Below are 57671 nucleotides of genomic sequence, written 5' to 3' on the forward strand. Positions count from 1 at the left end.
CCGGCTCCCAAAGCGGCTCCACGGCGCTGACCACGCTGGGCGCCGCGGGCGGCTGGAAAGTCGTGACGAGCACGACCGCGACCCAGAGCGGGGCGCAGATCTCCGCGCCCGGCTTCAGCACCTCCGGCTGGCTGCCGGTGGCGAACGACGACGGCGGCGCGCCGGGCACCGAGATCAATGCCCTGCTTCAGAACGGCACCTGCCCGAACGTCTTCGTCTCCTCGAACATGAAAAGCTGCTTCGGCCAGATGACGAAGGTCGGCCCGGACACCATCGCGCAGTTCAGCGTGCCGTGGTGGTACCGGACCGACTTCGCGGCGCCGCCGGCCGGCCAGGGGGCCAAGCTGGTCCTGAACGGCGTTGTCGGCACCGCCGACGTGTGGGTGAACGGTACGCAGGTGGCCGCGTCGGTGACCGGCGGATACGTCCGGAACGTCTACGACCTCACCGCGCTGCTCAAGACCGGAACCAACTCGCTGGCCATCGAGATGCACCCGAACGACCCGACCAAGATGCTGACGCTGGACAACGTGGACTGGAGCCAGATCCCGCCGGACAACAACACCGGCATCCAGTTCCCGGTGCAGCTGGAGGCCGGCGGGGGACTGGTCGTGGACAACGCCCACGTCAACCAGAACACCGCGGCCGACCTGTCCAGCAGCGCCCTGACGGTCAAGGCCGACGTCGTCAACACCACGGCGAGCTCGCAGACCGGAACGGTCACCGCGACCGTGACGCCGCCCGGCGGCGGCAGCCCGATCACCGTCAGCCAGAGCGTGACGGTCGCCGCGAACAGCACCGGCACCGTGTCCTTCGCCCCGGCCGGGAACCCGGCGCTGACCATCGCGCACCCGCAGATCTGGTGGCCGTACCAGATGGGCGCGCAGCCGCTGTACACGCTGACCACCGCGGTTTCGCAGAACTCGACGGTCCTGAACACGGCCACTGAGAAGTTCGGCATCCGGAACACCACCACGCGCCTGGTCGGCTCCTCGACCGGGGCCCCGCAGGGGGTGCGTCAGTTCTCGATCAACGGCGTCGCCTTCGACGTCCGCGGCGGCGGCTGGGACCCGGACCTCTTCCTGCGCTACAGCGCGGCCGACACCGCCAAGCAGATCGGCCTGCTCAAGGCCCTGGGCATCAACACCATCCGGCTTGAGGGCCACCTCATGCCCGACGACTGGTACCAGCAGATGGACGCCGCCGGACTCCTGGTGAACGCCGGCTACCAGTGCTGCGACTTCTGGGAGGGGAGCTCGGCCGGGACGGTCTACCAGAGCACGGCGCAGTCCGTCGGCGCCGTGCTGCGCAACCACCCCAGCGTGACCAGCTTCCAGTGGAGCGACAACGCGCCGTCCTCGGCGCAGGAGACCCAGGCGCTGGCCGGGTTCGCCGCGTCCGACTTCACAGTGCCCTTCATCTCCTCGGCCGAGTACAACACGAGCCCCAAGCTCGGGACGTCGGGGGAGAAGGAGGGCCCTTATGACTGGGTGCCGCCGAGCTACTGGTACGACACGTCGCACTACGCCTCCGGCGACTCCACCCAGACCAACGCGGGCGGTTCCTGGGGCTACGACTCCGAGGAGAGCGCCGGCAACACGGTGCCGACGCTGGACTCGATCAACCGATTCATGTCCGCCGCCGACCAGAGCGCGCTGTGGCAGACCCCCGGCGCCAACCAGTACCACGCCAACTACGAGGGCACGAGCCACAGCGGCTACCACTTCGGCACCCTCTACAACCTGGACCAGGCCATCACCAACCGCTACGGCGCCCCGGGCAGCCTGAACCAGTACGTCGAGGAGGCGCAGGTCCAGAACTACGAGGACACCCGCGCGCAGTTCGAAGCGTTCATCGACCACTGGAACAGCAGCTCGCAGCCGTCGACCGGCACCGTGTACTGGCAGGTCAACAAGGGCTGGCCGACGCTGCTGTGGTCGCTCTACAACAACGACGGGGACCAGGCCGGCGCGTTCTTCGGAGCACAGAAGGCCAACCGGACCCTGCACGCCCTCTTCACTCTTGACGACCACACGGTCACCCTGGACAACCTGACCGGGCAGAACCAGTCCGGGGTGACGGTCGAGTCAAAGGTCTACGACACCAGCGGCGCGTTGCTGGACGACCAGACCTCGGCCGCCGCCGGCCTGGCTCCCCAGCAGGTGGTCAACAAGGTCCTGACTCCCAAGACCCCGACCGCCTCCGGCACCGTCTTCTTCGTCGAACTGCTGGTCCGGCAGAACGGCACGCTGGTGGACCGCAATGTCTACTGGCAGCCGACCACCGGCGACGTGCCGAACTGGTCCTCGACCATCGGCAACCCGCAGGCCGCGATGACGTCCTACGCGAACCTGACCGCGCTGCGGAACCTGCCGCAGAACTCCGCGGTCTCGGTGAGCGCCGCCACCACCGACGCGCCGGGCCCGAACGGCGCGGACAAGAAGGTGACGGTCACCCTGACCAACAACTCCACCACCAAGACCGTCGGCTTCTTCCTGCGCGCCGACATCCGGCGGGGCACCGCGTCCGGCCAGGAGCTCTCCGGGGACAACGAACTCCAGTCCTCGATCTGGGGCGACAACGACGTGACCCTGTGGCCGGGCGAGTCCGAGACGCTGACCGCGTCCTACAATTCGGCCGACCTCCAGGGCGCCACTCCGGTGGTGAGCGTCTCGGGATGGAACACGCCGAAGACCGATGTGGTGGCCGGCACCGCCACCAGCAGCAACGACTTCTCGGTCGCGACGGCGTCGCCGTCCGGCGCGGTGTCGGCGGGCGCCGCGGTCACGACGACCGTGTCCACCGCGCTCGTCTCGGGCTCGGCGGAGCCGGTGGCGCTGACGGCCTCGGGCCTGCCGAGCGGGGCGACGGCGTCGTTCAGCCCGGCCACGGTGACCGCCGGGAACAGCAGCATCCTGACGATCGCCACCTCCGCGTCGACGCCGGCCGGGACCTACCCGATCACAATCACCGGTACCGCGCCGTCGGCGACGCACTCGACCACGTACACGCTGCAAGTCTCCAGCGGCACGCCGACCAACGACTTCTCGATCGCGGTCGCCCCGACCGCCGGCTCGGTGTCGGCGGGCGGAACCGTGACCGGGACCGTCGCCACGACCGTGGTGTCGGGGTCGGCGGAGCCGGTGGCGTTGTCGGCTTCGGGTCTGCCCGGTGGGGCGACGGCGTCGTTCAGTCCGGCGACGGTCACTGCCGGGGCGAACAGTGCCCTGACGATCGCCACGTCCGCGTCGACACCGGCCGGGAACTACACGGTGACCATCACGGGCACCGCCACCTCGGCGACGCACACCACCTCGTTCGCTCTGACCGTCACTCCTGTCACCGGCGGCGGTCCGATCGTGAACGGCGGGTTCGAGTCCGGAACGCTGACGGGATGGACGGTGAACTCCGGCTCGGCCTCGGCGGTCTCCTCGCCAGTGCATTCCGGCGGCTTCGCCGCGTTGGTCGGCGCGACCGGTGAGACCAGCGGCACCTCGAAGCTGTCGCAGACCTTCACGGCGCCGTCGGGAAGCAGCACTCTGTCGTTCTGGTACGACGTGAACTGCACCGACACCAGCAGCGGCTTCGCCACGGTGTTCCTGGTCGACAACACCGCCTCCTCCACCACGCGGGTCGTGAACCGGGTGTGCGACACCGGAAAGGGCTGGAGGAGCGCCTCCGCGCCGCTGACCCCTGGCCACTCCTACACCCTTCAGCTCGAAGCCCGCGATGACGGCGTCAGCGGCACTCCCAGCAACGCCGCCTACGACGACATCACCGTCAGCTGACCGCCACCGTCGGAAAGGGATTCCGTATGTCCGTCAGACCTCGGATCAGGCTACTGAGCCTGTTCCTCACCGCGATCCTCATGGTCGCGGCGGCGCTCGGCATGAGCACCGCCCGCGCATCGAGCGGGCCGTCCAGCGCGTCATCGAGCAGGGCATCGAGCAGCGCGGCACCGGCCGCGGCCACCGGCACGCAGCAGATGTTCCTGACCTACTACGGCTGGTGGGACAACACACCGCCCGGAGGTGACATCTCCTACCCGAAGCTCCACAAGACCGCGGGCGGCACCGGGACCTACGCCGACCCGATCACCTTCGCCACCTACACCGGCGAACTCCCGGCCGGGACCATCGTGTACGTGCCGCGCGTCGGCAAGTACATGATCATGGAGGACTCCTGCCAGGAGTGCCAGGCCGACTGGAGCGGCCACGGCCCCAACGGCGGTCCGAACCTCTACCACATCGACATGTGGATCGGCGGCCAGGGCGGCAACGCCTTCGACGCGATCAACTGCGAGGACGCGCTGACCGACTACAACACCAACGGCACACCGACCCTGGAACCGATCGTGGTCAATCCGCCGAGCAACCTGGCGTACGACCCGATGCCGTTGTTCAACACCTCCACCGGCCAGTGCTATGACAACGCACAGTCCCCGGCGACGGTCGGCACCTACAAGAACGGCGCCAACGGCCAGTGCATCGACGATCCGAGTGACAGCACCACGATCGGCACCAAGCTGGTGACCACCGCCTGCACCGGCTCCGCCGAGCAGCAGTTCACCTTCCAGGGCGCCTTCCTGACCCGGAACAACCTGTGCGCCGACTATGGCGGCGGCTCCGGCGTCTCGCTCCAAAAATGCACAGCGGGTCCCACACAACAGTGGTCGGTCAACCCGAACGGCACCATCAGCGACATCCAGACCGGCCGTAAATGCATAGCGACCTCCGGCACCTCGGTCGTGGCCGCCAGTTGCTCGGGCACCGCCGCGCAATGGGCGTTCACCTCCACCATCGGCGTCCAGCCCGACTTCTCCATCACGGCGCCGAGCACCGCGACAGTCCAGGCCGGAGGCTCGACCACGGTCACGGTGAACACCGCGGCCACCGTCGGAGCACCGGAGAGCCTGAGCCTTCGGGCAGCGGGCTTTCCCACCAACGGCACGGGCACGTTCAACCCCGCCGCCGTCACCGCGGGGGGTAGCAGCACCCTGACGATCAGCGTGCCCTCCGGCACGGCGAACGGCACCTACACCATCGCGGCCACGGCCAGCGGCCCGACCGGTACCCACACGGCCTACACCGCACTGACCGTCGGTCCCGGCGGCCCGCCGCCGACCAACGACTTCTCGATATCGGATGCTCCGGTGTCGGGCTCGGTGGCGGCGGGTTCGTCGGCGTCCGTGTCGGTCTCGACAGCGGTCGTGTCGGGGTCGGCGGAGTCGGTGGCGTTGTCGGCTTCTGGCCTTCCGGGTGGGGCGACGGCGTCGTTCAGCCCGGCGACGGTGACCGCCGGTGGTAGCAGTGCACTGACGATCGCCACGTCCGCGTCGACGATCGCCGGGACCTACCCGGTGACGATCAAGGGCACTGCGACGTCGGCCACACACACCGCGACCTTCACCTTGACGGTCACCGGTCCCGGCGGTGGCGGCGGCGCGATCGTGAACGGTGGCTTCGAGTCCGGCACGCTGTCCGGGTGGACGCTGAACTCGGGTTCGGCCTCCGCGGTGTCGTCGCCGGTGCACTCCGGCGGTTTCGCCGCGCTGGTCGGCGCGACCGGTGAGACCAGCGGAACGTCGAAGCTGTCGCAGACGTTCACGGCACCGACCGGGAGCAGCACTCTGTCGCTGTGGTACTCGGTGCGTTGCACCGACACCAGCAGCGGCTTCGCCACTGTGTTCCTGGTCGACAACACCACCTCCTCCAGCACGCGGCTGTTGAACCGGGTCTGTACGAACGGTCAGGGCTGGAAGAGTCTTTCCGCTTCGGTGACGGCGGGCCATTCCTACACCCTGCAACTGGAATCCCGTGACGATGGCGTCAGCGGCACTCCCAGCAATGCCGTTTACGACGACATCACTGTGAGCTGATCGGTCAGCTCACAGGTTCGGCCGCCGCGCTCCGTGCGCGGCGGCCGAACGCTTCGTTGCGTGGGGGAGCTATCAGGCCTGAATGTTCTCCAGGTCCTCAAGGAGGCTCGGGTGCTTAGGCTCCCAGCCGAGGGCCTGCCGGGTGTGGACGCTGGAGGACGGCTGGTCGGTCGCGAAGATCTGGCCCAGGGTGCCGAAGCTCTCCGTCGGGACGGCCTCGACCGGCAGGTTCAGGCGGCTGCCGATGACGGTGGCGATGTCGCGCACCCGGTCTCCCTCGTCGGCCACCGCGTGCCACGAGGTACCCGCTTCCGCCTGCTCCAGGGCCAGGCGGAACAAGACAGCCGCGTCGAGAGCGTGCACGGCCGGCCAGCGCTGCTCCCCGTCACCGGGATAGCCGGACACGCCGCTGCGGCGCGCGATGGCGGTCAGCAGCCCGGCGAAGCCGCCGGTGCCGTTGTTGTGGACGGTGCGCGGCATGCGGACGGCCGTGCTGCGGACGCCGCGCGACGCCAGCTCCAGGGCCGCGGTGACCGAGCGGCCCCGGCCGCCGACCGGCCCGGCGGTCGACAGGGGATCGGCTTCGGTGGAGGCGCGGCCCGGGATGTAAGGCGTGCCGGCGACGGTGACCAGGGGACGGCCGCTGCCCGCCAGCGCCTCGCCCAGGGCCGCGAGCGCGGCGCTCTCCTCGGCGACGCCCTGGGCCAGGGCCTCGGGGCTGCTGAAGTCGTTGCTGAAGGCCAGGTGGATCACGCCGTCGGCGCGGGCCGCGCCGGCGCGCAGGACGTCGAGGTCGGCGAGGCTGCCGCGGAGCGGCTCGGCGCCGGCCTGCTCCGCGGCCTGCGCGGAAGCGTCGGAGCGGGTGAGCGCGAGGACGGTGTGGCCGTTGGCGAGCAGTTCGGCGACGACCGCGGAGCCGATCAGGCCGGTGCCGCCGGTGATGAAGACGTGCATGGGAGAGCCCTCCGCCAAGTGATGGGACCTTTGTCTCATCACCGTACCAGAAGTGATGGGACAAAGGTCCCATCGCGTAGGATGGGCCCATGGGGCGATGGGAACCAGGTGCGCGCGAGCGCCTCGTCGTGGCCGCCGTCGACCTGTTCACCGAGCAGGGGTACGACGCGACGACGGTCGCGCAGATCGTCGAGCGCGCCGGCGTCACCAAGAGCACGTTCTTCCGCTACTTCCCCGACAAGCGCGACCTGCTGATGGCCGGGCAGGAGACGCTGAGCCGACTGCTGGCCGAGGGGATCGCGGAGGCGCCCGAGGGGGCCACCCCGCTTACGGCGGTCGCCGCAGGACTCGAACGCGCGTCGGGGGCGATGGGCGAGTTCAATCGCGACCTAGCGCCGCGCCTGAGGGCCGCGGTGGCGGCCAGCGCCGAGCTGCAAGAGCGCGACGCCCTCAAGAGCGTCAGCCTCGGGGCGGCGATGACACAGGCTCTCGTCGCGCGCGGCGTCGCCGACGCGACGGCGGCGCTGGCGGGCGAACTGGGCGTTCTCGCTTTCAAGCGAGGCTTCGCCGCCTGGTCCGAAGGCGGCCGCGAGGCTGCGGACGACCTCTCCGTGCACACGTCGGCGGCTTTGGAGGAGCTGCGCGCGGCCAGCGCGTCGCTGGGCTGACGGCTATACAGCTGTGATGGCTATACAGCTGTGATGGCTATACAGCAATAACGGCCATGGCAGCAGTGACGGCTATGGCATCAGAAGCAGGCCACGTACGGTCAGGACACCACAGGCAGCACTGAAGCCCGACGCCGTCGCCGGCGCCGACCGGGCTGCTGCTCGAACCCGAGCGCCGCCCGGGCATCGCCCAAACACGTCCAGCGCGGATCCCTCGGCGGACACTCGGCCAGTGCCACCACCTGCGGCAGCGCGGCGGCGAGCCGCCACTGCACTCCGCACCGGCAGGCGATCTCGACGGCTCCCTCGCCGACCGCGATGAGCCAGTCAGTGATCCGATGGCACTGCGGGCACTCGACCAGTTCCCGGACCTCGCGGCCCTCCGCCTGCAAGTCGGTACGGATATAGGCCACATCGGCCACCCGCAACAACGTCGTCGATTCCCACGCGATGGACACGGTGCCTCCCGGGCCGGCTTCGTCGCCGTGGTCGTCCGTGTACCTCTTCGAACGACATGAGATTCGCACGTCGAGACGCCGTTGTCCACCCTCACGCCCCTTGACGTTCGATCCCTGATAACCCTGTACTGCGTCGGGGCGCGGGGTTGGTTTTCATCTGCGGCGGCGCAGCCTCGACGTCACACCTGCATCCCCGCCGTGGAAGCATGCTCATCCAGCTCCGGAAGTCGCGATTCGAGCAAGTCGCTGAGCGCATCTCCAACCTGTGTCGTCAGTATTCCGCTGTGGTCGATGCCCAGGGCGCGAGCCAGATCGCCAGTGTGCAGCCGCACGGTCGCCTCGATGAGCTGGGCATACGCCTCGGCGGCAGTACGAGACCGTTGCCGGGCCGTCATCGCGAGAAGCAAGCTGACAAGGGCCGCCGGCCACCAGATTGCGGTCAGCGGTGCATAAAGCACCGCCCAAGCGGCCAGGACGTATGCCGCGGTCATCTCCTGGCGGGCTGTCGAGATCTCGGACCGTTCGGTGTCGGGGAGCGTGAGCCAGAGGTGAGGCCACAGCAGCGCGGTTTCCAGATGATGGTCCCGTCGGAGGCGGACGGTGGCCGCGTCGATGCGGTCTCCGGTCCATGTCGGGCGGCTGGGGCGCTCGGGCGAGATGCGGTCGAGGGAGCGGCGGGCCTCGTGGAGTTCCTGCGGATCGTGCGGGCGGCGCAGGGCGCGGGCCCGGCCGGCCTCTTCGCGGCGTTGGTGGACGACGAGCCGAGCGGCGTCCCAACGCGTACGCCTGGCCGTAACACGCGCCGAAGCCAAGCGGCGCAAGGGCCCCGGCCAGCTGCTCCAGTCGGCCGCCAGGACCACGCGTTCGATGGCGGCGGCCAGTGTGCGGGCGGCGATGCCCGCGACGGCGGCCGCGGCCAGCACGGCGCAGAGCAGCACGATCTGGCCGCCGACCGTACGCACGGCCGGGTTGGCGGCCCAGGCGGTGACCTGGTGTGCCAGGCGCGGCAGATCGAAGGGACGCGTCTGGCCCAAGGTGAGCGCGGCCCGGATCGTGGCCAGGTAGAGGGCGCCGGGCAGGACCAGCAGGCTGAGCCAGCGCTCTGCGAGCTTCTCGCCGAGCCGGGCCAAGAACGCTCCCATTAGCCGACCGTGTCCCGGCGCAGCGGCTCGTCGCTGATCTTGCAGCGCGGTATGACGCCCGAGCTGGGCCATGCGAAACGAGCACAGGGATATTCGTTACGGGGACACAGGAACACCGCCTCCGGGCGGGCGTATCTGTCGACTCCCGCCGGGGTCAGGCCTCGAGCATGACCGTAGATACCCAAGGCGTCACCGGCGACACGAAGCGCTCGATGCAAGTCCTCCAGCGACGCGCGCGGGTCTTCGCCATTTTGCAGGGCGCTGATAACCACGTCGAGCACGCCGGCCGAGCCCTCGGCGGCCAGGACGGCACGCACCTGTTCCACGTATCTACACACGTAGTCCACGGCATCGGCAACCTGATCAGCCGACCGCTCCACCCCCTGCGCCATCCCACTCCTTTGCCATATCGTTCCTCACAGCGCGAGCGTCGCCCCGGATCCCGGGGCCGCGATGATCCACGCCCGGAAACCGTGATCGTATGCTGTCACAGGTGGCGCCGGGGGGCGTTCGAGGGGGATAGATGGAACCACTCTATGCAGTCTCGGCATGCCTGACCGAGGTCGCCAGTACTCTGAGTCTGGCGCCGGTACTCACGCGCGGCGCTGTCCGTGATGCCCAGCGGCTGGCCGCGGCTCTTGACGCCGGCCTTGTCGACGGAGCCCAGGCCCGGTATCTGCTCGGATGGTTCCACTGGTACCGCGCCCAATCTGTGCCAGAAGGCGAAGACCGGGAACTGCTGGATCAGGCTCTGGCTTATCTCCTCCACTACTTCATCATCGACGGCACTGAGGATGTCCCCGAGCCCTTGAGGTCGGAAATCGCCACAATGGCGATGCCGAGCGCGTACGCCCACCAGAGCCGCACTCTCGCGAGCCCCGATCCGCTGTCCGTCGACGTCGCCGTGGGCCTGTGGGACCGTATCGCCGAGGCGCTCGACGAGGATGACGGCATGAGGGTGTTCTGCCTGACCGGGCTGTGCACGATGTTGCAGATCCGGTGCCGGCTCAACGGCGATCCCGAGGATCTGGACGAAGCCGTTCGCGTGGGCCGCGAGGCGGTTGCCCTCAGCGGCCAAGCGGCTGAGGGCAGCGGAGTGCGCAGCGCTCAGGCGGCGGCGCTGTCCACGCTCGGCGCGGCGCTTCGTGACCGGTTCGGTTTCGCTGGCGCGCTGGGCGACCTCAACGAGGCCGTCGAGGCCAGCCGGCGAGCGGTGCGGACGGCCCGGCCGGACGACAACGATCTGGCGGGCTACCTGTCGAATCTGGGCACAGTGTTGATCGTCCGCTTCGAGCACGCGGAGGATTTGGCGGATCTGGACGAGGCGATTCTGGTCTGCGGCCAGGCCGTCGCTCTGACCGCCGATGGCGACCCTGATCGGGCCCCGAGGCTGTCGAATGTCAGCCTTGCGTTGCAACACCGTTTTCGGAGGACGCAGGATCCTGAGGATCTGGATGAGGCGATCACGTCCAGTCGGCAGGCTGTGCAGTCCACAGCTGAGGGCCATCGTGAGTGGATCACGCGCTTGGCAGTACTCGGCACCGCGCTGCGTCGTCGGTACGATCTCGTCGCTGACGCCGAAGACGGCGACGAGGCGGTTCTCGTCGCGGCGCGTGTCGTCGATGCCACTGACGAGCGCCAACCTGAGCGAGCGAGCCGTCTGTACGAGCTCGGCGTCTCGTTGGTGGCTCGATATAAGAAGTCTCATGCCCTCGACGACGTCCTCCAAGCGGCGGAAGCCTTCGCCGCCGCAGCAGCGGTCACCACTGCGCCGCCATCGACGCGCATCCGCAGTGCGAGTGTCGCCGCTTCGCTGATCGCGCCGCTGGACCCGTCGCGGGCGGCGGATCTTTTGGAGGGGGCTGTCCTTCTCCTGCCCGAAGTCGCCCCGCGCCGCCTCCTGCGCTCCGACAAACAGCGGGCCCTCAGTGGCTTCGCCGGCTTGGCCGGAGACGCAGCCGCCCAGGCGCTGTCCGACCCCGACGCGTCGCCGGCCCAGCGTGCTCAGCGCGCGATGTCCCTGCTGGAAGCGGGTCGTACCGTCCTGCTCGGCCAGATGCTCGACACCCGGGGCAGCTTGTCGGACCTGCACCCCGACCTCGCCGCCCGGTTCACCGCACTGCGCGACCGCCTTGACCGGGACGACGTCGCCGATTTCCCGTCCGCCTCGGCTTCCGACCCGTTCCGGGCGCCGGAGGATCGCGTTGATCTGGCCCGCGACCTCGCCGCGACACTCGCCGAAATCCGCCGCCAGGACGGCTTCGAGTCGTTCGGGCTGCCGCCCAGTCTCCAAGAGCTGATTCCCGAGGCAGCCCAGGGCCCCGTGGTCAGCTTCACTGTCAGCGCCCAGCGCGGCGACGCCATTCTGCTGACGGCTGATGGCGTCAACGTCCTGCCACTTCCCGGGCTGAGCCTTGAGGCCCTGAACGCCCGGGTCAGCGGCTTCCACAGCGCGCTCACCGCCACCACCGATCCCGAGCAGGACCGCGGGGCCGCGCAGGCTGTGCTGGCCGAGACCCTCGAATGGTTGTGGGACACGGTCGCCGAACCGGTCCTCAATGCCCTGGGATACCGCGCCGCGCCCGCAGCCGGTGCGGCGTGGCCCCGGGTCTGGTGGGCGCCCGGCGGGCTGCTCGGCCTGCTACCGCTGCACGCCGCAGGCCGCCACAGCGAGGACGGCGTGCGCGACGGGGGATCATCGGTCATGGACCGAGTTGTCTCCTCCTACACGCCCACCGTCCGCGCCCTGCGCCACGCCCGCAGGCGCCAAGCAACCGGCCCAGGCACGTCCAGCTCCCTGATCGTCGCCATGCCCACCACTCCTGGGCTTCCTGGCGATGGCCGACTTGCCCACGTGCCCGGCGAGGTCGCGGCTCTGCGCCGCCGGCTGCCGAACCCGCTGGTGCTCAACGATTCCATCGCGACCCGACCCTACGTCCTGAACCAGCTTCCCCTGCATGCGATCGCCCACTTCGCCTGCCACGGCAGCCACGACCCCGCCGACCCCTCCCAGAGCCGCCTCATCCTGCACGACCACCGCGAAGCCCCGCTCACGGTGGCGAGCCTGGCGCCGGTCAACCTGGACCACGCCCGCCTGGCCTACCTGTCCGCCTGCGACACTGCCCTGAGCACGGCCGCCGGACTACTCGACGAAGCCATCCACCTGACGTCCGCCTTCCAACTCGCCGGCTACGCCCATGTGGTGGGGACCCTGTGGGCCATCGACGACGAGATCGCAGTCGAGATCGCAGAGGACTTCTACACCGGTATCCACAACGAGAGCACCGGCGAGTTCGACTTCGCCTCGGCCGCCCACGCCCTGCACCGCGCCATACGTGTCCAGCGCGACCGCTACCCGCGGACACCTTCGTTGTGGGCCGCACACCTGCACGCTGGTGCATGACAACGGTCATCTATCGGTCAGCGCGTTCGGACTTCCCAGCTCGGCCGCTGGGGCCGGTCGTTATGGACGATGATGTCGGCGTGGTCGGTCGGACGCGCCGTCGCGGAGTAGAGCTGCTGAGCGGGGATATAGCGGTCGCGCCACGACCGCTCGATCTCGGCAGCCGCTCCAGCCGCTCCAGCCTCGGCAGCCGCTTCAGCCTGCACGGTCCCTCGGCGCCGGGCACGCTCCACCGTCTGTTCGAACGGAACGGAGACAAAGACGCGCAGCTCCCACCGATCGATCAGCTCCGGCCGCAGGAGGAAGACGCCGTCGAAGAGGAGAACCGCGTCCACGGCGACGGCGCGGACCGGAGGCGATAGCGGCGCGTCAGCGTCCCGGTCATAGACCGACGTTCGGATCCTCCGGTCTCCGCCTGGCCCCAGCGGATCGAGCAGAACCCGGCACAGCGCGCCACGGTCATGTGCGTCGAAGTAACAGCCTTCGGCCGAGTACTGTCCGCGTCGGTAGCGCTGCGCACGCGGAAACAGAAAGTCGTCGATGCACGCGCGAACAACATCGCGCCCCTCCGCGCGCAGAACAACAGCGAGCTCGTCCGCGAGCGTGGTCTTGCCGGCGGCGGGCGGCCCGTCGATAGCGACCCGCAGCGGATGAGCGGTCGTCGCGGAGGCGATCGCCTCGGCCAGCTGCTTGATGAGCTCACCACGGGTGCCCTGATCCATCATCGCCTCGCTTATGGCACGGGTGGGCTGCGGTCGTCGGGGACCCTCGGCCCGGACGCCCAATATAGCCAGCACGCCTGGTTCAGGTATGTGGTGGCGGATCGCTGTCGCGATGTCGGGCATAGGGCGGTGGAGCCGGCGTGAAGCCCGGACCGTCTGGCGTCTGGATGAGAAGCCAGCCGAAGGCATCGAGTGTGATGTCCGGGCGACCACCGAATTCGCGGAGCAGGTCAGGCACCCAACCGTCAGGCAGACGGGAGGCTGCATCACCGAAGATCTCGGCGGGAGACTGGCCCAGTTGCACGGCGACGAAGTGGTACACGGCGAGACCGACCATGACGTCACGCTCATCGCTGTCAGCACGGACCGCCTCGCCGATGGCAATGGCAAGGAGGGCGTCACGAAGCAATGAGACGGAACGCTGGCGCAGAGCCGCTGTCACCTGACGCCACCCGTAGCGCCTCAGCGCGATGCTGTCGCTGTCGATCAGGCAGCCGAGAAGATCTGCGGTGACTTTGCCCCTGGCCAGTTCAAGGATCTCCACGGCCGCCGAGTCTGGGCCAGACCGGGCGTTCGGGGGACTGGGCGGCATGCGTTCATCCTCGCAACAACCGCCACACGCGAACAGGTCCACGCTGCACCGAATCAGCCAACGACGACAGCATCACGATCTACTAAATGCGGCAGGTCGTTAGGCGGGTTTTGCTGGTCTATTGTCGCTCGTTGGCGTGAAGCTCCGCGTGTTGGCCGACTTGGTGCTGTCGGATTTCGAGCGGGAGACTGGGCCGGAGGGAGCCATAACGCTGATGCCCCACCACTACTGATGGGGCAGCGAAAGCTCCCATCCGTGGCGCGCGGCCTACCCAGTGGCCCTGGCCCAGCCGGTGCCAACCGCTGCCGTGGCCTTCGTGATCTGATCCTCGGTAGCCAGCTCGGGCGGGCCGGAGACGGCCGGCAGTGCGGCGAGCGCTGCGCTGTCGGCGGTTCCGGCGGCCTGCATCGCGGTGATCTCGACCGGATGCATGCCGGACTTGAGCCAGAGGTTCTGGCCGGTGGGGGAGTAGAGGAACTCCTCCCAGAGTCGGGCTGCGGCCGGGTGCGGCGCGGTGGCGTTGATCGCTTGGTTGTAGAAGCCGCCCAGTTGGGCGTCGGAGGGGATGAGGTACCTCCAGGTTCGGCCCTTGGCCTTCAGGGAGTTCGATGTAGAGGCCTGAATGTAGTCCCAGGTCAGGGTGATCGGCGTCTGTCCGCTCGCGATCGTGCTGATCGAGGCCGGGGTCGTGATGAGGACGCCGTCCTGCTTCAGCTTGCCGAAGAAGTCCAGGCCTGGTTGGACGTTGTCCAGGCTCCCGCCGTTGGCCAGGGCGGCGGCCAAGATGGTCGACAGGCCGACGTTCGATGTCGTCGGGTTTCCTTCGATCGCGACCATACCGCGGTATTTCGGGTCGTCCAGGGCCTTGATGCTGGTCGGTGGGTTCTGCACTCTGCTCGTGTCGTATCCGATGGCGATGTAGCCGCCGTAGTCGTTGACGTACGAGCCGTTCGGGTCCTTCTGCGCGGCCGGGATGCTGGACCAGGATGCGACCTGATACGGCGCGAACAGGTGATCGGCGCTGCCCGATACCGCGGCGGCCAGTCCGAGGTCCACCACATCCGGGGCCGTGGGCTGTCCTTGGCCTGTGCGGATGGCGTTGAGCTCGTCCTGGCTGGAGCCGTCCGGGTTGGCGGAGGTGATCTTGATGCCGTACTGGTCGGAGAAGGCCTTCTCGATGGCGGCGAAGTTCGCCCAGTCGGCGGGCAACGCGATGACGTTGAGTGAGCCCTCTGCTTTGGCGGCCGTGATCAGGGCGTCCTGGGTGCCGAACGCCGCGAGGCTGGTCGCCTTCGCGGCGTCGCTCTCGGGGATCGGATGCGCGGTTCCCGGGACGGACGAGCTGGTGCCGGCGCCCTGATGCGTTGACGGCGTCACCGGCGGGGTGGAACGCGGGGTCGAATTCGAACTCTTCCACGGTTGCCAGGCCACGACGATCGCCGCGCAGGCCACAACGGCGACTGCCGAGACTCCGATCGCGGTACGTCGGGATCTGTCGAGCGGGTTCGTGATCGTGATCGGCGGGACCGGCGTGCTCGGTGCGCTCAGGTTGATCGGCGCGACCGGCGCGCTCGGGCCGACCGGCGGCGCGATCCTGGCCGCGATGTCCTCCAGCGCGTCCATGACGGCTTCGGCGGTCGGCGGCCGCAGCGCCGGATCTTTGGCGAGCAGCCGCATCACCAGATCGTCCAGCGCCGGCGGGATCTGCGGACGGTATGTGCGAGTGCTCGTCGGAGCCACGGCGACGTGCTGGTGCAGGATGGCGATCCCGCTGTCGGCCCGGAACGGCGGGAAACCGGTCAGCAGGTGGTAGACCAGGCAGCCCAGCGCGTACAGGTCGGTGCGGCCGTCGACCGGCCGTCCCTCGATCTGTTCCGGCGCCATGTACGCCGGGGTGCCGAGCACCACACCGGCGGCGGTCAGGCCCGGCTGCGTCGGACCGCCGCCGACGAAGCGGGCGATTCCGAAGTCGCAGACCTTGACGGTGCCGTCGCCCAGCACTATCACGTTGCCCGGCTTCAGGTCGCGATGCACGATCATCGCCCGGTGGGCCGCCGACAGGGCTCGGCAGACCTGCGTGGCCACTGTGAGCACCTGAGGCAGCGGCAGGCCGTCCGGCGAGTGCTTCAAAACCGCCGCGAGGTCTTCCCCGTCGAGCAGCTCCATGACCAGGAACAGCACTTCGCCGTCCCGGCCGAAATCGAAGACGGTCGTGATCGCCGGGTGTTGCAGACCGGCAGCCATCCGAGCCTCGCGTCCGAAGCGTTCGACCTCCGTGTCAGGGCCCTGTATGGGCAGCACTTTCACCGCCACGGCCCGGCCGAGCACCGGATCGGTGCCGCGCCAGACCTCTCCCATCCCACCCCGGCCCAGCAGCGCCTCCACCCGGTAGCGGCCTGCCAGCACCTGACCTTGGTCCATCTTCTCCGCCCCTCGACCCCGCCCGCGGACCTTCCGACCTTATAGGAGGAATCCGAGCCCGATTTCGCCACAGCCATGCGAGTCCTGCCTGATCGCGCCGGCCCCCCCATCTTCCTGGACTGATACGCCATTCTCCGCCCCGAGCGCTTGTACGGTAGGCAGCACCATCGCAGAAGCCTGCCTGAGCACAGCTGCAAGCCCTGAAGGGCGAGCGTGGGAGGACGAATGGATCAGGCGCGGGTCGTGGAGGTGTGGGCTCCCGGCGTCAAGCGGGTCGGGAGCGGATACCTGCTGGCCGACGGTCTCGTGCTGACCTCGTACCACATCGTGCAGGGCCTTGAGCATGGAGCGAGGGTCGAGGTGCGGCCCCTGGAGGTGCCGCAGCGCACCGGCTGGCTTGCGACGACGCTGGCCTGGCCGGTCGAGGCGGTGGACATCACGGCGTTCCCGGAGCGGGATGCCGCGCTCTTGGTGATCGACCGCGAGGGCGCGGCCGGGCCGTTCGTGGGATCGGTGCGCTTCGGCCTGGTCACCGGCCAGAACCGGATCCCTTGTCAGGGGCTTGGTTTCCCCGACGCGGAGAGGCGCCCGGACCGGCAGCGCGACACCATGGCCGTGCGCGGCCATGTGGACGCCTTGCAGGCGCGCAAGTCGGGCCTGATGACAGTGCACGTGGACGAGGGCATCGTGCCCCGCAGCCTGGACGGCGGTTCGGGGTGGGCCGGCGCCTCCGGAACCGCGATGTTCTGCAAGTCCCTCCTGGTGGGGATCCTGGCGACCGACCACGCCGTCGCAAACGATGCCAGCGTCCTGCGGGCGGTCCCTGTCTCAGCCCTCGTCGACCTGCCCGGCTTCCGTGAGATCCTCGCCGCCCACCAGGTGCATCCGCGGCTGGAACACGCCAGCCCGGCCGCCCAATGGCTGTCGGCCTACTTGGCCGTCGCCCACCGCGCCGCCACCGAGCACCCCTATGCCGGTGTCCTGCCCGGCACCACGCCGCCGCTGGCCGCCGTCTACTTGCACCAGCAGATCCACCGCCTGGACGGCGCCGACGAGCCCGCTGTCCTCGACGGCCCGGTCGCGGCGGTGGGCGGACGTGCGGACGAGGTCCTGGCCGATCCGCCGACCTGCCTCATCATGGCCGGTCCCGGCGGTGGCAAGTCCAGCCTGCTGCGGACCCGCCTCGCCGAGGGCGTCAAGCGCTGGCAGGACGGCCAAGCCGAGGAACTGCTTCCGGTCCTGACCCACGCCTCGGAGTTCGCCGAGCGGACTCTGGTCGGCGCACTCCTGGCGGGCAATTCCGATCTCGGTGTGACTGGCGAGCCCTCGGAGGCGTTCTTCCGCAGCCCGCCTCGCCCTGGTGCGCGCTGGCTCGTGCTCCTCGACGGCTTGGACGAGGTCGCCGATCCCGCCCAGCGTAAGAAGATCCTGCACAAGGTGGCCGTCATCACCACCGGCGAGTACGCCCACCTGTACCGGATCGTCATCGCCACCCGTCCCTTGCCCGACAGCGAACTGGACATCCTCGGCCCAGGCGTGCCCCGCTACGATCTTCAGCCCTTCAAGTCCGGAGATCTGGAGACTATTGCCCGCGCTTGGTTCAGCGCCGCCGCCCTGGCGGATCCCGAGAGCACCGCCAAGCGCTTCGTCCAAGCGCTGAACGCCAGCCGGTTGGCAGACCTCGCCCGGGTCCCGCTGATGTCCGCGATGCTCTGCCAGCTCCACACTGCCGCAGTCCGCCAGGGCCGGCCTGACCAGCCCTTGCCACCTCACCGCGGCCAGATCTACCGGGACTTCATCGACCTGCTCCGCAAGGTCCCGCCGGTCACGCCCGCGGCACGCTACCCGGGGCTGGAACGCAATCCCGAGGCATACTCCTCAGCAGACAGGACACTGACACACCTCCGGGGCCTGATCGCCTACCTCGCGTTCCGACGCCAAACCGGAGACACCCGCTCCGCACTCACCATCCTCGAATCCCAGCCGACGGCTCGATGCCCCGAGGGAGTCAGAGCCGACAACTGGCGTGCCTTCCTGGGCGCCTCGCTACGTCGCAGCGGCCTCCTCACTGAACGAGGCGGCGACTTCACGTTCCTCCACCAGACACTCCAGGAACACCTCGCTGCCCAGCACTTCATGAGCAGCGTCAGAACAAGCTGGCCACCGCCCGGCGCCACCGTCTCCTATACGGGGTTCCTCATCGACGCAGCACACGAGAAGGCTCCCGTCGAAGGAATCGAGTACCTCCGAAGCCAGACGCAGCAAGGGCTTCCCGGCCTTGAGGCGATTGCCACGCTCTACGAACTGCGCACCACCATCCCCGATGAGATCCTCCGAACGACGAACAGACAGCTGCACGTCATCACCTCCGATCCCAACGGCTTCAGCCGCGTACGAGCGGCCCAGGCGCTGGCCAAGATGGGGGATCCCGGTGCGAGTGAAGTCCTGCACGCCTTCGCCACAGACGCCCTCCTCGAAAGCCGCGCCCGCGTGCAGGCAGCGCGAGCCCTTGCGGAGATGGGCGACTCCCGCGCGAGCAGCCTCCTGACAGAACTTGTCCGAGACCCGTCCCTGCACTACCTCGATCGGCAACAGGCGGTTGCGGCCCTGGCCGAGACTGGTGGACCTGGCACGGATGACTTCCTGCACACCCTCGCCGAGGAGACCACCGTCCCCGGTACTGTCCGAATGGCGGCAGTGCAGGCCTTGGCCGATGCGGCTGATCCACGGGTGAACGATCTCCTGGTGGCCTTCACTCGCGGGACAACCCTTACCAAGGGCATCCGTGCACAGGCCGCCGAAATGCTGGGCAAGGCGGGCAATTCACGTGCGGGCGATCTCCTGTACGCCTTCGCCCAAGACCCGGCCCTCAGCATGTCTGGCCGCCAACAGGCGATCTGGGCGCTTGCCGGTCTGGGCGATCCGCGCGGGAGCGACCTCCTGCACGTCTATGCCCAGGACGTCTCCCTCGATATCCGTGTCCGTATACGCGCAGCACGAACCTTGGCCGAGGCAAGCGATTCCCGGGTGGGCGACATCCTGATGGGACTCGCCCAAGACGCCGCCCTTGCCCGTGTCGATCGCGTGCAGGCAGCCCAATTGCTGGCCCGGACGAGCGACTCCCGTGCGGGTGACTTCCTGCATGGCCTTGCCCGGGACTCGTCCCTGCACTACCTTGACCGGCAGCAAGTGGTCGCGGCCCTGGCCGAGACCAGTGGATCTGGCACACGTGACTTCTTGTACTCCCTAGCCCAAGACACCACCGTGCCCAGTACTGTCCGAGCGGCTGCGGCGAGCGGACTCGCCGAGGCCGGCGACCCCCGCGCACGCGACCTGCTGGCAGGTCTCGCGCGCGGGACCACCCTCAGCAAGGGTGCCCGTTCGCAGGCAGCTGAGGCGCTGGCCAAGGCAGGCGACCCCCGTGCAGCTGATCTCCTGCACGCCTTCGCCCAGGATCCCGCCTTCGGCGACGCCAGCCGAGTACGGGCCGCCCAGACGCTGGCAGAATCGGTCGATCCCCGCGCAGGCGACCTGCTGGCAAGCCTGGCCCGAGACACCACCCTCGCCTACTACTACCAGTCGCAGGCAAACCAGATTCTGGCCGAGGCCGGCGATCCTCGTGCCATGGAGCCCAACGATGACTACGGTGCGCCGGCGATTCCATGGCAAGCCCCTGAGTTCGACCGTCCTCAGCTCGGCGGCATGGTGTCCGAAGGAATCAATCGTCTTCTGAAGACTTTTCGCCGAGGTCGCGGCACGCCACACGGCTAGTCCGGCGAAGACGATGGGGCGGTCGTCGACAACGAGGTGATCACCGATTTCACAGTCCACGGCGGCGACGGCGAACCGTCGGGTTCGTACCCGTAAAGTACAAAGCCGTCTGGAGAGGCTCCTGTGCTGATGTGCCGGGGCGCAGGGTCAACAGCCACGGGCTCGGCGCCGGCCTCACGCAGCTCATAAAACAGCTGCATCGCCGAGAAGGGATCATTGGGATCGGCGTGTGCGGCAGGGTCACGGGCCAACAATCTCTCAACCGCCCGCGCATCTCCGGCCATCCGCAGCTCTCGCAGCAAGTCCGCGACGCCCGGTCCGCCGAGGTCGGCGTGCCCGGCGGGGTCGCGGGCCAATAGCCTCGCGATCGCCGGCTCATTCCCGGCCGCCCGTAGCTCGGTCAGGAGGTCCCCGACCATCAGTGGGCTCGTGATGTCCACATGTGAGGCCGGGTCACGAGCCAACAAGGCTGTCACAGCACGCTGATCGCCGACTTCTCGCAGGACCAGCAACAGATATCCGACCCCCGAAGCTGCTATATCAACATGCGCAGCCGGGTCGCGGGCCAACAGGATCTCGACTCCCCGCTCGTCCTCAGCAGCCCACAACGCTGCCAATAGCGCACCGACCATCAGCGGATCGTCGATGGCTGCGTGGACGGCCGGCTCACGAGCCAGCAGCGCTGCCACCGCCTGCTTGTTCCCCACCTCTTGCAGAATCCGCAGCAGGCTCGCAACTGCTCCGGGGTCCACAAGGTCTACCTGGGCAATGGCACGTCCAGTGAGAACAGCGCACGCGTGCTCAGCACCTGCGGATGAAAGGACACGCAGCGCAGTTCCGACCGCGTTCGAGTCAGTAGGGCTGACCTCGGCCGCGGCACGGTCGGCGACCGCGGCGAACGCCTGCTCGGCTCCGAACTCCCGCAGCGTTTGCAGCAGTTCCCCGAACGCGTGAGGGCTGGTGAAGTGAACCCGGGCCGTGATGCTCTCGGCCATCTGGACCACCGCCTGCTCGGCCCCCTGTTCCCAGAGCATTCGCAGCAGATCGTCGACCGCACGAGCGTCCTCAAGATCGGCGAAGGCAGCTGCGTTGCCTTCCATCATCGCAGCGACTGCCTCGTCCGCTCCCGTCTCCAGAAGCGCAGGTAGCACGATGTCTATCGGTTCAGGGTTCTCCAGAAGTGCGTAGGCAGCCGGCTCGCGGGCCAAGAGCGCCATCATCGCTTGATCAGCACCCCATGCCTGGAACTCCCTTAGCAAGGACCCCGTCATCTCGTCCGAGCTGAGGACGACGCGCGCACCCGGGTTACGGGCCAGCAGTGTCCCGGCCGCCTGCTTGGCCCCGCATACCCGGAACTCCCGCAACAAGATCTCCACCGTGAGTGTGTTTGTAATGTCGGCACACACCGCAGCACGGATAGCCAGCATCGCAAAAGCCTGATCGACGCTCGCGGACCGCATTTCCCGCAGCAGCCGCCCGATCGCCATCACATCGTCGAGCTCGACCTGAGCCGCCGTGCGGTCGGCCAAGGCCACAAGTGCTTGCTCGGCTTGGACTTCCCGTAGTACCCAAAGCAGTTCGCAAACCGGATACGCATGGGTTACGTCGGCATGAGCCGCCGGGTCGCGAGCCAGCAGCACCGTGAATGCCTTGTCATCACCGAGTTCCCGCAGGGCATACAGGAGATATCCCACTGCGCTGGCGTCGCCGAGGTGGATGTGAGTAGCCGGGTCACGGGCCAACAGCATTGCAACCGCCGGTGCGGCTCCCCTTGCCCGCAAAACCCTCAGCAGGTTTGAGACAGCCCACGCGTTGGTGATTGTCACATTGGCGACGCTGAAGCTGGCGCCGTAGTAGTCGGGGTCGAGAACGGCGTCCAGCTCGGCCAGACGAGTGGTCGGGTGCCCCGAGGCCACGGCTTTGTGCCACAGCCGGACCGCCGTCGTGCGGAGGCCCTGCTTCCAGGCAGCCTGGGCAAGACGGTCCTGGTCGCCGCCATCGACGGTGTGATCGACCAGAGCAGTCCACAAACCCGGAGCGACCGCATTTGTGGCACGCGATTGGCGGGTCTGCTGGTCCAGGTAATCGGCAGGCTCATACGCTGCTGAAGCGCCGCTCTGCGAGCGTACGGCGATCATCGCGGTCAGAGTACTGCGAATATCGGTACGGCTTCCGTCCTCCCGACGTCCCTCAGTCAGGGCCTGCAAATCGCGTTCGGCCCAATCCGGATCGGACGAACGGTGCCGTGGCGACAAACCACTGTCCGCGGCCTGGGCCAACAGCGCTGCTGGTAGCGGTCCATGATGGCCCAGACGACGCGCGTCAAGGGCTGCGGTGACCAGGGCATGCTCACTGACCGTGAATGGGGGGCCGCCCTGATTGCCGTCAAGATAGGCGGCCACCAGTTCAGGGCCGCCGGACAAGTGCTGGATGACGTGCCCGTCAGAGCTTCCGGCCGTGAGCGCATGCCGCAAGCGAGCATCACCCTCGGTGAACGCCAAGGTTCGCCAGGCATCGAGATCATCGGAAGCCAGGTGCGTCGGCACATTGATCCGGACCGCTGATGCCGGATGCGTCAACAGTGCCCTGACCTGTCCATAGGCATCGTGCGTGGTGGTCGGAGCAGTCAGCTCCGCCCAATAAGGGCTGGACCACAGCGTAGCCACGGCAGCGATCCCGGATGTCGCGGACAGCAGCGCGCGAAGCGAGCCTGCGGCCTCGGATCCCTCGGGGCCGTACAGGAAGCGCTGAGCCTCGTTCAGCCAGAGAACGCTGCCCGGCTGCACCTGGCCGCTTTCCACCACAGCCGATAAGTCTCTCGCCCCCACAGGGCGCAGCAGCGGAGCATGCGGGGCGATTTCGATCAGAGCCTCGTACAACGCGCGGGTCTTGCCAGTGGAGGAGTCTCCCGTGAGTATCACCAGCCGTGATTGCCCACCAGCCATGATCTGGCTGAGCACGGTACGAAGCTGTCGATCGTGAGCCCGTACCAGATATGCGGTCAACTCCGGCACCTGCCCAAGCGTCTCCGCTTCCGGGTCAGAGGCGTTGTGGATCTCCAGGTTGGCCGGCGTAAGAGTAGATATAGATACTGTGCTCGGCGCTACTGACGCATCAGGGCCCTTGGAAACCGCAGCTTCCATCAACAGCCGGCGCACAGTCGTGTAGGTGCGGTGTTGAGGAGAGTCGGGTCTGGCGACGGAGAAGTGGTCCCCGGGCAGCGCTGCGGCATCCGGGAAGCCGGCGTGCGCCGAAGCCCGAGTGACGACGCCGTCCTGTTCCGCCGCGTACACCGAGAACGGGATCCGGCATGACCGCTGAGTCGGAACGCTTGCGGCGGCAACGATGTCTCGCGCCACTACCCGAAACGTGTCGCCGACCAGCTCGTTGAACGGACGCAGCTCAGCCTCCTGCGAATTGCCGCGCACGAGTCTGCGCCGAGCGGGCATCAGCAGATCCGAGCCGGTGTTCGGGGTTGCGAGCAGCACAACGCGCTTGATCCTGGCCAGCTCCAGGCCCCGACCCGCAGCCAACATCTGCACAAGGCACCGCTGGATCACCAGACCGCCCTGCGAGTGCCCGACCAGAACCAGGGACTCGAAGTTTCCAGCCTCGGTGTCCAGGTACTCCCGCAGGCTGTCCGCCGCGGTCGAGATCGACGGGATCACCCGAGACGGCTTCCACGACGACCGCCAGACGCCAGTTGCGTACTCGAACCGAGGCACCGGCTCGCACACCGTCCCGGACAACTCCGCATCGCCGGCCATCACAGATGCGAACGCATCCCACATGCGAGCCGAGGAACGCACTCCGTGCACGAACACCACACCCAGCATCCGCACCCTCGTACTTCCAGCAAGCCATCAGTCGGCGTGGACCCGAGTCCGGGTCAACCAGGCTACTGCCGTCCATTTCGTATCGGCCACTCGCGGCCTTTTCCGCAGAGTCCTGGCACGCACGGACTCGGCGCCTACTGCGTCATGTAGATGCTGGGAGTCGGGGACGCCCACGGAGGTGCCGCCGGGATGGCGATGACTGGCAGCGGTCTCCCGCCGGGGTCGCTGCTGGCTGCGGGGTCGTCGGCACGGTAGTAGTAGCTCAGGTCGCCGCTGGCGGATGGCACTACGTACTGGTTGTTCATGTTCAGTACTTCGTTGAACACGTCGGCCGCCTTGGGTTGCAGGCCGCGGCCTGAGCCGGCCTGGGCGGCGAGGCGGACGGCGCGGGCGGCCACGAGCACGGAGTCGTGAGTGGCGATGGCGCCGCCGTCGGAGAGGTCGGCGTCGGGGAAGCCGAGTTTGCGGAAGGTGGTGGCGAAGTCGGCGAAGTGCTGTGGGGTGCCCGGGGCGCCGGCGAGCCAGCCTGTCGCGTCGGCCAGGGTCGCATAGACCATGGTGATGCCCTTGGCCTTCATCGCCGCCTCTTGCTCGCGGATCTTGCCGAGGTTGGATCCGGCCGTGGCGATGACGATCGGGGTCTGGGCGCAGACCCGGGTCTCCAGCGCGTCGATGAAGCTGGTCAGGTCGACGCTGCGGCCGGCGTAGAAGACCACGTCGGGCTTGACGGCGCAGATGTTCGAGGTGATGGCCGCGAACAAGTCCGGCGTCGCTTCGGCCGGGTCCGACACGCCGACGAAGCTCTGCGGAGCGGCCGTGAGCAGCTTGGAGAAGCTCTTTTGGAGGTCGTCGCGCAGCGACTTGGTGAACAGGTCGACCGAGCTGGCGTTGTCGGAGTTGCTGTCGAACACCATGATCCCCGACGCCTTCGCGGTGGTGGTCAGGGGTCTGAGGTAATCGGCGAGGCTGGCCACGTTCTGCCGGTTCGAGGCGGTGATCCGAATGAACCCCGGGATGGTGGCGAAGTTCAGCTGGTCCGCGCTGTCGATCGCGGAGACGGTGGCGATGTGCTGGCGGGCCAGCTCCTGGGCACCGAGCTCGGTCTGGATGGTGCTCACCCCCAGCCCGGCCACGGCGACCAGGGGCGCCGGGTCCGACTTCATCGCCTCCAGCTGCCGCACCACCTGCGGCCACTGGTCCTCGTGGCTGCCCTCGTTGGCCAGCACCAGCCGGATCAGCGGACGCTCGTCCCCGATCACGGGCGGAAGGTGGTTCGCGCGGTACTGCGCGGTGTAGGCGCCCTCGATCTGGTTCCGCACCTGGGGGGCGTCCAGGGCGCTGGTGGCCGACGCGGTGATGGGGTTGAGCAGGGCGATGGTCACGACAGGCTGTCCGCTGTTGATCGCGGCGGCGTTCTCGCTTGCGATCAGCGCCTCGATCGGGGCCAGGTCGTCGGAGAAGTGATAGGTGGAACCGTCGGTGACACCGACGCATTCACCGGCGACGAGGCTGAGCCCTGACTTCGATCCGCCGCAGGCGGACGAATCGCTCCGGGTCAGGGCGACGACGCCGAAGGCGGCCCCGGCGAGCACCACCGCCGCGCCGCCGGCGATGAGCCCACGGATGCGCCACTTCCGCAATTCGCCGCGCCGAGTGGTGGGGCGGATTATCTTGACGGGCTTGGGATCTGCCATCGGTTCCCTGCTCCTCGACGGTCCTCGACTGTCTTCAACTGTCCTTGGCTGTCCTTGGCTGTCCTGGGCTGTCTGTCCTGGCGGCATGGGCACGCCGGTCCTCTCGGCTGTCCGCCGGGTTTGCGCGCCGAGCCTGCCCGGCGCGCGAGGTCACGCCCAGTTGTTGGCTTCGCGGCGGTGACGCTGCGCGGCGTCAAAGAGCGGGTCGCTGTCTTCCTGCCAGCGCGCTATCAGCCCTTCGAAGCCCCGGGCGATGTGCAGGTGCAGGCCGCGTCGGCGGTTGCCAAGAAAGGGGTCTGCGACGATCCATCGGGCCGCTACCAGCTCTGCCAGGGGTTTGATATCGCGGCCCAGTGGCTCGTGGGGCTCGTCCAGGAAGCGTGCGGCGGCGATCAGGGAGCGCAGCTGCTCCATCGGCGGCTTCGCGACGGCCTCGGGGTTCCGGACGCGGCGCGGCGCGGTCGCGACCGATTCGAGCAGCGCGATCCAGGCTGCCGAACCGGCGCCGATCTCGGCCTTCTCGCGGTCGCCGACGAGGGCGTCCAGCCGCCGGGCGACGTCCGCCAGGCCACCCAGGGCCAGGGTGTAGTAGAGCTCGTCGACGATGTTGCCGGAGCTTTCGAGATGCTTGCGTAGTCGGCCGAAGGCGCTGGACCATGTCGTTCCTGCCGCGAGAGGCGTTCCTGCGGTTTCCGGCGCTACTGGATCCGTCGGCCCGTCTGGCAACCCTTGTATGTCGGGCAGGCGTGCGGCGTCGTGCAAGGCGAGGCCTCGAAGCAGCAGCCGTCGCAGCAACTCCGGCGCCGTCGGCCACAGCACCGGTTCGATGTCGGCCTCGAACCCGGCCAGGCCCCCGGCGACCAATGGCTGCTCGCCGGTGCACAGATACAGGGCATGCCGCCGCTGGGTGGCGGCCGCGCAGATCATCAGGTCGTCGAACTCCTCGCCGGGTTCGGGCGTCCGGCCGAGCAGCCGCCGCACCAGGCCCTGCTCGACGGTCCGCCCGGCGTCCGGCGAACCCGGTTCGGCGCCGGGCATCGGCACGTCCAGCAGGGACGCCGGCTCGCGCCAGTGCTCGGGGTGCCGGGCCAGGGCCTCGATCAGCACGCCCACCGAGGCCGGATGCCCGCCCGACAGCTCCGCGAGCATCTCCTTCAGCTGGGTCTCGTCGCCCTCGCGGTGGACCAGCAGGCCCAGCGCCCGGCCGATGTCGTCGGCGCCGAGGTCGGCGAGACGGCGACGGGCCCAGACCGCGTTGGCCGCCCAGGACTGCGGGGCGGGCTGGTCGTCGTCATGGACGGCCCGGGCTATGTCGCCGGACTCCCGGTCGGCGAGCAGCGTGCCCCGGCTGGCCGCGACCACCGTCAGCGGCGGCGGCCCGAACGCCTGGTCCGGCGGCTGATCGGCGCGCCCGGCGGCGAACTCGGTCAGGAACCGCCGTCCCAGTTCGCTGTCGCAGCCGTCCAGCAGGACCAGGCAGTTGAGCGAGAGCTCACCGGACCTGCGGGCCCCGCGGAACGCCTCGCGCAGGTCGGCGAAGAACGCGTCGCACAGCAGCTCACTGACTTTCCTGCGGTCGTCGGCGGTGGCCGGGTTGTGGTGCCACTGGTTGAGGTCCAGCAGCACGTCGACGGAGTCGTGCGTCCGCCCGCGACCACGATGCCCGTACCAGTCCTGATACGCCCCGAGGATGACGCGCCGCCCGGGCCGCCATCGCAGCATGCCGGCCAGCGTGTGCTTGGCGATCCAGACGGACAGGCCCGGGCCCGCGTTCGGCAGCGCCACCCCCACGGGTCCTTGGACGCCCTGGATCACGGCCGTCGCGGCGTCCTGGAGGATCTGCCGCACCGTTTCCAGATCGCGGTCCTCACCGAGGGCCTGGACCACCGCGGCCCGGGAGCGTTCCCGGTTGGCCGGGTTGAGGGTCAGGCCCAGGACCTCGATGCCGCTGGTCAGCCGGGGAAAGTCGAGCGCGCCGTACGGGTCGCAGCGCCGACCGAGCTGGAAGGCGAGGGCGGAGAGCACCTGCGGGGCGTCGACGCCCTTGCCGAGGGTCTCGAAGTCCACCCGCGCATAGGGCGCGACCTGCTCGACCCGCTGTTCCAAGGTGTTGAGCAGTTCGGTCTTGCCGCTGCCGCGCTGACCCTCCACGACCAGGATCGGCTGGCGGCGGCTGCGCGGCGTCCGATCGACCGGTGGGCGCGCCATCAGCGCCTCGACCAGGGCCAGCTCGCCGTCCCGGCCGACGAGCGGTATCCGGGTGGGCGGCATCAGAGCCGGCTCGGGGCAGGCGCGCGGAGAAGGAGTCGGAGATGCGGACAGCGTTGCATGGCGAAGGAACCCCCGGTTCGCTGGGCGACGCAGAACCCTGTTTCAGGGGCACGACTATAGACGCGCGGACTGACGAAATGTGCCGCGGGTCACGGAACTTCATCAGAGAGTTACGTTCAGCGGGCGCCTGGGACGTCCACTCATCACTCTGATGGATCGACAATTTTGACTTATCGCTCAAAACCATCGCAAGGTTCGGATTCAGCGAGGGAGTCGAGCCGCCGTCATCAGGGGGCTCATATGCGCTTCTCGCTGAATCCGGACCAAGACCGCGCCCGCTCGGGTCGAACGCACCCGGCCGGACCGAACGAGGGAAGAGACGATGGTGGGAACAGGCAGGCTGTGGCCGCTGCCGAGGCGGGACGCCGAGGACCGGTCCGATCCGGTGGAACTGTTGGTGGACATCACATTCGTGCTCGCGCTGTCCCAGGCGGTCAGCCTGCTCCGGCTCGAACCCGGGGCCGGCGGGGTGCTGCGGACCATCGCGGCCCTGTTCATCGTGATCCGCGCCTGGGAGGAGAGCGTCAGCGCGGTCACCATGGGGTCGGTGACCGCCGCCCCTCTCAAACTGCTGATGATCGTCCAGACCGGGCTGTTCCTGGCGCTCGCGATCTGCGTGCCCGAGGCCTTCTCCGACATCACCGGAGGTCTCGACGGGCCCGTGGTGTTCGCCACCGTCTTCACTCTCAACTGCGTGTGCGGAGCGGCCCAGTGGTTCGCCGCGCACGCCGGCGATCCCCGGCAGCGGGGCAACCTGCTGTTCGTGTTCGCGGCCTACGTCGGCGAAGCGGCGCTCATCTGGTGGGCGGTCTGCGTCCACGGTTCGGCCAAGACACTGCTGATGCTCGCCGCGCCGATCTTCTTCACCGCCTTCATGTGGGCGACCACTCTGCCGGTGTACGACCGTCTGCGGTTCGGTCTGGTCGAGGGCTGGCAGATCTACGGATTCCGGGCGCTGAGCGAGCGCTACCTCGCCGCCTACACCGTGGCGTGCTGCCTGTCGCTCGAACTGCTGGAACAGGTCGGACAGTCGCAACGGATCTCACCGGCGATGCTGACCGTGGTCGGTGCCGCCCTGCTGACGGCATATCTGCTGTACCGGCTTTACGAGCCGCTCATCGAACCGGCGCGGTTCACCCTGGACGCCCGCAACCTCGACGTCGGCCTGGGTCGCAAACTGCTGATGGACGGCGGCTACCACTTCGGCCACCTGCTTATGTGCGGCGGCCTGGCAGTCGGCGCCGGCGCTCTGCGCTCCGTGCTGGTCGCGGTGGCTTCCGTCGACGGCGGCGTGACGGCGCCGATCGGCATGGTCCCGCTCGCGGGACTGTACGGCGGGATCGCCGCGGTCCTGCTCGGGCAGGCCGGGTTCTCGTTCGTCGCGATCTGGAAGGCCGATCCGCTGCGTCTGGTCACGCCGCTGCTTCTGCTGGTCGCCATCGTCCCGTTGTCCGGCACGCCGGTGCTCGTCGCACCGCTGGTGCTGGTGGGATTGCTGGTTGTGGTGGCCGGGTTGGACCAGCATCGCGCGGTGCATGCGGCGCGCGCCGTCCGGACGGCGCGGGTCGAGGCGCTGACCGCCGGTCCGGCCGGTCTGACCGCGGCGCAGTCGGTGCGGGCGCGGCTGCGTCCTCGGCGCTGGCGACCCACCATCCAGTTCGCGGACGGCGACCACGAGCTGTCCGGGTTCGAGCTGCTGTTCGACATCATGGTCGCGTTCGCGTTCGCCCAGTGCGACGTGGTGGTGCTCCGCGATCAGAGCCCTGAGGGTGCGTTGCGGGCGCTGCTGGTGCTCGCGATGCTGTGGGGCTGCTGGATGACCTTCGTGTGGGCCGGGAACACCGCGGACGCCAATGTCGGGACGCTGCGCACGCTGCACGTCTGTGCGCTGTCCGGGATGGTCTTCCTGGGGCTGGCGTTGCCGATGGCGTTCGTCAGGCCCGGGTTCAGCATGAGGGCGGCGCTGTATCTCGGTGCTTATGTGCTGATCCGCGTGTGCTCGGCGATCGCGCTGCGGACGCTGCTGGGCCGCACCGCGGGTCGTCGTCCCCTGATCGTCGCCGGGGCTCCGGTGGTGACCGCGCTGCTCATCGCGCTCGCCACGCAGGTGCCGCGGGCCGACCGGGTCGGCTTGTGGATCGCCGCGCTGGCGTGCGAGGTGCTGGCGACGCTCGCGTTCATGCGCGGCTGGCGCACGGTGGCGCCGGGGCACCTGGCCGAGCGGTTCGCGTTCATCGTGATCATCGGCCTGGACATGTCGATGGGCGGCATGGGCCAGCAGCTCAACGGCGAGGCGGTCGCACTGCCGCAACTGCTGCTGATCGGCATGGCACTGATCTCCTGCACGATCATGTGGTGGCTGTACTTCGACCTGCTCGCGCGCTACGCCGAGCACCGTCTGCACCGCACCATGCGCAGCGTCCACCACCGGATCGTGCATGGGCACTACAACGCCGCGCACCTGGTCCTGCTCGCCGGGATGGTCGCGTTCGGCTTCGGACTGCGCGCGATCGCGCGTGACCTGGCGACGGGCTCCGGCGGCGGGCTGGGCCCGCCGCTGCCACCGCTGCTCGCGATCGCGCTGGGCGCGGGCGTCGCGGTGTTCGCGCTGGGCATCTGCGGCATGTGGCTGATGTTGGGACGGCGTCCGCGTCGTGGGTGGGCGGCGGTCGTCGTCGGCTGCTTGGTGGCGATCCCGGTCGCGGTGGGAGCCCCGGCGCTGGTGGCGTTGGCTGGCTTCGTGGTGCTGGGACTGCTGCTGGTGGTCGATGAGTCGCTCAGCTCGACGGCCAGGGCTGAGCGCGGGGCGCTGCGGTCGGCGCTGGCCGAGGGACATGGCGAGTCGCCGACGGCGGCCGGGGAGCCGGTGGCGGCGTCGAACGCCGAGGATGTCTCGACCGTCGACCTCGGCCGCTGGTTCCAGACCCGGTTCCGGCTGCTGGACGTCAACGGCGACGGGGTGATCAGCTGGGCCGACTTCACCGACCTGCTGCACCGGATGGCCAACGACCCGGCGACCAGTGACGAGGAGACCCTCCAGCGCGCCGAGACCCGCTTCCGCGCGCTGTGGAACTCGATGCGGGAAGCGATGGACCTGGATGACGACAACATCATCACGCGCGAGGAATACATCGCGTTCATGACCGCGATGGCCGCGGCCCGCCTCCCCGCCGAGGACGGTGCGCCGAATCCGTGGTCGGCCCAGCCGACAGCGTCGCGGCTGCCGGTGTCCCGGTCGGCCGCCTACCGCCGGGGCGGCGGGCATCCGCTACTCGTCGGCAGCGGCCTGACCGACCTCATCGAGTCCGAACTGGCGCTGCTGGCGGATCCTTCGCGGAGCGACGACACCGATGTATTCAGCGCGGAGGCCGCGTCCGTGGGCTGACCGCTCACCCGTTCGGCGGAGGCGCTATGCGTGTCAATCGACAGCAACATCGCCATATTCGGGAACTTCGTGATGAACTACCCGAGATGCATAGGGCTGCCGCGGCACCGGATTGCGGCACAGAGGAAAGGCAGTACTCCATGAGAGTGCGCAACCTGCGGCGAGTCTCCGCGGTTTTCGCAGGAACGCTCGGCCTGGCCGTATCGAGTCTGGCGATCGCCGCGACACCGGCCAGCGCGCAGACCGTGATCACGTGCAACGGCACCGGCACGGTCACCTGGTCACCGGATCTGACCAGCACGGTCAGATCGATCGACTGGTCGGGGCAGATCACCTACACGGGCTGCCACGGCATCGGACTCGACGGCGACCACACCTACCCGGTCAGCATGACCAGTTCCGGAACCGAGACCCTGAGCTGCAACGACCTCGACGGCACCGGCTTCAGCGGCTCAGGCACCGTAACCTGGTCCGACGGCACGACCAGCCACGTAACCGACACCGAGATCTCCTCCGACGAGATCAACGGCGAGGGCAGCGGCGAGTTCAACCACACGATCGAGGACGGCAGCCACTACGTGGGCGCCGACATCGTCCACGTCGAGCGCGACACCTCGGGCGGCTGCCCGCAGTCCTCGCAGACGTTCTCCTTGACCCTCACGCTTGTGGCTGCTTGATCCTTGACCGATGGCGGGGCGGCGCTGTCCGCCCCGCCACCGGTGCCCGACCGCCTTGGAAAAAGGCCTGGTCCGGAAGTCTTTCGGGGATTGGCGCGGCTGAAGTGAGCCGCCTCTGCCCCCGGATCCTTCAGTCCTCTCCCTGGGGTTTTGGTTTGTTCTCCTCGGTCACGTCGGCAGGGCTTTGCCTACAGTACCGCCGACCAGGTGTCAAGTTCATGCAAGCGCAACCGCAGCCCAACAACCATCACCGCCACGGCATGGACTTGATACCTGGGCGGCGGTGCTGTACCCGTAGGGCTGCCGACGTGAGCGAGGGGAACAAACCCCCACCTTACCAACCGCCAGCGCAGGGACTGACCGGGCCCACCTATGGACTAGCGCCAGTTCTCCGAGGGATCAGAGGTCCTCGCCGGAGGCGCCTGCCTTACCCAGCTTTTGGTTTTGCTTTTAACTGCTCCACCCCCACCCACCGATCAATTTTCGAAAACTCCCCCTCAACCTTTTCGAAACCTTGAGGTAACCTGACGCGGCCGCGAGCCGAACCAGCTCACGGCATCCACGTCGTCGCCCCAAGGAGCTGTCCCGATGTCCAGGTCACAGGCTTCCCGCACCACCCTCCTGGCCGTCGCCGAGGCGGCCGGAGTGTCAGTGGCGACCGTGTCGAAAGTGGTCAACGACCGCTCCGACGTGGCGCCCGCCACCCGGGCCCGGGTAGCAGCGCTGCTGGCCGAGTACAACTACGTCGCTCGGGGCCAGAGCACCCAGGTCACTGGGCTTGACCTGGCCTTCGACTCGATGGACAACCCGAACAACCTGGAGATGATCCGGGGTGCGACTGCTGAGGCTGCTGCTGAGGACGTGGAAGTAGTGGTCGGTGTCGCGCCCCGCCTGGACGACACCGCCCGGTGGGCGCGCTGGGCCCAGCGAGTTGCCGGGCCGGGGCGCGCCGGGCTGATCTTGGTGACCACGCGGCTGACCCCCGCCCACTACGAACCATTCGCCCGCGTCGGCGCGCGCATCGTCCTGGTAGACCCGGTCTCAGTGCCGCACAGCGGCCTGCCCAGCATCGGCGTCACCGACTTCGCCGGCGGGCTGGCCGCCACCGAGCATCTGCTGGGTCTCGGACACCGGCGCATCGCGATGATCCAGGGTCGTCCCGAGGCCGCCAGCAGCCGAGCTCGTCTGCACGGCTATCAGGCGGCGCTGTCGACGGCGGGCATCGCCGTTGACCCGGACCTGATCGAGCGCGGCGACTTCCTCATCGGTCCGTCGCGGATGGCCGCGCTGCGGCTGCTGGACCTGGCCGAGCCGCCCACTGCGGTGTTCGCCGCCAGCGACGGTCAGGCGCTCGGCGTGATCGAGGCGGCCCGCCAGCGCGGCTTGCGCGTCCCGGAGGACCTCAGCGTTGTCGGCTTCGACGGCGTCCCAGTTCTGCAATATTCCTCGCCGCCGCTGACCACGGTCCGTCAGCCCTTCGCCGAGATGGGACGCGCCGCCGTGCAGTCGCTGCTGCGCCTGGCCTCCGGGCGGGACCTGGCCAGCCGCCACGTCGAGCTCGCTACGGAACTCATCGTCCGCGCGTCCTGCGCCCCGCCGCCCGCACTCCCACCGGTCCCGCCCACGAGCGCGACCCCATCTACGCCAACACCCCCCACCCCCACCCCCACCCCAACACCCAAACCCTGATCCCCCAGCACAGCCCCGAAAAGTCAGGAACGCACATGACCGACCACCACACCCCCGCCGAGCGCCCCTGGACCGATCCGACCCGCCCGACGGCCGAGCGGGTCGCCGCCTTGAGTGCCGCGATGAGCCTGGAGGAGAAGCTCGCGCAGCTCGGCAGCATATGGCCAGGCGTCAAAGAACTGCTCCCGCCGGAGGACCCCGAGGCCGCCACGCAGAATGCCGGCGGACAGGTGGCGCCGATGCAGGAAATGTTCGGACGCCGCGTCGACTTCGTCGAGGGCACCCGCCACGGGCTCGGCCACCTGACCCGGCCGCTCGGCACCAAGCCGGTGGAGCCGACTGACGGCGCCAAGCAGCTGGCCGAATGGCAGCGCGACCTGATGACCCGCACCCGGCTGGGCATCCCGGCCCTCGCGCACGAGGAGTGCCTCACCGGCTTCACCGCCTACCGGGCCACGGTCTTCCCGACCTCGATCGCGTGGGCGGCGGCGTTCGACCCGGAAAGCGTCCAGGAGATGGCGCGCGCCATCGGCGAAGGCATGCGCGCAGTCGGCGTACACCAAGGCCTGTCACCGGTGCTGGACGTAGTCCGCGACTACCGCTGGGGCCGAGTGGAGGAGACCCTGGGCGAGGACCCCTACCTCGCCTCGGTCACCGGCACGGCCTACGTCACCGGCCTGGAATCGGCCGGCGTGGTGGCGACCCTGAAGCACTTCGCCGGCTACTCGGCCTCCCGCGGCGCGCGCAACCACGGCCCGGTCTCGATGGGGCGCCGAGAGTTCCGCGACGTGATCCTCCCGCCCTTCGAAGCCGCGCTGCGCGAGGGCGGCGCCCGGTCGGTGATGAACTCGTACTCCGACGTCGACGGCGTTCCGGCCGCCGCGGACGCGTGGCTGCTGACCGACCTGCTGCGCGGCGAATTGGGCTTCGACGGAACAGTGGTCTCCGACTACTGGGCGATCGCCTTTCTGCGCGTCCTGCACGGAGTCACCGAGGACTGGGGCGACTCGGCCGCCCGCGCGCTGGAAGCCGGTATCGACGTCGAGCTCCCCGGAACGCTGTGCTACGGCTCCCCGCTCCACGAGAAGATCCTGGCCGGCTCGGTCTCCGAGGCGCTGGTCGATCGGGCGCTGGAACGCGTGCTGCGGCAGAAGGTCGAGCTGGGTCTGCTGGACGCCGATTGGGCACCGGAGGACGCTCCCGCGCTGATTTCGGGCGACCTGGACCTCGACTCGCCCGAGTCGCGAGACATCGCCAGGAAGCTGGCCGAGCGCAGTGTCGTCCTGCTGGACAACACGTCGGGCGTCCTGCCGTTGGCCGCCTCCGGGTTGTCGCGGATCGCGGTGGTCGGCCCGTGCGCCGACGACGCGAACGCCTTCTTCGGCTGCTACTCCTTCCCCAACCACGTGCTTCCGCACTACACCGGGATGGACAACGGGATCGAGGCGGCCACCTTCCTGCAAGCGCTGCGTACCGAGCTCTCGGCCGACGGCCCCGGACCGGAGACCGTGTTCGAGGTCGGCTGCCCGGTCCGGGACGAGGACCGCTCCGGGATCGCCGCCGCGGCCGAGGCCGCCGCGTCGGCCGACCTCTGCATCGCCGTGATCGGCGATCGGGCCGCGCTGTTCGGCGGCGGAACCTCCGGCGAGGGCTGCGACGTGGAGGACCTGGCGCTGCCCGGTGTCCAGCACGAACTCCTGGAGGCGGTGCTGGCGACCGGCACCCCCACCGTCGTCGTCGCCGTCACCGGCCGGCCGTACGCGCTGGGCCCCTACGTCGGGCGCGCCGCGGCGATCGTCCAGGCGTTCTTCCCCGGGGAGGAGGGCGGCCCGGCGCTGGCCGGGATCCTGTCCGGCCGGGTGACGCCCTCGGGCAAGCTCCCGGTCCAGATCCCGGCGCGCCCGGGCGGGCAGCCCACGACCTACCTGCACCCGCGGCTCGGCGCGCACGCCACGACCACCAGCAGCCTGGACACCACCCCGGCGTTCCCGTTCGGCCACGGCCTGTCCTACACCGAATTCGCCTACTCCGAGCTGGAACTCAGCGCCACCGAGGTGCCGACCGACGGCGCCGTCGAGGTCTCGGTGACGGTGTCGAACACCGGCGCCCGGGAAGGCGCCGAGGTGGTCCAGCTGTACGCGCACGATCCGATCGCCCAGGTGACTCGGCCGGTGACCGAGCTGGTCGGCTTCGCGCGGGTGCCGCTGGCGCCGGGGGAGTCGGCCCGGGTGAGTTTCCAGCTGCACACCGACCGGCTGTCCTTCACGGGTCTGGACATGACGCGCATCGTCGAGCCGGGCGAGGTCCGCTTGTCGGTCGGATCCTCCAGTTCCGACCTCCGCGCCCGCGCCTCGGTGTCCCTCACGGGCTCCACGCGCACCGTGGCCGGCGACCGCGTCCTCACCACCCCGGCGGTCGTGCGGACGCTCGGCGGCGCCACCCCGGCGGTCATGCGGACGCTCGGCGGCGCCACTGCGTGACGCGGCGTCGAGACCAGGTGATCCGGCGGCCGAACGGCCGTCGGACACCTTGTCATTGCCGCTTTGAGCTGCGAAGACAACAGACCGGACACGGTTCCGCGGCACCCGCCTGAAACCCTATCTGGCTGTAGATTTTCGTGTTACGTTTCCCGCACGCCACCGGCCGTCTCGCCGCCGGCAACCCTCACCCTCCTTTTTCTGTGGAGACACCGATGCTCCGTTTCAAGCCTCTCGGCGCGATAGCCGCGTCCGTCGCCTTGGCAGCCGTCGTCGCGGGCTGCTCCTCCTCCTCTTCGGCGTCCAGCGGATCCACCGCGGGGAAGAGTGCGACCGGTCAGCCCACCGGCAACCTGCGCCTGGGTGTGGTGACCTCGCCCAAGACCCTGACCGCCGCGGGCGGCCAGTCCGGGCAGTACTCCCCGTTCTTCCAGACCGTGTACGACCCGCTGTTGCGCGCCGCTCCCGACGGCACCGTCGGGCCCGGCCTGGCCAGCGCCTGGCAGTACAACGACGACAAGACCCAGCTGACGCTCACGCTCCGGGAAGGCGTCACCTTCAGCGACGGCACCGCCTTCGACGCGGCGGCCGCGAAGGCGAACATGGACGCGTTCCTGAAGGACGGGATCGGCAAGAGCTACCTGGCCTCCGTGACCGGCGTCACGGCCCCGGACGCCCACACGCTCGTCCTGACCCTGAAGGCCGCCGATCCGGGCCTGCTCGTCAACCTCGCCGATGCCACCTCCTACATGCAGAGCCCGGCGACGCTGGGCAAAGCGGAGGCGGCGACCGACCCCATCGGCACCGGGCCCTACGTCATGGACAAGGCCTCCACGGTCATCGGATCGACCTACGTCTACAAGGCGAACCCGAAGTACTGGGACCCGTCCAAGATCCACTACGGCAAGATCACCCTGAACGTCTACACCACCGCGACCGCCGAGGTGAACGCCGTGAAGTCCGGCCAGATCGACGCCGGCGCGCTGGTGACCAACCAGGTCGCGGCCGACGTCAAGGCCGTGTCGGGCTGGACCGTCCAGACCCAGCCGCTGGACCTGGCGGGCATGTTCATCTACGACCGGGCCGGCAAGGTCAACCCGGCGCTGGCGAACGTGAAGGTGCGCCAGGCGATGAACCACGCCTTCAACCGTGACGCCCTGTTGAAGGCCGTCAACCAGAGCATGGGCACCGCCACCGCCCAGCCGTTCAACACCGGGTCCGCCGCCTACGACGCAAGCCTGAACGCGCAGTACGCCTACGACCCGGCCGCCGCCAAGGCGCTGCTGGTCGAGGCCGGCTATCCCAACGGCGTGGACCTGTCGGTGCCGATGACCTCGTCCAACGCCTCGCTGTTCACCTTCGTGAAGCAGCAACTCGACGACGCGGGCTTCCACACCACCCTCGTGGACGCCGGTACCAACTACGTGTCGGACATCCTCGCCGGCAAGTACGCGCTGGCCTTCTTCCAGAACGCCAACGCCATCGACTGGACCTTCATCGTCTCCGCCGTCGACACCAACGCGCAGTTCAACCCGCTGCACTACACCGACGACACCTCCGCGGCGCTGATCCAGAAGGTCCGCACCACCGAGGGCGCCGCCCGGGACCAGGCGCTCAAGGACCTGAACACCTACCTGACCAAGCAGGCCTGGTTCGCCCCCTGGTACCAGGCCGACAACGGATTCGCCGTGGGCGCCAAGACCAAGGTCACGCTCCAGAAGGGGAACGCGTTCCCCTCGATCTGGAACTTCGCCCCGGCCTCCTGAGCCCACCGCTGCGGCGCCCGCGCACCGACGTTGGGCGCCCCGGCCCATCCCCGCTCGCGAAGGCTCCTTCTCGAAAGCCCCCTCTCGAAGGCCCCTTTTCGAAAGCCCCCTTCTCGAAAGTCCCTTCCCGAAAGCCTCTTCTCGAAAGTCCCTCTCTGAAAAGGAGGACAGGTTGACCGCCTACGTGGCCAGGCGTCTTCTCGCCGGGCTGGTACTGGTCCTGGCCGTGTCCGTCGTCTCCTTCGCGCTGATGTATCTCAGCGGAGCCGACATCGCCCGGCACATCCTCGGCGACAACGCCAGCAACGAGCAGGTCCACGCCAAGGCCGTCGAGCTCGGGCTGGACCGGCCGCTGCCCTCCCGCTACGGCACCTGGCTCAACGCCGCGCTGCACGGCGACCTCGGCCTGTCGTGGACCTCCGGGGAGACCGTGACCTCCGCGCTCCAGACCCGGGCGCAGGTGACGCTGTCCCTGGTGGCCGGCGCGACCGTCGTCTCGGCCCTGCTCTCGGTCGCCCTGGGCGTCACCGCGGCGGTCCGCGGCGGCTGGCTGGACCGGGCGCTGCAAGCGGTGTCCCTGCTGGGCATCGCGCTGCCGGGGTTCCTCATCGCGCTGTTCCTGGTGTCGGCCTTCGCCCTGCACCTGCACTGGTTCCCGGCGACCGGCTACACCCAGCCGTCGGACTCGGTGGGCGACTGGCTCCGGTCGATCGCGCTGCCGATCGCCGCGCTGTCGGTGGGCGCTACCGTCAACCTGACGCAGCAGATCCGCGGCGCGGTGCTGGACGGCCTCGGGCAGGAGTGGGTCCGCACCTTGCGCGCCAGGGGCCTGCCGTTCCGGCGGATTGTGCTCCGCCACGTGCTGCGCGGCGCCGCCGGACCGGCGCTGTCCGTCCTGGGACTCCAGTTCATCGGCCTGATCGGCGGGACCGTCGTGATCGAGCAGGTGTACGCGATTCCCGGAATCGGCCAGCTGGCCGTCGGCGCCAGCGTCCAGGGCGACATCCCGCTGGTGATGGGCCTGGTGGTCGCCACCGGGATCCTGGTGGTCCTGGTGAACCTGGCCGTCGACGTCGCGCAGTATGCCCTGAACCCGAAGGTGAGGCTGTCGTGACCGCCCCTCGTGCGCGTCGCCGGACGCGCCTGTTCCGCGCACCGTCCGTCGCGGTCCCGGCCGCGGTGCTGCTGCTGGTGATCCTCAGCGCGCTGCTGGCCTCGGCCCTGACCTCGGCCGACCCGAACCGCGCCGACGTGAACAACCTGCTCGCCGGTCCCGGCCACGGACACCTGCTCGGCACCGACGCCGCGGGCCGCGACATCCTCAGCCGCCTGCTGCACGCCGGCCGGGCCAGCCTGTACGGCGCCGCTCTGGCCCTGATCACCGCCGCCGTGCTCGGCGTGGTCGGCGGCCTGTGGGCCGGCTTCCACCGCCGCGCCGTACGGCTGGCCCTGACCTGGATCGTCGAGCTCCTCATGGCTCTGCCGGGCATCGTGGTCCTGCTCGCCGCCCGCGCCGCCATCGGCCCCTCGCTGATAGCGGCGATGCTGGTGCTCGGCGTGCTCGCCGCGCCGGCGTTCTTCCGCGTCGTCGCGGCCTCGGTGGCCGCGCTGCGCGAGGAGCTGTTCGTCGACGCCGCGCGGGTCAACGGGCTGAGCGACCGCCGGATCCTGTGGCGGCACATCCTGCCGCTGGTGCGCGGCCCGATCCTGATCCAGGCCGCGATGGTCGGGGCGGTCGCCATCAGCATCCAGGCCGGCCTGGACTTCCTCGGCCTGGGCGATCCCACGGTGCCCACCTGGGGCACGATGCTGAGCGACGCCTTCACCACCATGGGGCAGCACCCGCTGCCGGTGCTCTGGCCCAGCCTGATGATCGCGCTGGTCTGCCTGTCGCTGGCCTTGCTGGCCAACGCCCTGCGCGACGAGTTCGGACTCGGCGGACGAGCCGGGGCCCTGGCCTCCGCCGAGCCGTCGATCGTCCCGGAGAACGACGGCGCCGACCCCGCCAGCCCTGCCGAGCCTGCGGGCCCCGCCGGCCCCGCCGACCCTGCCGACCTTGCCGACCGCGCGCCGGCGCCGGTGACCGGCGATCCGGATCCGGCCGACACCCTGCTGACCATCCGAGGACTGCGAGTCGGCTACCAGGCCGGCGCCACGGTCCGCGACGTCGTGCACGGAGTGGACCTGACGATCCGACGCGGAGAGATCCACGGACTGGTCGGCGAATCCGGCGCGGGCAAGACCCAGACCGCGTTCGCGCTGCTGGGCCTGCTCGGCCACGGCGGCCGGGTCACCGGCGGCACTGTCGAGTTCGACGGGACCGAGCTGACCGAGGCCGCCGAACATGATCTGGTGAAGCTGCGCGGTGTCCGCATCGGCTACATCCCGCAGGAGCCCGGCGTGAACCTCTCACCGACCGCCACAGTCGGCAGCCAGTTGTGCGAACCGCTGCGCGTGCGCCTGGGCCTGAGCCGCGCCGAAGCGCGCGACCGGGTCCTGGCCCTGCTGCGCCGGGTCGGCCTGACCGATCCCGAGCGGGTCTTCGCCTCCTATCCGCACCAGATCTCCGGCGGCATGGCCCAACGGGTCCTCATCGCCGGCGCAGTCTCGTGCGATCCGGAACTGCTCGTCGCCGACGAGCCGACCACCGCCCTCGACGTGACCGTCCAGGCCGAGGTCCTGGACCTGCTGCGCGATCTGCAGGCCGAACGGGCGATGACGGTGGTCCTGGTCACCCACAACCTCGGCGTCGTGGCGGACCTGTGCGACCGCGTGTCGGTGATGCGCCACGGCCGCCTGGTCGAGACCGGGCCGGTGGCCGACGTCTTCGGCGCTCCCCGCGCCCCCTACACCCGCGAACTGCTGGCCGCCGTGCTGGACGACGCCCCGGTCCGCGGCCCCCTGGACCCGGTGGCGCCGGCCGGCGGACGTCCGACCACCGAGATCGGAGGCACCGTATGAACCTGCTGGACGTGACGGGCGTCTGCGTCGACTACCCGGCCCCGGGGTGGCGGGGCCGACCGCGCCGGGTGCTCCACGACATCGACCTCGCGGTCCGGCCCGGCGAGACCGTCGGCGTGGTCGGCGAGTCCGGCTCCGGCAAGACCACCCTCGGCCGCGCCGTGCTGGGCCTGGTCGCGCCCGCCACCGGGACGATCACCTTCGACGGCAAGGTGCTCGGCCCGCTGGGCACCCCGGCGCGCGCCGAGGTCAGCGGCCTGATCCAGGCGGTGTTCCAGGACCCCTACCGCTCGCTGAACCCGATGCTGACCGTCGGGCGGACCCTGAGCGAGCCCCTGGTGCTGCGCGGAGTCTCCGCGGCCGACGCGCGCGACCGGGTGGCGGACCTGCTGACCGGAGTCGGCCTGCCCGCCGACGCCGCCCGCCGCCTGCCGCGAGAGTTCTCCGGCGGCCAGCGGCAGCGCATCGCCATCGCCCGGGCCCTGGCGCTGGAGCCGAGGCTGATCGTCTGCGACGAGCCGGTGTCGGCCCTGGACCTGAGCACCCAGCGCCGGGTGCTGGACCTGCTGCTGGAGATCCAGGAACGCACCGGCGTGGCCTATCTGTTCGTCTCGCACGACCTGTCGGTGGTCCGGCACATCAGCCACCGGGTGGCGGTGTTCCACCAGGGCCGGATCGTCGAGCAGGGCCCGGCGGACCCGGTCACCTCAAGCCCCGCCGACCCCTATACCCGGCGGCTGCTGCTGGCCGCCCCGGTGAGCGACCCCGGTCGCCAGGCCGAGCGTCGCGCGGCCCGGCGACGGCTGGCCGCATCCGAACCCACGACGAAGGACGCCGCATGACCGCACGCCCCGCCGACCCCGTCCTCAGTGCCTTGACGCTGGAGCAGAAGGCGGCGCTGACCTCCGGCGCCGACTTCTGGCACACCGAGGCCGTCCCGGCGGCCGGAGTCCCCTCGGCGCTGGTCGCCGACGGGCCGCACGGCCTGCGCAAACAGCCCGAGGACGGCGACCACCTGGGCCTGGGGAACAGCATCCCGGCCACGTGCTTCCCGCCGGCCGTCGCCCTGGCCTGTTCCTGGGACCCGGCCCTGGTGCGCCGGGTCGGCGCGGCGCTCGGCGCCGAGGCCGCCTCGGAACGGGTCTCGGTGCTGCTCGGCCCGGGTGTCAACATCAAGCGGTCGCCGTTGTGCGGGCGCAACTTCGAGTACTACTCCGAGGACCCGTTCCTGACCGGACGCCTGGGCGCGGCGTTCGTCGACGGTGTCCAGTCCCGGGGCGTGGGTACTTCGCTGAAGCATTTCGCGGCGAACAACCAGGAGACCGATCGGATGCGGGTGAGCGCCGAGGTCGACGAGCGGACGTTGCGCGAGATCTATCTCGCGGCGTTCGAGCACGTCGTCACCACGGCGAAGCCGACGACGGTGATGAGCGCCTACAACAAACTGAACGGCGTCTACGCCACCGAGCACAGCCGCCTGCTCACCGAGATCCTGCGCGGCGAGTGGGGTTTCGACGGCGCCGTGGTCTCGGACTGGGGCGCGGTCGCCGACCGGGTCGCCTCGCTGGCCGGCGGCACCGACCTGCAGATGCCGCCGGACGGCTCGGACGACGACGTCGTGGCGGCGGTGCGGGCCGGCCGACTGGACGAGGCGGTGCTGGACCAGGCGGTGCGGCGGCTGCTCGGCGTGCTCGAACGGACGGCCCGGGGCCGGGCCGGGGGCGCGGCGGAGTACGACCGCGACGCACACCACGCGCTCGCGCACGAGGCGGCCCTGTCCGGCGCCGTCCTGCTCAAGAACGCCGACGGCGTGCTCCCGCTGGCCGAGCAGGGCCCGGGCCGGATCGCCGTCATCGGCGAGTTCGCGCGGACGCCGCGCTATCAGGGCGCGGGCAGTTCGCAGGTCGTCCCGACCCGCCTGGACGACGCCCTGGCCGCGGTCGAGCGGATCGCCGGCGCCGATCGGATCGTCTTCGAACCCGGGTTCCGCCTCGACGGGGTTCCCGACGCGGGCCTGGTCGCCGACGCGGTCCGGTGCGCGGCGGCCTGCGAGACCGCGGTCCTGTTCCTGGGGTTGCCCGCGGCCTTCGAATCCGAGGGCTTCGACCGGGCCGACATCCTGCTGCCGGCGGACCAGCAGGCGCTGCTGGCCGCCGTTCACGCCGCCAACCCGCGCACGGTGGTCGTGCTGTCCAACGGCGGCGTCGTCTCGGTCGCCGACTGGGAGTCGCACGCCGCGGCGGTGCTTGAGGGCTGGCTCCTCGGCCAGGCCGGCGGCTCGGCCCTGGCGGACTTGTTGTTCGGCCGGGCCAATCCCGCCGGGCATCTCACTGAGACCATTCCGCTGAGGCTCCAGGACGTGCCCTCCTACCTGCACTTCCCTGGCGGGGAAGGCCAGGTGGTCTACGGGGAGGGCGTGTTCGTCGGCTACCGCGGCTACGACACCGCGCAGCAGGACGTCGCCTACCCCTTCGGGCACGGCCTGAGCTACACCGAATTCGACCTCAGTGCCCTGAACCTCGCCGAGACCGGCCCGAACCGGTTCACCGCGACCTTCACGGTGACGAACACCGGCCCAGTGGCCGGCGCCGTCGTGCCGCAGGTCTACGTCCACGACGTCGTCGCCTCGGTGGCGCGCCCGGAACAGGAACTCAAAGGCTTCGCCAGGGTCCACCTGGCCCCGGGGGAGTCCACGGTGGTGCGTGTCGGCCTGGACGAGCGGGCGTTCGCCTACTGGTCGACGCGGGAGGACCGCTGGAAGGTCGAGGCCGGGATCGCTGAGATCCGCGTCGGCCTCTCCTCGCGGGACGTCCGCCTGCGCGAGCAGGTGCGGCTGCCCGGTGACGGGATCGGTCCGGTGCTGGACGCGTCGTCGACCCTCGACGAATGGCTCGACGACGGGATCGCCGCCGCCGTGCTCGACGCCGCGGGAGGCCCGGGTCTCAAGGCCGTGCTGGCCGGGATGTCCCCGGGCATGCGGCGGGCCGTGGGCGCGATGCCCATGCGTGCCTTGGCCGTGTTCGGGCTGGGGTTCACCGGCGATTCGCTGCCTCGGCTGCTCGACGCCTACACCGAGGCCCGGAACCTGGCGTGACCGGAGCCGCCCGGAACCGGTGCGGATCGGCGCTGCTCCATCCGACGGAGTTCCGGATCATCCACCGTTTTCCACCGCCTGTCCGGGCGTACATGCGTGCCGCGGTCTTCGACTCCGAAACCGGAGAGCTCGCGCTGCGGCTACGCGGGCGATTCCTAGCCGCTGAGCAGGTCGGAGGTACCGCTTGCACCAGAGGTACCGGTTGCACCGGAGGTACCCGGGGCTTCGGCGGTATCTGGGGCTCCGGTACCCAAGGCTCCGGCCGCGGCGTCCACGCGCGCGGCCCGGTCCTGCTTCGCCCGCGCCCAGACCTCCGGGTCGACGATCGTCGCGATCTGGGCTTCCAGGACCTCGGGCATGTCGACCGCCTCGGGGTCCAGGAGCCACTGCACCTGGAGCCCGTCCATGATGGCGATGATCGTCGCCGTCTCGTCGGTCACCGACGCGTCGGCGGCCAGGCCGCCGACGGCCTCGACCTCCTCCAACGCTCGGCGGACGATGGCCGCGAAGGAGTGGTAGCGGCCGGTGAAATACTCGTGGGCCGGGTGTTCGGCTGACGTCGCCTCGCCAGCCACCACCGTGTAGAGCTGGACGATGCCGCGGTGCCGGGCGTTGTCCGCGGCCTGGACGACCAGGCCGAGCAGCAGGTCCGCGCCGTGCAGCGCCTGCGCCCGCTCGGCGCCCAGCGTGTCGCGGCGTTCCAGCACGGCCGTGAGCAGCGCTCGTTTGCTGGTGAAGTGGTGCAGCAGCCCGGGCTCGCTCATCCCCACCTTCTCGGCCACCTCGTTGATGGAGCCGCTGCGGTACCCGGTCCGGCCGAACACCTCCAACGCGGCGTCCAGGATCTCGGTCCGGCGGTCGGCGGACTTGGCATACGCGCCCCGCTTGGCGCCGGTGCCGCGCGCGGTACGGCGCGCGGCGGCACGGTCGTCAGCCGACGCGTCCTTTGTCATGTCCGTGTCATCCGTCCGCGAAGCAGGCGAGCTGGTGAACAGGTGCGTTGGTGAGCTGGCGAGTGGGTGGGTTGGTGAGCTCGTGGAGCAGAATGCGACTCTACTCGCCGGACCAGTGGTCGGCGCCCACGAACCGGCCCAGGAACCGCGCGGTCGCGGCCGGCAGGTCCACCGCCTCGGGCGCGAGCAGCCATTGCGTCTGGAGGCCGTCGAGTGCTGCGAGGGTGGCCGCCGCAGCGGCGCCGGGCTCCATACCCGTGCGGAGCCGCCCGGCCGCCGCGTACGTTGCGAAAGCTTGTGTCAGCGCGTCACGCTGCCGCGCGTAGTGGGAGGCGAAGTAGGCGCGCGCCGGGTGGTCTTCGGTGGTCGCCTCGGCGGACAGGACGCAGTGCAGCTCGACCACGCCGCGGTGCTCGGCGTTGTAGGCGGACAGCGCGACCAACGCCCGCAGTATGGCGCCCGGGTCCTGCCCGGGCTCGGCGGGCAGCGGACCGGACACCGCGTCGCGGTGCTCCAGGACGGCCGTGAGCAGCGTGCTCTTGCTGTCGAAGTGGTGCAGCAGCCCGGCCCGGCTCATCCCCACCCGCTCGGCGATCTCGCTGATCGAGCCGGCCCGGTAGCCGGACTGGGCGAAGACCTCCAACGCGGCGTCGAGGATCTCCTCCCGGCGTCGACGGCTCTTGGCGTACGGCCCCCGGGAACGACCCGGGTCGCGGTCGGCAGCGGAGTCGGCAGTGCGGTCGGCGGCGGGTTCGGTCGGCGGGTCGGCGGGCACGGGCCAATTCTGCCGTGCATAAGGCGGTGCGACGGTGCGGCACTCCGGATTCGGACGGTGCCGGCCTTGGTCCGAGCGGGTGAGCATCGGCGCCGACCGCCTGGGCATTGACCGTCGGCGGCTGTCGCTTCTGGCACCGTGGTCGGGTGGAGATGATGCGCTCGCGATACTTTCTGCTGGTCGTCGCGCCCTTGCTGGCGGTGACTCTCCCGTTGTTCGCTGTGCTCGCCGTGCGGGGCGAGGACGGGATGGCGGGGGAGCGGTTGGCGCTGTGCGCCATGTCAGCGTTCTTCAACGTCTTCATCATCCACTACCACCTGACCACGCCGCCGCATCCGAAGTTCCTGATGCTGCGCGAGCGGAAGTTCGCGGTGCGGGTGCACGTGGTGAGCGGCATGGTCGAGCTGGCGGCCGGGATCGTCGCCTACTCCAGCCCCGATCCGGTGATCCCGGCGACGGTGATGGCGGTTGCCGCGCTGTGCGGCCATGTGCCCTCGGCGCTGTATCAGACCTCGATCGTCTTCGGCGCGAAGGCGATCATGCTTCCGGGATATATCTTCGTCATCAGTCTGCACGCCTTCTGCGCGGTCAACTTGTTGCTGAACCCGTCTTCGACGGTGTGGATCGTCAACACCTTCCTGGCCCTGAACGTCTATGTCTGGGTCCGCGTGTTCATCGGTATCTTCAACTACCTGGATCTGTTTCCCGACACCAGGTACTCGGTGGCCGTGATGTTCTCCGGCTTCGTGGTCGTTCCCGGTGTCATCGGTGTGGCCGGCAACCTGCTCCTGGTCGGCTTCGTGCTGGCGCATCTGGCTCTGTACAAGGCGGTCATGAAGCCGTCCGCGGCCGAGTTCGAGGACTTCACCACCGAGAAGGAGCGCGAAGCCCTGATCAACGACGGCGTTCGCGAGGCCTGGGCCGAGATGACCGACGACGGAGAGCACGCCTCCGAACAGGCCGCCGCGCGGGCGCTGTTCGACCGCCTGGACACCGACGGCAACGGGGCGTTGGATCTGGCGGAGACCGCCAGGCTGATGGGCGAGTGGAAGCTCTCACCCCAGTTCATCCGTACGTTCGTCAACCGGCACGGTGAGTACGGCCACGTCACCTTCGACGCCTTCTACTCCCACCTGTACCAGGTCCACGGCGTTCGCAACCGGGCGGACAACGCGGAGCCGCCGACCGCCGCGACGGATCACGAGGCGGCCCGGACGGTGTTCGAGGAGCTGGACCTGGACCGCAGCGGCGCCATTGACGTCTTCGAGCTACGGCTCCTGCTGCTGGGCTGGGGCTTGCCGGAGAGCGAGGCCGACAAGTACCTGCGCCGCTACGACCATGGCGACCGGCTCATCTCCTTCCAGGAGTTCTACGAGGGTATGCGGCCGATCTGGCGCTTCGGCTTCTACGTGCTGTCCAAGGATCAGCGAATGAGCGTCCTGTGACGCGGCGCGCGTCAGGGGCGATTCCGGTGTCGCACCAGCCGGTCGAGTGCGCATCCAGCTGGCCGAGAGCGCATCCAGCCTGGTCGAGATCGCACCCAGCCCGGTCGAGAGCGTAATCAGGGCCCGAATTCGGTCTGCGCGGCGACCGCGTCGAGCCACGAGCGCCCCCGCTCGCTGAGCGTCGGAGTGATCGCGATGTCCGCCACATGTCCGCTGACCTGGATCAGCGCGACTTCGTCGCCGCGCTCGACGCGGTCGCCGACTCGGGCGTGGGGCCAGATCAGCGCTTCGTCGTCGCCGAGCTCTGCGAGCGGGCGTCGCTCGACGGCCCTCAGTCCGCATCCCGTCTGCCGGTAACAGCCTTCGGCGACGGTTCGCGTCAGCACGCCGTTCTGTGGTGCGTGCACGACCATCTGACTGACCGCCGGGGGGACGGCGGCAGCCGGTGTGGGCTCCGGCAACGCGTCCGTCACGAAGGACAGCAGGTGGGTGCCGAGCGTCGGCAAGACCCCGGCGGCGACCTCCGCGGCCTGCACCAGTCCGACCACCGTCTGGAACCTGGGATTGACCTCGATGGCGAAGGCCTGATGGCCGTCGCTCACCAAGTCGATCCCGAACGCGCCTCGGAAGCCTTCGGCGCGCATCACGTCGCCGACGCGCCGGCAGGTGTCCTGGCAGGACTCGTATACCCCCGGAGGCAGATGGTCCGGCCCGACGAGCTGGTTGCCGCAGTGGGCGCCCCAGGAGTCGACGAGGTCCGGCACGCCGACCAGTTGGTGCGAGATGCCGGAGACGACCGTCCGGTCCGGACCCGCGCAGCCGCTCACCGTCAGTGCGAGTCCGTGGATGTAGCGGGTCGCCTTCAACGTCTCGCCGGACCAGTCGCGCAGGCAGGCGTCGTAGGCATCGGCGGACTCCACCAGGCGGGTGCCTCGGCCGACGAGGTTGTTGGCGCGCCGTTGCACCACCAGCGGTGCTCCCGCGCCCAACGCCTCCCATGCCGAGGGCGTCCGATCGTGCCGGTCAGGCGGGATGATGCTGTGTTCTGGCGTCGGCACCTGCGCCGTCGCGAACAGTTGGACCGCGGTGATCTTGTCCGCGGCCCGGTCCGTGGCCTTGAGATCGGGTGCGGCGAGCCGGAGCCCGCGTTGCCGAGCCCATGCGTGAGCACCGTCGCCGTGCTCCGGAGCGAACGTCGCGCCGACCCGGCGCGGGTAGGACTGCGGCGCTGGACCGCTGGGCATTTCTTCGTAGGAGTCTTCGCGATACGGCCGATATTCGAACGTCATCGATGGCAGAAGTCCTGCGCAGGGTGCGCCGATGAAATCGGAGCGGTCGTACCACCACACCTCGTCCACTGCTTCGCGCAACGCGGCGAGTCCCGAGCCAAGGGGCACCGCGCCGTGGGACGGCGAGCCGGTCGCCGAGCTGTTGGTCATGGCACCAAGTAGTAGCAAGCCGGGGCGATCAAGAAGCGCATGACACGATTTAGCGGGGAATGTTTTCGTTCTGCGGATGCCGGAACGGGTTTGCTTCGAACAAGGAGCCGCCAGTGGACTGGCGCGGTACTTCGGCTCGGAGCAGGCCACGGCGGTTGCGGATCAGCCCCGCCAGGACATGGACGGCGGTCTGGCCCTGGGACCGTGTCAGCAGGCTGGGATCCCGCTGCCCGACGAACTCGCAGCACACTGCCTGGTGAGCAGCGAACATCTCGTCGGTGGCGGCGCGGAACTCCGACGCCGCGAACTGCTCGCGGTCCAGGGTCGCGATGACTGGCCCGACGGTCCGATAGACACGGACGAGTTCGCGATGGTCGCGTCCGGCGAGTCCGCTGAACCCTGGCGGCGCGTGCGGAGGCGTCATGCGAGGGCGCACAGCAGTTCGGTAGACCTCGGCGGGGAAGTCGGCTGTGAACCGTATTGCGACTGCCGCGCTCCGGCTCAGCGCGGTGGCGGCCTCCAGCGCGGCGCGGGTAGCGATTGCGTTGCCGCGCGCTGCCGCGTGAGCGGTTGCGATGAGGGCACAGGAGATCCCCTGCGTAATGACGTAGAACATCCGATGGCCGGTTTTCCACCGTGCGAAGGCTGTATGCCCGTCGATATCCGGAGGCGGTGTGCGATCGCGTGCGGTGTTCTCCACTCTCGAACCCGGTGCCGCCGCGCCGAACACGACGTGGACTCCGCGTCTCAACACTTCCCAGTCCGACGCGCTGATGGACGTGCCTGCCCAGGCGGCGTCATCCACGGCGTCGAGGTGGGTGACGAGGAAGCCGAGCAGGAAGACAGCCGCATCGCTGCCGGGTACTCGACGGACGCCGAAGAACGTGTCCATGTCGTCGGGCCCGCATTCCAGGGCGGAGGGCGTCGCGGGCTCCTGCTGGGGGAGCGACTGGAATCCGGCCAGCCGCACGGCGAGCAGCGAGCGGATCTGGGCACGCTCTGCCTGCTCACGCGCCAACGTGGCTGGAACGAGACCCGCCGCTTCGAGTCGTTGAACGGCGTCTTGCCATGACCCGAGGCTCGGGACGGAGCCAGGCATGAGAAGCGGAAGCCGCCGGGTGGCCAGGACCATCGACAGGTATACCGCCTTCCACGGGCTCGACACCCGTTACCATTCCCACTGATAGTGGACAATTTCCCATGAATATATCTATATGCGTGACCGACACGACGGAGGATCGTTCCATGAGCATTGAGGTTCCGGTGCCTGTCGCGGTTCGCGAGGCCGCCGAGGGCGCGGAAGCCACCGAGGCCACCGAGCCTGTCGGTCTCGCCGACCGGCAGCCGCTTTCACTGACTGAGGAGGAGATGTCGCGAGCCGGCCGACGAGCGATCGACGTGATCGTGGAACGGCTTCAGGCGGGCGCGAACGGCCCGGTTCTGGTGCGCGGACGCCGGGAGGATCTGGAGCGGGTGTGGCGCGAGCCGCTGCCTGAGCAGGGCGATGATCTCGTCGCCCTGCTCGATCGTCTTGCCCGCGATCGCACGGGCCTGGGTGTGGGGATGCATTCCGACCATCCGCGGTGCTTCTCCTTCGTCCCCTGTGCGGGCAACTTTCCGGCGGTGCTGGCTGACGCGCTCGTCGCCGCGTTCCTTTCCGTGCCCGGCGCCTGGTTGGTCGGCGCCGGGCCGACCCAGATCGAACTGACCACCCTGGCCTGGCTGCGCGAACTGCTGGGCTTGGGGCCGGACACCAGCGGGTTGTTCGTCTCCGGCGGCTCGGTCGCGACCTTGACCGCGCTCACCGCGGCTCGTGACCATCGCCTCGATGGCGTGCTGGCCGGAGCTCGTGCTTACAGCACCACGCAGGCGCACCCTTCCGTGGCCAGAGCACTGCACATTCTGGGCTTGAACCGTGATCAGCTCATCGCGCTGGAGCCGGACGCCGGACTCAGGATGGACCCCGCAGTTCTGGCTGACCGGGTCCGGCGCGATCGGGCTGCGGGTCTGCGTCCGTTCCTGGTGGTCGCGACAGCCGGCACTACGAGCACCGGTGCCATCGATCCGCTCGCTGACCTTGCGGCGCTCTGCGAGCAGGAGGGGCTATGGCTGCATGTCGACGGTGCGTTTGGCGCGGCCGCCGCGATCACTGCGCGTGGACGAGCGGTGCTTGCCGGGCTGGACCTGGCCGATTCGATCACACTCGATCCGCACAAGTGGCTGTTCCAGCCCTACGAGATCGGGTGTGTCCTGCTGCGCCGCCCCGAGTTGCTCAAGGAGAGCTTCGGCCTGGCCAGGCACTTCCTCGACACCGGGTACCTGGCGGTCACTGAGTCCGGTGGCGAACCGGTTTCCAGCTCGAACCCCGGACCGACGCCTGGGCTCAAGGCGGTTCCGGACGCGGCGGAGGTCAATCTCTCCGACTATGGACCGCAGCAGACTCGTGGCCTGCGTGCGCTGAAGCTGTGGCTCTCGCTCAAGACCTTCGGTGCGGCGGCCTTCCGCGAGGCCGTCGAGCGTGGCATGGAACTTGCCGACCACGCGGGCGCGCTCGTCGAGGCGCAGCCCGAGCTCGAACTGACGTCGTCGCCCCAGCTGGGCATCTTCACTTTCCGGTTCCGGCCGTCCGGCATGGAGCGCGGTGCGACGCTGGACGCGTTCCAGAGCGCGGTCTCGAACGCGGTGCTCGATGCCGGATATGCCATGGTCACCACGACGCAGGTCCGTGGCGAGACCGTGTTGCGTATGTGCACCATCAACCCGCGCACTGACAGTGTCCAGGTCGAGAAGACCTTGGATCACGTTGTGCAGATCGGTCGCTCGCTCGCTGTGCTCCGGGCCGGAACTGGGCCGACTGGCTGACAGCTTCCACGCTCTGGTATGTCGCATTTCGTCAATATTCGCAGGATTCGTAGACTGGCGACATGGTCAGGAGCGAGGACGCCGAGGACGCCGAAGGCGCCGATCCGGGGTGGTTCACAGCGGTGTCCGCTGACGAGACCCGGCGGCCGTCCTTGGCGCCCGACGGGTTGTCGCGGCGGGCCGTTCTGCTCGCCGGCGGTATGGCGACCGCGGCGGCTTTGGCGCCGTCGATGGGTTCCGGATCTGCGGTTGCTTCAGCGCGGGCGGTTGGCGTCCCGGGCGCGACCTGCCTGACGCTCACTCCGGAGCAGATTGAGGGCCCTTACTACCTCGATGCCGGCTTGCTGCGAACGGACATCACCGGAGGCAAGGCCGGCGTGCCGTTGGATTTGCGGCTGCGAGTCGTCGACGTCCAGAGCTGCGCCCCGGTGCGCGGTGCCGCCGTCGATATCTGGCATTGCGATGCCCTCGGGGTGTACTCCGGCTATATCCGCGACGGCAACGGTGTTGGCGACAGACCACAGAGCACTGATGTGGCCCCGGTCAGCGGCCCGGTCGACCCGGCCGCCGAGATCCCTCATGAGCAACCCACCGACCACGAGACCTTCCTGCGGGGTACGCAGCTGACCGACCGGGATGGATTCGTCCGATTCAGGACCATCATTCCCGGCTGGTACGACGGCAGGGCAGTGCACATCCATACCAAGGTCCGGATCGGTGAGATCGCGGACCGAAAGAGGAGCGTTGCCAGGGGTGGGCATTGCTGTCATACCGGTCAGCTGTACATCGCGGATGACGTCGTGCGGGCGTTGGCGAAGATCGCCCCCTACAACACTGACCGGGCGGAACCCACGTTGCTGGCTCAGGACTCGTACTTTCCCCATGGCGGCTCCGCGGGTCTGCTCCGCCTCGGCTTCGTCCCGAAACACACTCGGTCTGTCGTCGAGAGCAGTATGACGATGGGTATCGATCCGAGCCGGAAGCGGTGAGGCGTCGACCGCGCTTGCCACGGATTCACTAGCAGGACAGCGGACGGAGGACAGATGGACCTGGATCGGTGGCTGGGCGAGGCGGCGCGGGCGGTTCGGACGTGGTCCGACGGCTTCGGCCCCTATCAGCCGCATCCAACGCTCGACGTGCCCGACGAAGCATTCGCGCCCGCGTTCGCCGCGTTGGCCGATCGGCTGCGGGAGAACTATCCGTTCTTCCATCCGCGCTACGCCGGCCAGATGCTCAAGCCGCCGCACCCGGCCGCCGTGGTCGGCTACCTCGCCGCGATGCTGATCAACCCCAACAACCACGCCCTGGACGGCGGTCCCGCGACGGCGACCATGGAACGCGAGGTCGTGTCACAGCTTGCTGCGATGTTCGGCTTCTCCACCCACTTGGGCCACCTCACCAGTAGCGGCACCATTGCCAACCTGGAGGCGTTGTACGTGGCGCGCGAGCATCACCCCGATCTGGGCGTCGCATACAGTGCCGAGGCCCACTACACCCACGCCAGGATGTGCGGAGTCCTTGGCCTGCGGGGCTATGCCGTTGCGGTCGATGAGCTCGGCCGCATGGACATGGAGGCGTTGGAAGCGGTGTTGAGCGCCGGTCGGGTGGGCACAGTCGTCCTCACCGTTGGCACCACTGGCCTGGGAGCGGTGGATCCGGTGCACGAGGCGCTCACGCTGTGCCGTCGGCATGGAGTGCGGGTGCATGTGGACGCAGCGTATGGCGGCTTCTTTCGGCTGCTGGCCGGGGCCGAGGGCCCAGAAGGACTCGATCCGCGGCCGTGGCAGGCGATCGCGGACTGCGATTCGGTGGTGATCGACCCCCACAAGCACGGCTTGCAGCCCTATGGCTGCGGTGCGGTGATCTTCCGCGATCCCGAGGCCGGGCGCTTCTATGTGCACGATTCGCCCTATACCTACTTCACGTCGACCGAGCTGCACCTCGGTGAGATCAGCCTGGAGTGCTCGCGTGCCGGCGCCTCGGCTGCCGCGCTGTGGCTCACCTTCCAGCTGCTGCCGCCCACCCCGGACGGACTCGGACGTGTCCTGGCCGCCGGCCGCCGGGCCGCGCTCAGCTGGGCGGAGCTGATCGACTCCTGCGCGACGTTGACGCTCTACCAACGCCCGGAACTGGACATCGTCTCCTACTTCCCGGCCCTGGAACCCCCGACCCTGTCCGGGATCGACCAAGCCTCGGCCCGGATCCTGGCCCAAGGCATGGCAGCCCCGGACCCCGTCTTCCTCAGCACACTGCGTGTCTCGTCCGCCGCCTTCGCCCGCCGCCACCCCGAAGTCGGCCGCGACGCCGACGGCGCACGCGTGCTACGCAGTGTTCTGATGAAGCCCGAGAGCGAGCAGCACGTCTCACAGCTGCACAGGGCAGTGGAGCAGCTCGTTTGAGGGGCCGCGACCGGGTCAGACGACGGTCAAGCAATACAGGCCGTGGCCGTGGTCCCGGGTCCGTCGGGCCAGGGCGCGGAACCGGTCGACGGTCTCCTGGGCGACGGTGAAGCCGGAGAACGGCGCTTCGGGAATATCCATCCATTGCAGGGCGATCATGGGCATATGCTCGTCATCGATCTCGGCCAGATCGGTGACCCACTTGTCCGGCAGCCGCTGGAGGAGCAGGCCGGTTTCCCACGGCGATTCCTGCCCGGGGCGGTCCTCATCCGGGGGCCACGCTTGCGCATCGGGCCAGACCAGGACAGGTGCGGAAGCGGAGGCCTGAACGTCGAGCGGGGCGCCGACCGCGAAGGCCACGAGCTGTCCCAGCACGACATCCGGGTCGAGGCCCTTGGCGTCGAACCAATCCGCGCCATTGTCCTCCAGCCCGGTCCCGGAGTGCCGGCGCCAATCGCCGTCCGGGCCGACGGACCACTCGATCGCGGCCGAGAGGTCGGGTGCCCGGAAGTAGTCGTGCAGTATGCCCATAGCGGAAGCGTATCGAATTGCCGCAGGTCAGCAGCCTCCGCCCGGCAGCGGCAGCGTCGCCTGTGCGCTGAGCCGCGACCCTTTGGCGGCGAGCGCTGCCTTCTTCGCTTCCCCCTACGCGTCCCGCCTCCGGAACAGCACAGCCCCGAAAGCGATCGCGACCGCGGCATACGCGGCGAACATCGCGAATCCGGTCCACGGCGACAACATCGGAATATCGGACCCGCCGAGCTTCCGGACGCCCCAGATCTGGCTGCCGGCCAGGAACGGGACCCACTTGTCGACCTTCGCCGCCCAGTCGTGCGGCAGGAACTGGGTCATGATGAAGGTCACGAACAGTGCGCCGATGGAGGCGGTGATGGCGCCGGCCGTGTGGCGCAGCAGCGCGGCCAGGCCGAATGCCAGCAGGGCGCTGACCGTTAGGTACAGGCCGCCGCCGATCACTGCCCGGAGCACGTGCGGCGTGGACAGGGTGGTGGACAGGTCGCGCACGGCGATGACATGGCGCGCGTTGCCCTGCAACTCGCGGATGTGCACGGTCCGGAAGAAGATCTGTCCGATGAAGTACGACGTGAAGCTGCAGAACATGCCTGTCACCAGTGCCACGGCGGTGAAGACCAGCAGCTTGGCGCTGTAGACGACGCCGCGGCGCGGCATGGCGGACAGCGAGGTGCGGATCATGTTGGTGGAGTACTCGCTGGACAGCGTCATCACGCCGATCACCACGATCACCAGCTGGCCGAAGACGATGCCGAACATCGACATCCGCACCGGGTCGAAGTCGGCGAGATCCTGTTTGCTGGTGCTCTCCGACTGGCCCCAGGCGAACAGGACGCTGATGCCGATGGTGACGACACACGTGGTCGCCAGGGTGTAGACGGTCGAGCGGACGGAGCGGATCTTCGTCCACTCCGAGCGCAGGGCGCCGGGCAGGCCGGAGCGGCGGGTGGCGGGCGGCAGGGCGGCGGCCGTGGTCGTCGTCATGTCAGGACTCCACCTTTCCGGCTTCCTCGATCGCCGGCGCGCCGGCCGGGACGGCCGCGTGGTACTCGACGGCCTCCTTGGTGAGTTCCATGAACGCCTCCTCCAGCGAGGCCTGCAACGCGGTGAGTTCGTGCAGCCGGATGTTGTTCTCGAACGCCAGGTCGCCGACCCGTTCCACCGGCAGCCGAAAGATCTGGAGCCGGGGGCCGTCGGTGGTGGCGCGACCGCCGGCGGCGGTGACCAGCTCGGCCATCCGGGCGGTGTCCGGGGTGCGGACCCGGACCTGCTGTTCGGAGTTCTGCTCGATGAACTCCTCCACGGTGCAGTCGGCGATCAGCCGGCCGCGGCCGATGACCAGCAGGTGGTCGGCGGTGTGCTGCATCTCGGACATCAGGTGGCTGGAGACGAACACGGTGCGGCCCTCGGCGGCCAGCGCCTTCATCAGGTTCCTGATCCACAGGATGCCCTCGGGGTCCAGGCCGTTGACCGGTTCGTCGAACATCAGCACCTTGGGGTCCCCGAGCAGGGCCGCGGCGATGCCGAGCCGCTGGCCCATGCCCAGGGAGAAGCCCTTGGAGCGTTTGCGGGCCACCTCGGTCAGGCCGACCATCTCCAGCACCTCGCCGACCCGGCGGGCCGGGAGGTCGTTGGTCTGGGCCAGGCACAGCAGGTGGTGGTAGGCCGAGCGGCCGCCGTGGATCGCCTTGGCGTCCAGCAGCGCCCCGACCTCCCGCATCGGGTTGTCGGCGGCGGAGAACGGCCGGCCGTTCACCGTCACCGATCCGGCCGTCGGGCGGTCCAGGCCGAGGATCAGCCGCATCGTGGTCGACTTCCCGGCGCCGTTCGGGCCGAGGAAACCGGTGACCCGCCCGGGCGTCACGGTGAACGACAGGTGGTCCACGGCCAGTTTGTCGGCGTAGCGCTTGGTGAGGCCGTCAGCCTCGATCATGATCGATCGCCTCCTTCCAGGCGGTGGCCGCGGCGGTCCGGGTCCGGTACGGACCGTGGCCGCCGCGGCACTCTCGGCGCATCCCGCACACAGAGCATGACAGAACTCTGTCTTCGCAGGAGTGCACTCTGTCTTCGTGGGCGTGCCTTCTGTCTTCGGCATGCACTCTGTCTTTGGCGTGCACTCTGTCTTGTCGCACCGCTCAAACCGGCTGCTCGCCCTTCCCGCTGCTCGCGGCGGCGCCGACGAGGCCGTCCCAGCGCCGCTCCCGGTCGGCCTCCCGGGCCGACCGGGGCAGGCGGGAGACGGCCAGGCGCAGCGTCGGCGGCGCCATCACGGAGGTCACGATCGCGACCAGCACGATGACCGTGTAGCCGGCGGTGGACAGCACGCCGGTCCGTAGTCCGACCATCGCGATGACGACCTCCACCACGCCCCGGCAGTTCAGCCCCGCGCCGACGGCCAGCGCCTCCCAGCGCGGGCGGCGGCCCAGCCAGGCCCCGAGGCCGGCGCCGGTGACCTTGGCGACGACGGCCACGGCGACGATGAGCGCTCCGGCGCCCAGGACGGCCGGATGCCGCAGGCCGGTCAGGTCCATGCGCAGCCCCGCGGTCGCGAAGAACAGCGGCGCCAGGACCGCCACCGTGATGTTCTGCAACGGCGCCATCCCGGCCGGTTCGAACTCCGGGCACGAGCCGATGACCAGCCCGACGGCGAACGCCCCGAGGATCGCCTCGAAGCCGAGCGCCTGCGTCGCGGCGCTGCCCGCGAACACCAGCACCGTGATGGCGGCCGGCGTCACGTGCGGGTCGCCCGCGCCGGCGGCGCGCCGCAGTACCCACCGGACGACGGGCCGCAGCAGCGGCGCGGCCACGATGATGCCGACCAGCCAGGCGACGTCGCGCACCGTGGCCCAGCCGTGCAGGCCGGTCGTCGCCATCGCCGAGACCAGTGAGAGTCCCATCCAGGCGCAGACGTCGTCCAGCGCCGACGCGGCCATGATCAGCTGCCCCACGTCGCGGTGCATGAGGCCCATCTCCAGCAGCGCCTTGGCGATGACCGGTATGGCGCTGGCGGACAGCGCGATCCCGATGAACAGCGCGAACACCCGCCGGTCGGGAGCGTGGGCTCCGGCGAGCGAGGCCGGGACCAGGAATCCGGTGCCGAAGCCGGCCAGCAGCGGTACCACCAGTCCTCCGGCCCCGTACAGCGCCGCGGTCCGTCCTTGGCGGCGCACAGCATCCAGATCGATGTGCGCGCCCGAGATCCCGACCAGCAGCACGACCCCGAGTTCGCCCGCGGCGTCCAGGAGATGGAACTGGTTCGCGTCCCGGGGGAGCAGCCAGTGCGACACCCCGGGGGCCGCCCAGCCCAGCAGGGAGGGGCCCAGCACGACACCCGCGCACAGCTCGCCG

The 57671-nt window shown here is 69.4% G+C and carries 36 protein-coding genes (2 of these 36 cut by a window edge); 18 read left to right on the forward strand and 18 right to left on the reverse strand.

The annotated features are described in order from the left end of the window. Both ABD481_RS12185 and ABD481_RS12190 read left to right on the forward strand, forming a co-directional pair. Positions 1-3788 carry the 3' portion of a glycosyl hydrolase 2 galactose-binding domain-containing protein gene (locus ABD481_RS12185; RefSeq protein WP_344665705.1) on the forward strand. 196 nt of this gene lie to the left of the window's left edge, so only the last 3788 of its 3984 coding nucleotides appear in the window; its start codon lies beyond the left edge, outside the window; its stop codon occupies positions 3786-3788. Positions 3789-3814: 26 nt separating this feature from the next. After that, positions 3815-5878, forward strand: a complete 2064-nt coding sequence (locus ABD481_RS12190; protein WP_344665706.1) for a ricin-type beta-trefoil lectin domain protein — start codon at positions 3815-3817, stop codon at positions 5876-5878. A gap of 72 nt (positions 5879-5950) precedes the next feature. Here the strand turns inward: ABD481_RS12190 and ABD481_RS12195 are convergent, their stop codons facing one another. Beyond that, entirely contained in the window at positions 5951-6832 is an 882-nt protein-coding gene (locus ABD481_RS12195; RefSeq protein WP_344665707.1) for an SDR family oxidoreductase, read from the reverse strand. Positions 6833-6921: 89 nt separating this feature from the next. Between ABD481_RS12195 and ABD481_RS12200 the strand changes: the two genes are divergently transcribed. Next, positions 6922-7500 carry a TetR/AcrR family transcriptional regulator gene (locus tag ABD481_RS12200; protein ID WP_344665708.1) on the forward strand — a complete coding sequence of 193 codons (579 nt, stop codon included), beginning with the start codon at positions 6922-6924 and terminating at the stop codon, positions 7498-7500. A 101-nt stretch (positions 7501-7601) separates the two neighbouring features. Here ABD481_RS12200 and ABD481_RS12205 read toward each other — a convergent pair whose 3' ends face one another. From ABD481_RS12205 to ABD481_RS12215, 3 genes are all read right to left on the reverse strand, one after another. Further along, positions 7602-7958, reverse strand: coding sequence for a hypothetical protein (locus tag ABD481_RS12205; RefSeq protein ID WP_344665709.1), 357 nt, complete (start codon positions 7956-7958; stop codon positions 7602-7604). Positions 7959-8137: 179 nt separating this feature from the next. Then, the gene (locus ABD481_RS12210; RefSeq protein WP_344665710.1) at positions 8138-9088 is read right to left on the reverse strand and encodes a hypothetical protein; all 951 of its coding nucleotides are present in this window, start codon (positions 9086-9088) and stop codon (positions 8138-8140) included. An 11-nt stretch (positions 9089-9099) separates the two neighbouring features. Beyond that, on the reverse strand, positions 9100-9492 hold the full coding sequence (locus ABD481_RS12215; RefSeq protein ID WP_344665711.1) for a hypothetical protein: 393 nt from the start codon (positions 9490-9492) through the stop codon (positions 9100-9102). Between the two features lie 131 nt (positions 9493-9623). Between ABD481_RS12215 and ABD481_RS12220 the strand changes: the two genes are divergently transcribed. Then, a complete protein-coding gene (locus ABD481_RS12220) occupies positions 9624-12503 on the forward strand; it encodes a CHAT domain-containing protein (RefSeq protein WP_344665712.1) in 2880 nt (959 codons plus the stop codon). A 17-nt stretch (positions 12504-12520) separates the two neighbouring features. Here the strand turns inward: ABD481_RS12220 and ABD481_RS12225 are convergent, their stop codons facing one another. The 3 genes from ABD481_RS12225 to ABD481_RS12235 all read right to left on the reverse strand — a co-directional run bounded on the left by ABD481_RS12225 (position 12521) and on the right by ABD481_RS12235 (position 16238). Then, complete coding sequence (locus ABD481_RS12225) at positions 12521-13225, reverse strand: cytidylate kinase family protein (RefSeq protein ID WP_344665746.1); 705 nt, start codon at positions 13223-13225, stop codon at positions 12521-12523. 82 nt (positions 13226-13307) lie between these two features. Then, positions 13308-13769: a hypothetical protein gene (locus tag ABD481_RS12230; protein ID WP_344665713.1), complete on the reverse strand. Its 462-nt coding sequence runs from the start codon at positions 13767-13769 to the stop codon at positions 13308-13310. A 315-nt stretch (positions 13770-14084) separates the two neighbouring features. After that, positions 14085-16238 carry a protein kinase domain-containing protein gene (locus ABD481_RS12235; protein WP_344665714.1) on the reverse strand — a complete coding sequence of 718 codons (2154 nt, stop codon included), beginning with the start codon at positions 16236-16238 and terminating at the stop codon, positions 14085-14087. A gap of 225 nt (positions 16239-16463) precedes the next feature. Between ABD481_RS12235 and ABD481_RS12240 the strand changes: the two genes are divergently transcribed. Continuing rightward, the gene (locus tag ABD481_RS12240) at positions 16464-20009 is read left to right on the forward strand and encodes an NACHT domain-containing protein (RefSeq protein WP_344665715.1); all 3546 of its coding nucleotides are present in this window, start codon (positions 16464-16466) and stop codon (positions 20007-20009) included. Here ABD481_RS12240 and ABD481_RS12245 read toward each other — a convergent pair. The 3 genes from ABD481_RS12245 to ABD481_RS12255 form a co-directional block, all read right to left on the reverse strand. Then, a complete protein-coding gene (locus ABD481_RS12245; protein ID WP_344665716.1) occupies positions 20006-23845 on the reverse strand; it encodes an alpha/beta fold hydrolase in 3840 nt (1279 codons plus the stop codon). The two genes, ABD481_RS12240 and ABD481_RS12245, sit on opposite strands and share 4 nt — an antisense overlap. A gap of 134 nt (positions 23846-23979) precedes the next feature. Then, the gene (locus tag ABD481_RS12250) at positions 23980-25539 is read right to left on the reverse strand and encodes an ABC transporter substrate-binding protein (RefSeq protein ID WP_344665717.1); all 1560 of its coding nucleotides are present in this window, start codon (positions 25537-25539) and stop codon (positions 23980-23982) included. Positions 25540-25689: 150 nt separating this feature from the next. Continuing rightward, positions 25690-27810 carry an ATP-binding protein gene (locus ABD481_RS12255; protein WP_344665718.1) on the reverse strand — a complete coding sequence of 707 codons (2121 nt, stop codon included), beginning with the start codon at positions 27808-27810 and terminating at the stop codon, positions 25690-25692. A 382-nt stretch (positions 27811-28192) separates the two neighbouring features. Here ABD481_RS12255 and ABD481_RS12260 point away from each other — a divergent pair, with 382 nt between their 5' ends. The 9 genes from ABD481_RS12260 to ABD481_RS12300 all read left to right on the forward strand — a co-directional run bounded on the left by ABD481_RS12260 (position 28193) and on the right by ABD481_RS12300 (position 43919). Next, on the forward strand, positions 28193-31255 hold the full coding sequence (locus tag ABD481_RS12260) for a low temperature requirement protein A (RefSeq protein ID WP_344665719.1): 3063 nt from the start codon (positions 28193-28195) through the stop codon (positions 31253-31255). A gap of 140 nt (positions 31256-31395) precedes the next feature. Beyond that, the gene (locus ABD481_RS12265) at positions 31396-31932 is read left to right on the forward strand and encodes a hypothetical protein (protein ID WP_344665720.1); all 537 of its coding nucleotides are present in this window, start codon (positions 31396-31398) and stop codon (positions 31930-31932) included. Between the two features lie 588 nt (positions 31933-32520). Beyond that, positions 32521-33621, forward strand: a complete 1101-nt coding sequence (locus ABD481_RS12270; protein WP_344665721.1) for a LacI family DNA-binding transcriptional regulator — start codon at positions 32521-32523, stop codon at positions 33619-33621. A 35-nt stretch (positions 33622-33656) separates the two neighbouring features. Beyond that, a complete protein-coding gene (locus tag ABD481_RS12275; RefSeq protein WP_344665722.1) occupies positions 33657-36101 on the forward strand; it encodes a beta-xylosidase/alpha-l-arabinosidase in 2445 nt (814 codons plus the stop codon). 212 nt (positions 36102-36313) lie between these two features. Next, positions 36314-37864 (forward strand): ABC transporter substrate-binding protein, encoded by a 1551-nt coding sequence (locus ABD481_RS12280; RefSeq protein WP_344665723.1) that lies wholly within the window; start codon positions 36314-36316, stop codon positions 37862-37864. A 172-nt stretch (positions 37865-38036) separates the two neighbouring features. Further along, complete coding sequence (locus ABD481_RS12285; RefSeq protein ID WP_344665724.1) at positions 38037-38978, forward strand: ABC transporter permease; 942 nt, start codon at positions 38037-38039, stop codon at positions 38976-38978. Then, complete coding sequence (locus ABD481_RS12290) at positions 38975-40825, forward strand: dipeptide/oligopeptide/nickel ABC transporter permease/ATP-binding protein (RefSeq protein WP_344665725.1); 1851 nt, start codon at positions 38975-38977, stop codon at positions 40823-40825. The genes ABD481_RS12285 and ABD481_RS12290 overlap by 4 nt, the downstream gene beginning before the upstream one ends. Beyond that, on the forward strand, positions 40822-41667 hold the full coding sequence (locus tag ABD481_RS12295) for an ABC transporter ATP-binding protein (protein ID WP_344665726.1): 846 nt from the start codon (positions 40822-40824) through the stop codon (positions 41665-41667). The genes ABD481_RS12290 and ABD481_RS12295 overlap by 4 nt, the downstream gene beginning before the upstream one ends. Then, positions 41664-43919, forward strand: a complete 2256-nt coding sequence (locus ABD481_RS12300; RefSeq protein ID WP_344665727.1) for a glycoside hydrolase family 3 C-terminal domain-containing protein — start codon at positions 41664-41666, stop codon at positions 43917-43919. Before ABD481_RS12295 ends, ABD481_RS12300 begins: the two co-directional genes overlap by 4 nt. A gap of 155 nt (positions 43920-44074) precedes the next feature. Here ABD481_RS12300 and ABD481_RS12305 read toward each other — a convergent pair whose 3' ends face one another. Continuing rightward, the gene (locus ABD481_RS12305; protein ID WP_344665728.1) at positions 44075-44872 is read right to left on the reverse strand and encodes a TetR/AcrR family transcriptional regulator; all 798 of its coding nucleotides are present in this window, start codon (positions 44870-44872) and stop codon (positions 44075-44077) included. A 100-nt stretch (positions 44873-44972) separates the two neighbouring features. Next, positions 44973-45647 carry a TetR/AcrR family transcriptional regulator gene (locus ABD481_RS12310; protein ID WP_344665729.1) on the reverse strand — a complete coding sequence of 225 codons (675 nt, stop codon included), beginning with the start codon at positions 45645-45647 and terminating at the stop codon, positions 44973-44975. Between the two features lie 152 nt (positions 45648-45799). Between ABD481_RS12310 and ABD481_RS12315 the strand changes: the two genes are divergently transcribed. Further along, complete coding sequence (locus ABD481_RS12315; RefSeq protein ID WP_344665747.1) at positions 45800-47092, forward strand: EF-hand domain-containing protein; 1293 nt, start codon at positions 45800-45802, stop codon at positions 47090-47092. Positions 47093-47208: 116 nt separating this feature from the next. On the opposite strand, the gene ABD481_RS12320 is transcribed toward ABD481_RS12315, so the two are convergent. Together ABD481_RS12320 and ABD481_RS12325 are read right to left on the reverse strand one after the other, a co-directional pair. Beyond that, positions 47209-48531, reverse strand: coding sequence for an ATP-grasp domain-containing protein (locus ABD481_RS12320; protein WP_344665730.1), 1323 nt, complete (start codon positions 48529-48531; stop codon positions 47209-47211). A gap of 49 nt (positions 48532-48580) precedes the next feature. After that, positions 48581-49549, reverse strand: coding sequence for a hypothetical protein (locus ABD481_RS12325; protein ID WP_344665731.1), 969 nt, complete (start codon positions 49547-49549; stop codon positions 48581-48583). Between the two features lie 200 nt (positions 49550-49749). Here ABD481_RS12325 and ABD481_RS12330 point away from each other — a divergent pair, with 200 nt between their 5' ends. From ABD481_RS12330 to ABD481_RS12340, 3 genes are all read left to right on the forward strand, one after another. Next, positions 49750-51393 carry a pyridoxal phosphate-dependent decarboxylase family protein gene (locus ABD481_RS12330; protein ID WP_344665732.1) on the forward strand — a complete coding sequence of 548 codons (1644 nt, stop codon included), beginning with the start codon at positions 49750-49752 and terminating at the stop codon, positions 51391-51393. Positions 51394-51515: 122 nt separating this feature from the next. After that, complete coding sequence (locus ABD481_RS12335; RefSeq protein ID WP_344665733.1) at positions 51516-52382, forward strand: intradiol ring-cleavage dioxygenase; 867 nt, start codon at positions 51516-51518, stop codon at positions 52380-52382. Positions 52383-52436: 54 nt separating this feature from the next. Continuing rightward, positions 52437-53792 carry a pyridoxal phosphate-dependent decarboxylase family protein gene (locus ABD481_RS12340; RefSeq protein ID WP_344665734.1) on the forward strand — a complete coding sequence of 452 codons (1356 nt, stop codon included), beginning with the start codon at positions 52437-52439 and terminating at the stop codon, positions 53790-53792. Between the two features lie 15 nt (positions 53793-53807). On the opposite strand, the gene ABD481_RS12345 is transcribed toward ABD481_RS12340, so the two are convergent. From ABD481_RS12345 to ABD481_RS12360, 4 genes are all read right to left on the reverse strand, one after another. Continuing rightward, the gene (locus ABD481_RS12345; protein ID WP_344665735.1) at positions 53808-54323 is read right to left on the reverse strand and encodes a hypothetical protein; all 516 of its coding nucleotides are present in this window, start codon (positions 54321-54323) and stop codon (positions 53808-53810) included. A 114-nt stretch (positions 54324-54437) separates the two neighbouring features. Beyond that, on the reverse strand, positions 54438-55307 hold the full coding sequence (locus ABD481_RS12350; protein WP_344665736.1) for an ABC transporter permease subunit: 870 nt from the start codon (positions 55305-55307) through the stop codon (positions 54438-54440). A gap of 1 nt (position 55308) precedes the next feature. After that, on the reverse strand, positions 55309-56256 hold the full coding sequence (locus ABD481_RS12355) for an ABC transporter ATP-binding protein (protein ID WP_344665737.1): 948 nt from the start codon (positions 56254-56256) through the stop codon (positions 55309-55311). Positions 56257-56458: 202 nt separating this feature from the next. After that, a protein-coding gene (locus ABD481_RS12360; protein WP_344665738.1) for a cation:proton antiporter crosses the window boundary here: on the reverse strand, positions 56459-57671 show its 3' portion. It continues 122 nt past the right edge of the window; 1213 of the gene's 1335 nt are visible here — the last part of the coding sequence; its start codon lies off the right edge, out of view — the gene reads right to left on this strand; it ends in the stop codon at positions 56459-56461.

The sequence above is a fragment of the Catenulispora yoronensis genome, from assembly GCF_039531695.1.
GTDB classification, from domain to species: Bacteria; Actinomycetota; Actinomycetes; order Streptomycetales; family Catenulisporaceae; genus Catenulispora; species Catenulispora yoronensis.

What these genes read in the sequence shown, in the direction of transcription:
- ABD481_RS12190 (WP_344665706.1), top strand. Translation starts at nt 3,815, where the DNA reads ATGTCCGTCAGACCTCGGATCAGGCTACTGAGCCTGTTCCTCACCGCG.
- ABD481_RS12195 (WP_344665707.1), bottom strand. Translation starts at nt 6,832, where the DNA reads ATGCACGTCTTCATCACCGGCGGCACCGGCCTGATCGGCTCCGCGGTC.
- ABD481_RS12200 (WP_344665708.1), top strand. Translation starts at nt 6,922, where the DNA reads ATGGGGCGATGGGAACCAGGTGCGCGCGAGCGCCTCGTCGTGGCCGCC.
- ABD481_RS12215 (WP_344665711.1), bottom strand. Translation starts at nt 9,492, where the DNA reads ATGGCGCAGGGGGTGGAGCGGTCGGCTGATCAGGTTGCCGATGCCGTG.
- ABD481_RS12220 (WP_344665712.1), top strand. Translation starts at nt 9,624, where the DNA reads ATGGAACCACTCTATGCAGTCTCGGCATGCCTGACCGAGGTCGCCAGT.
- ABD481_RS12225 (WP_344665746.1), bottom strand. Translation starts at nt 13,225, where the DNA reads ATGGATCAGGGCACCCGTGGTGAGCTCATCAAGCAGCTGGCCGAGGCG.
- ABD481_RS12235 (WP_344665714.1), bottom strand. Translation starts at nt 16,238, where the DNA reads ATGGACCAAGGTCAGGTGCTGGCAGGCCGCTACCGGGTGGAGGCGCTG.
- ABD481_RS12240 (WP_344665715.1), top strand. Translation starts at nt 16,464, where the DNA reads ATGGATCAGGCGCGGGTCGTGGAGGTGTGGGCTCCCGGCGTCAAGCGG.
- ABD481_RS12245 (WP_344665716.1), bottom strand. Translation starts at nt 23,845, where the DNA reads ATGCTGGGTGTGGTGTTCGTGCACGGAGTGCGTTCCTCGGCTCGCATG.
- ABD481_RS12250 (WP_344665717.1), bottom strand. Translation starts at nt 25,539, where the DNA reads ATGGCAGATCCCAAGCCCGTCAAGATAATCCGCCCCACCACTCGGCGC.
- ABD481_RS12255 (WP_344665718.1), bottom strand. Translation starts at nt 27,810, where the DNA reads ATGCCGCCCACCCGGATACCGCTCGTCGGCCGGGACGGCGAGCTGGCC.
- ABD481_RS12260 (WP_344665719.1), top strand. Translation starts at nt 28,193, where the DNA reads ATGGTGGGAACAGGCAGGCTGTGGCCGCTGCCGAGGCGGGACGCCGAG.
- ABD481_RS12265 (WP_344665720.1), top strand. Translation starts at nt 31,396, where the DNA reads ATGAGAGTGCGCAACCTGCGGCGAGTCTCCGCGGTTTTCGCAGGAACG.
- ABD481_RS12270 (WP_344665721.1), top strand. Translation starts at nt 32,521, where the DNA reads ATGTCCAGGTCACAGGCTTCCCGCACCACCCTCCTGGCCGTCGCCGAG.
- ABD481_RS12275 (WP_344665722.1), top strand. Translation starts at nt 33,657, where the DNA reads ATGACCGACCACCACACCCCCGCCGAGCGCCCCTGGACCGATCCGACC.
- ABD481_RS12280 (WP_344665723.1), top strand. Translation starts at nt 36,314, where the DNA reads ATGCTCCGTTTCAAGCCTCTCGGCGCGATAGCCGCGTCCGTCGCCTTG.
- ABD481_RS12295 (WP_344665726.1), top strand. Translation starts at nt 40,822, where the DNA reads ATGAACCTGCTGGACGTGACGGGCGTCTGCGTCGACTACCCGGCCCCG.
- ABD481_RS12300 (WP_344665727.1), top strand. Translation starts at nt 41,664, where the DNA reads ATGACCGCACGCCCCGCCGACCCCGTCCTCAGTGCCTTGACGCTGGAG.
- ABD481_RS12305 (WP_344665728.1), bottom strand. Translation starts at nt 44,872, where the DNA reads ATGACAAAGGACGCGTCGGCTGACGACCGTGCCGCCGCGCGCCGTACC.
- ABD481_RS12315 (WP_344665747.1), top strand. Translation starts at nt 45,800, where the DNA reads ATGATGCGCTCGCGATACTTTCTGCTGGTCGTCGCGCCCTTGCTGGCG.
- ABD481_RS12320 (WP_344665730.1), bottom strand. Translation starts at nt 48,531, where the DNA reads ATGACCAACAGCTCGGCGACCGGCTCGCCGTCCCACGGCGCGGTGCCC.
- ABD481_RS12340 (WP_344665734.1), top strand. Translation starts at nt 52,437, where the DNA reads ATGGACCTGGATCGGTGGCTGGGCGAGGCGGCGCGGGCGGTTCGGACG.
- ABD481_RS12345 (WP_344665735.1), bottom strand. Translation starts at nt 54,323, where the DNA reads ATGGGCATACTGCACGACTACTTCCGGGCACCCGACCTCTCGGCCGCG.
- ABD481_RS12350 (WP_344665736.1), bottom strand. Translation starts at nt 55,307, where the DNA reads ATGACGACGACCACGGCCGCCGCCCTGCCGCCCGCCACCCGCCGCTCC.
- ABD481_RS12355 (WP_344665737.1), bottom strand. Translation starts at nt 56,256, where the DNA reads ATGATCGAGGCTGACGGCCTCACCAAGCGCTACGCCGACAAACTGGCC.